General features: G+C 42.4%; 44 protein-coding genes and 4 tRNA genes (2 of these 48 only partly in view). 40 read left to right on the top strand and 8 right to left on the bottom strand.

Going from position 1 to position 57,671, the window contains the following annotated elements:
• Positions 1-11 carry the 5' portion of a hypothetical protein gene (locus tag J0L60_15310; GenBank protein MBN8547497.1) on the bottom strand. It extends 541 nt beyond the left edge of the window, so 11 of the gene's 552 nt are visible here — the first part of the coding sequence; it begins with the start codon at positions 9-11; its stop codon lies off the left edge, out of view.
• A gap of 226 nt (positions 12-237) precedes the next feature.
• On the opposite strand from J0L60_15310, the gene J0L60_15305 reads away from it, so the two are divergent.
• The gene (locus J0L60_15305) at positions 238-1,230 is read left to right on the top strand and encodes an alpha/beta hydrolase (protein ID MBN8547496.1); all 993 of its coding nucleotides are present in this window, start codon (positions 238-240) and stop codon (positions 1,228-1,230) included.
• Positions 1,231-1,322: 92 nt separating this feature from the next.
• Here J0L60_15305 and katG read toward each other — a convergent pair whose 3' ends face one another.
• Positions 1,323-3,521 (bottom strand): catalase/peroxidase HPI, encoded by a 2,199-nt coding sequence (gene katG, locus J0L60_15300; GenBank protein ID MBN8547495.1) that lies wholly within the window; start codon positions 3,519-3,521, stop codon positions 1,323-1,325.
• A gap of 651 nt (positions 3,522-4,172) precedes the next feature.
• Here katG and J0L60_15295 point away from each other — a divergent pair.
• The 3 genes from J0L60_15295 to J0L60_15285 all read left to right on the top strand — a co-directional run bounded on the left by J0L60_15295 (position 4,173) and on the right by J0L60_15285 (position 6,337).
• Entirely contained in the window at positions 4,173-4,652 is a 480-nt protein-coding gene (locus tag J0L60_15295; protein ID MBN8547494.1) for a hypothetical protein, read from the top strand.
• Positions 4,653-4,859: 207 nt separating this feature from the next.
• Positions 4,860-5,420 carry a hypothetical protein gene (locus J0L60_15290; protein MBN8547493.1) on the top strand — a complete coding sequence of 187 codons (561 nt, stop codon included), beginning with the start codon at positions 4,860-4,862 and terminating at the stop codon, positions 5,418-5,420.
• A complete protein-coding gene (locus J0L60_15285) occupies positions 5,417-6,337 on the top strand; it encodes a hypothetical protein (GenBank protein MBN8547492.1) in 921 nt (306 codons plus the stop codon). Before J0L60_15290 ends, J0L60_15285 begins: the two co-directional genes overlap by 4 nt.
• A 101-nt stretch (positions 6,338-6,438) precedes the next feature.
• On the opposite strand, the gene J0L60_15280 is transcribed toward J0L60_15285, so the two are convergent.
• The gene (locus J0L60_15280; protein MBN8547491.1) at positions 6,439-6,768 is read right to left on the bottom strand and encodes a hypothetical protein; all 330 of its coding nucleotides are present in this window, start codon (positions 6,766-6,768) and stop codon (positions 6,439-6,441) included.
• A gap of 172 nt (positions 6,769-6,940) precedes the next feature.
• Between J0L60_15280 and J0L60_15275 the strand changes: the two genes are divergently transcribed.
• The 3 genes from J0L60_15275 (at position 6,941) to J0L60_15265 (ending at position 11,171) form a co-directional block, all read left to right on the top strand.
• Positions 6,941-7,807, top strand: a complete 867-nt coding sequence (locus J0L60_15275) for a hypothetical protein (protein ID MBN8547490.1) — start codon at positions 6,941-6,943, stop codon at positions 7,805-7,807.
• Positions 7,808-7,860: 53 nt separating this feature from the next.
• Positions 7,861-8,661 carry a cation transporter gene (locus J0L60_15270; protein ID MBN8547489.1) on the top strand — a complete coding sequence of 267 codons (801 nt, stop codon included), beginning with the start codon at positions 7,861-7,863 and terminating at the stop codon, positions 8,659-8,661.
• Positions 8,662-8,879: 218 nt separating this feature from the next.
• On the top strand, positions 8,880-11,171 hold the full coding sequence (locus tag J0L60_15265; protein MBN8547488.1) for a PAS domain S-box protein: 2,292 nt from the start codon (positions 8,880-8,882) through the stop codon (positions 11,169-11,171).
• Positions 11,172-11,220: 49 nt separating this feature from the next.
• Here J0L60_15265 and J0L60_15260 read toward each other — a convergent pair whose 3' ends face one another.
• Together J0L60_15260 and J0L60_15255 are read right to left on the bottom strand one after the other, a co-directional pair.
• Positions 11,221-11,376, bottom strand: coding sequence for a hypothetical protein (locus tag J0L60_15260; protein MBN8547487.1), 156 nt, complete (start codon positions 11,374-11,376; stop codon positions 11,221-11,223).
• A gap of 1 nt (position 11,377) precedes the next feature.
• A complete protein-coding gene (locus tag J0L60_15255) occupies positions 11,378-12,259 on the bottom strand; it encodes an SPFH domain-containing protein (protein ID MBN8547486.1) in 882 nt (293 codons plus the stop codon).
• Between the two features lie 188 nt (positions 12,260-12,447).
• Here J0L60_15255 and J0L60_15250 point away from each other — a divergent pair, with 188 nt between their 5' ends.
• Positions 12,448-13,602 carry a serine/threonine-protein phosphatase gene (locus J0L60_15250; GenBank protein ID MBN8547485.1) on the top strand — a complete coding sequence of 385 codons (1,155 nt, stop codon included), beginning with the start codon at positions 12,448-12,450 and terminating at the stop codon, positions 13,600-13,602.
• A gap of 82 nt (positions 13,603-13,684) precedes the next feature.
• Here the strand turns inward: J0L60_15250 and rpsT are convergent, their stop codons facing one another.
• Positions 13,685-13,945: a 30S ribosomal protein S20 gene (gene rpsT / locus J0L60_15245; GenBank protein ID MBN8547484.1), complete on the bottom strand. Its 261-nt coding sequence runs from the start codon at positions 13,943-13,945 to the stop codon at positions 13,685-13,687.
• A 351-nt stretch (positions 13,946-14,296) separates the two neighbouring features.
• Between rpsT and J0L60_15240 the strand changes: the two genes are divergently transcribed.
• From J0L60_15240 to ispD, 10 genes are all read left to right on the top strand, one after another.
• Positions 14,297-16,864, top strand: a complete 2,568-nt coding sequence (locus J0L60_15240; GenBank protein MBN8547483.1) for a hypothetical protein — start codon at positions 14,297-14,299, stop codon at positions 16,862-16,864.
• A 4-nt stretch (positions 16,865-16,868) separates the two neighbouring features.
• Positions 16,869-20,462 carry a chromosome segregation protein SMC gene (smc, locus tag J0L60_15235; GenBank protein ID MBN8547482.1) on the top strand — a complete coding sequence of 1,198 codons (3,594 nt, stop codon included), beginning with the start codon at positions 16,869-16,871 and terminating at the stop codon, positions 20,460-20,462.
• A 13-nt stretch (positions 20,463-20,475) separates the two neighbouring features.
• Complete coding sequence (locus J0L60_15230; GenBank protein MBN8547481.1) at positions 20,476-22,416, top strand: hypothetical protein; 1,941 nt, start codon at positions 20,476-20,478, stop codon at positions 22,414-22,416.
• Between the two features lie 13 nt (positions 22,417-22,429).
• Positions 22,430-23,221, top strand: coding sequence for an MtnX-like HAD-IB family phosphatase (locus J0L60_15225; GenBank protein MBN8547480.1), 792 nt, complete (start codon positions 22,430-22,432; stop codon positions 23,219-23,221).
• A gap of 9 nt (positions 23,222-23,230) precedes the next feature.
• Positions 23,231-24,361 (top strand): lipid-A-disaccharide synthase, encoded by a 1,131-nt coding sequence (gene lpxB / locus J0L60_15220; GenBank protein ID MBN8547479.1) that lies wholly within the window; start codon positions 23,231-23,233, stop codon positions 24,359-24,361.
• Entirely contained in the window at positions 24,348-25,013 is a 666-nt protein-coding gene (locus J0L60_15215; GenBank protein MBN8547478.1) for a lysophospholipid acyltransferase family protein, read from the top strand. The genes lpxB and J0L60_15215 overlap by 14 nt, the downstream gene beginning before the upstream one ends.
• Positions 25,014-25,082: 69 nt before the next feature.
• On the top strand, positions 25,083-26,156 hold the full coding sequence (gene lpxK, locus J0L60_15210; GenBank protein MBN8547477.1) for a tetraacyldisaccharide 4'-kinase: 1,074 nt from the start codon (positions 25,083-25,085) through the stop codon (positions 26,154-26,156).
• A gap of 18 nt (positions 26,157-26,174) precedes the next feature.
• Positions 26,175-28,946 carry a pyruvate, phosphate dikinase gene (locus tag J0L60_15205; GenBank protein ID MBN8547476.1) on the top strand — a complete coding sequence of 924 codons (2,772 nt, stop codon included), beginning with the start codon at positions 26,175-26,177 and terminating at the stop codon, positions 28,944-28,946.
• A 108-nt stretch (positions 28,947-29,054) separates the two neighbouring features.
• Complete coding sequence (queA, locus tag J0L60_15200; GenBank protein MBN8547475.1) at positions 29,055-30,089, top strand: tRNA preQ1(34) S-adenosylmethionine ribosyltransferase-isomerase QueA; 1,035 nt, start codon at positions 29,055-29,057, stop codon at positions 30,087-30,089.
• Entirely contained in the window at positions 30,086-30,787 is a 702-nt protein-coding gene (gene ispD, locus J0L60_15195) for a 2-C-methyl-D-erythritol 4-phosphate cytidylyltransferase (protein MBN8547474.1), read from the top strand. Before queA ends, ispD begins: the two co-directional genes overlap by 4 nt.
• Here the strand turns inward: ispD and J0L60_15190 are convergent.
• Complete coding sequence (locus tag J0L60_15190; GenBank protein ID MBN8547473.1) at positions 30,759-33,971, bottom strand: hypothetical protein; 3,213 nt, start codon at positions 33,969-33,971, stop codon at positions 30,759-30,761. The two genes, ispD and J0L60_15190, sit on opposite strands and share 29 nt — an antisense overlap.
• A 314-nt stretch (positions 33,972-34,285) precedes the next feature.
• Here J0L60_15190 and plsY point away from each other — a divergent pair, with 314 nt between their 5' ends.
• The 6 genes from plsY to J0L60_15160 all read left to right on the top strand — a co-directional run bounded on the left by plsY (position 34,286) and on the right by J0L60_15160 (position 40,099).
• On the top strand, positions 34,286-34,948 hold the full coding sequence (plsY, locus tag J0L60_15185) for a glycerol-3-phosphate 1-O-acyltransferase PlsY (GenBank protein MBN8547472.1): 663 nt from the start codon (positions 34,286-34,288) through the stop codon (positions 34,946-34,948).
• A 6-nt stretch (positions 34,949-34,954) separates the two neighbouring features.
• On the top strand, positions 34,955-35,959 hold the full coding sequence (locus J0L60_15180) for an NAD(P)H-dependent glycerol-3-phosphate dehydrogenase (protein ID MBN8547471.1): 1,005 nt from the start codon (positions 34,955-34,957) through the stop codon (positions 35,957-35,959).
• Positions 35,960-36,134: 175 nt separating this feature from the next.
• Positions 36,135-37,058, top strand: coding sequence for an ABC transporter ATP-binding protein (locus J0L60_15175; GenBank protein ID MBN8547470.1), 924 nt, complete (start codon positions 36,135-36,137; stop codon positions 37,056-37,058).
• On the top strand, positions 37,055-37,858 hold the full coding sequence (locus tag J0L60_15170) for a hypothetical protein (protein ID MBN8547469.1): 804 nt from the start codon (positions 37,055-37,057) through the stop codon (positions 37,856-37,858). Before J0L60_15175 ends, J0L60_15170 begins: the two co-directional genes overlap by 4 nt.
• A 93-nt stretch (positions 37,859-37,951) precedes the next feature.
• A complete protein-coding gene (locus J0L60_15165; GenBank protein ID MBN8547468.1) occupies positions 37,952-38,887 on the top strand; it encodes an NAD(P)-binding domain-containing protein in 936 nt (311 codons plus the stop codon).
• A gap of 6 nt (positions 38,888-38,893) precedes the next feature.
• A complete protein-coding gene (locus J0L60_15160; protein ID MBN8547467.1) occupies positions 38,894-40,099 on the top strand; it encodes an acetate kinase in 1,206 nt (401 codons plus the stop codon).
• Positions 40,100-40,364: 265 nt separating this feature from the next.
• Here the strand turns inward: J0L60_15160 and J0L60_15155 are convergent, their stop codons facing one another.
• Complete coding sequence (locus J0L60_15155) at positions 40,365-41,795, bottom strand: ATP-binding protein (protein MBN8547466.1); 1,431 nt, start codon at positions 41,793-41,795, stop codon at positions 40,365-40,367.
• Positions 41,796-42,025: 230 nt separating this feature from the next.
• On the opposite strand from J0L60_15155, the gene J0L60_15150 reads away from it, so the two are divergent.
• The 16 genes from J0L60_15150 to J0L60_15075 form a co-directional block, all read left to right on the top strand.
• Positions 42,026-42,451: a peptidylprolyl isomerase gene (locus J0L60_15150; protein MBN8547465.1), complete on the top strand. Its 426-nt coding sequence runs from the start codon at positions 42,026-42,028 to the stop codon at positions 42,449-42,451.
• A gap of 69 nt (positions 42,452-42,520) precedes the next feature.
• A complete protein-coding gene (locus J0L60_15145; protein ID MBN8547464.1) occupies positions 42,521-45,541 on the top strand; it encodes a T9SS type A sorting domain-containing protein in 3,021 nt (1,006 codons plus the stop codon).
• Positions 45,542-45,694: 153 nt separating this feature from the next.
• Positions 45,695-45,778 (top strand) — tRNA-Tyr (locus J0L60_15140).
• 18 nt (positions 45,779-45,796) lie between these two features.
• A tRNA-Gly gene (locus tag J0L60_15135) sits at positions 45,797-45,868 on the top strand.
• A gap of 60 nt (positions 45,869-45,928) precedes the next feature.
• Positions 45,929-46,001: transfer RNA gene (locus J0L60_15130), tRNA-Thr, on the top strand.
• A gap of 24 nt (positions 46,002-46,025) precedes the next feature.
• Positions 46,026-46,175, top strand: a complete 150-nt coding sequence (rpmG, locus tag J0L60_15125) for a 50S ribosomal protein L33 (protein MBN8547463.1) — start codon at positions 46,026-46,028, stop codon at positions 46,173-46,175.
• A 6-nt stretch (positions 46,176-46,181) separates the two neighbouring features.
• Positions 46,182-46,254: transfer RNA gene (locus J0L60_15120), tRNA-Trp, on the top strand.
• A 23-nt stretch (positions 46,255-46,277) separates the two neighbouring features.
• Positions 46,278-46,460, top strand: coding sequence for a preprotein translocase subunit SecE (secE, locus tag J0L60_15115; protein ID MBN8547462.1), 183 nt, complete (start codon positions 46,278-46,280; stop codon positions 46,458-46,460).
• An 8-nt stretch (positions 46,461-46,468) separates the two neighbouring features.
• Entirely contained in the window at positions 46,469-47,002 is a 534-nt protein-coding gene (gene nusG, locus J0L60_15110; GenBank protein MBN8547461.1) for a transcription termination/antitermination factor NusG, read from the top strand.
• Between the two features lie 31 nt (positions 47,003-47,033).
• Positions 47,034-47,459, top strand: a complete 426-nt coding sequence (rplK, locus tag J0L60_15105; GenBank protein ID MBN8547460.1) for a 50S ribosomal protein L11 — start codon at positions 47,034-47,036, stop codon at positions 47,457-47,459.
• A gap of 11 nt (positions 47,460-47,470) precedes the next feature.
• Complete coding sequence (locus tag J0L60_15100; GenBank protein ID MBN8547459.1) at positions 47,471-48,163, top strand: 50S ribosomal protein L1; 693 nt, start codon at positions 47,471-47,473, stop codon at positions 48,161-48,163.
• Positions 48,164-48,235: 72 nt separating this feature from the next.
• Positions 48,236-48,757: a 50S ribosomal protein L10 gene (locus J0L60_15095; protein ID MBN8547458.1), complete on the top strand. Its 522-nt coding sequence runs from the start codon at positions 48,236-48,238 to the stop codon at positions 48,755-48,757.
• A 35-nt stretch (positions 48,758-48,792) separates the two neighbouring features.
• Entirely contained in the window at positions 48,793-49,170 is a 378-nt protein-coding gene (gene rplL, locus J0L60_15090; protein MBN8547457.1) for a 50S ribosomal protein L7/L12, read from the top strand.
• A 138-nt stretch (positions 49,171-49,308) separates the two neighbouring features.
• A complete protein-coding gene (gene rpoB, locus J0L60_15085; GenBank protein MBN8547456.1) occupies positions 49,309-53,085 on the top strand; it encodes a DNA-directed RNA polymerase subunit beta in 3,777 nt (1,258 codons plus the stop codon).
• Between the two features lie 41 nt (positions 53,086-53,126).
• Positions 53,127-57,368, top strand: coding sequence for a DNA-directed RNA polymerase subunit beta' (gene rpoC, locus J0L60_15080; protein ID MBN8547455.1), 4,242 nt, complete (start codon positions 53,127-53,129; stop codon positions 57,366-57,368).
• A 212-nt stretch (positions 57,369-57,580) separates the two neighbouring features.
• Positions 57,581-57,671 carry the 5' portion of a 30S ribosomal protein S12 gene (locus J0L60_15075; GenBank protein MBN8547454.1) on the top strand. Its footprint extends 296 nt past the window's final position, so 91 of the gene's 387 nt are visible here — the first part of the coding sequence; the start codon lies at positions 57,581-57,583; its stop codon lies off the right edge, out of view.

The following is a 57,671-nucleotide window of genomic DNA, read 5'->3' as shown; positions in this document are numbered from 1 at the left end:
ATATCTTTCATTGACATAAATTCCTCATGAGAAAAAGGTTATAGAAGTTTGTACCAATTGCAAATTAATACTTACATGTAAAAATGCGATTACGATCCCAAATTTATATATAAAAATGCGATTATGATCCCAAATTTATATATAAAAATGCGATTATCCTTGAATTCAGTGGTATCATTGTGATTCTTTATACCTTTCCATTCCTTAATTATAATTTTACGGACAGGTAAACTCTCAATGGACGAAAACAGAATTCACGAAAAAATATTTATAAATATTGGTAATACCCGTCAAGGGATGTTCATCGTTGGTGAAAACATCAATAATCCGGTTCTCCTGTTTCTTCACGGGGGACCCGGGATGCCCACATTTTTTTTAGAGAAGCAGTACCCTACGGGGCTGGCGCAGCATTTTACAGTTTGCTATTGGGAGCAGACGGGTGGAGGATTTTCCTTTAGTCCTGAAATCTCTCCCGAAGAGATGAGTGTGGAGAGAATTGTCAATGACGCCATTGAAGTTACGAAGTACCTCAGGCAGAGGTTTGGAAAAGAAAAGATTTACCTGATGGGACATTCATGGGGTTCACTAATCGGAATATTGACTTCAGCAAGAGCTCCCCACCTTTTTGAAGCTTATATCGGTGTTGCTCAGATTACAAACCAGTCGGAATCAGAGAAACTTGCGTTTAAGTACATGCTCGATAAATATACTGAAGCAGGTAACAGAGGCATGGTCTCGAAATTTGGGAGTTACAATTTGGAAAATGGAAAAACGGAGATAATAAGATTTTTCAAATCGCCACTCCGGGACAAAACTATGCACGAGCTTGGGATTGGTACAATGCACGGGATGAAATCGGTAATAAGCGGTGTATTTATTCCTTTTATGACTTCAAAGCACTATTCGATTACAGAAAGAATAAACCTCTGGCGGGCAAAAATGTTGTTACTAAATAAAACAAAACTCATTGAAGAACTGTTTAGTCACAACTTCCCGGATGAGATTCCAAAACTTGCGATTCCGGTTTATTTCCTCTCCGGAATCCATGATCTTACAGTGAATTACGAACTCTCCCGAGAGTATCTGAAGAAAATTGATGCCCCTGTAAAAGGATTCTACACATTCGAGAAATCAGCCCACTCTCCAATGCATGAGGAGCCGGCGAGGTTTATTGATATCATGAGGGAGGATGTGAAAATGAAAAGCAACAAATTGGCTGATGCATTTTGAAAAGCATTTTGATTATCGGGTAAAAAAAAGCCGTGATATTTCTACCACGGCTTTTTAAAGATTATCAGATTATGATAAATCTGTTCTGTGGGTTATTTCAGATCAAACCGGTCGAGATTCATAACTTTATTCCATGCAGCAACAAAATCCTTAACAAATTTCTCTTTACCGTCGGAACAAGCATACACTTCAGCAACTGCTCTTAGTTCGGAGTTTGAACCGAATACGAGGTCGGCGCGCGTAGCTGTCCATTTAACTTTACCTGTCTTGCTGTCTCTTCCTTCAAATTTTTCCTTTGCTTCATCTGTTGCTGTCCAGATTGTGTCCATTTCTAGCAGATTCACAAAGAAATCGTTTGTTAAGACACCGGGACGACTTGTGAAAACGCCGGTCACTGAATTGTCATAATTGGCATGAAGAGCACGAAGTCCACCAACCAGTACTGTCATTTCAGGAGCTGTGAGGGTGAGGAGCTGCGCCTTGTCAACTAGCAGATGTTCTGACGGAACAGCGAAAGGAGCTTTAAGGTAATTACGGAAACCGTCAGCATAAGGTTCGAGAACTGAGAACGATTCAGCATCAGTCTGTTCCTGTGATGCATCCATTCTGCCAGGGGTGAACGGAACGGCAACATCATGTCCTGCATCTTTTGCAGCTTTTTCGACACCTGCACATCCGGCGAGAACGATCAAATCGGCGATTGAGATTTTCTTCCCGTCTTTCTGAGCAGAGTTGAACTCTTTTTGAATGTTTTCGAGGACACCAAGAACTTTTGCAAGTTGTGCCGGGTTGTTCACTTCCCAGTTTTTCTGAGGCTCTAGTCTGATTCTTGCGCCATTGGCTCCACCTCTTTTATCTGAACCACGGAAAGTGGAAGCAGAAGCCCAGGCGGTTGAAACAAGTTCGGAAATGGTAAGCCCTGAAGCGAGAATTTTAGTCTTTAATGCGGCAACATAATTGGCATCGACTAATTTATGATCAACTGCGGGAATCGGGTCCTGCCAGATGAGGTCTTCAGCCGGAACTTCGGATCCCAGATAGCAGGCTTTTGGTCCCATATCCCTGTGAGTTAATTTGAACCATGCGCGGGCAAAAGCATCAGCAAACTGATCAGGATTCTCATAGAAGCGTCTTGAAATTTTTTCGTATTCAGGATCAAATCTGAGTGAAAGATCAGTTGTCAACATCGTCGGAAGGTGTTTCTTCGAAGGATCATGCGCATCAGGAATAGATGGTTCAGCATTTTTAGCTACCCATTGCTGAGCGCCTGCCGGGCTTTTGGTGAGCTCATATTCGTATTCAAAAAGATGTTTGAAGAAATCGTTGCTCCACTTTGCCGGAGTGGTTGTCCATGTCACTTCCGGACCACCTGTGGTAGTGTGAGCACCTTTTCCTGTACCGAAATTGTTGTGCCATCCAAGACCCTGTGCTTCAATATCGGCGGCTTCAGGTTCAGGTCCCATAAGTGAAGGGTCGCCTGCTCCGTGGGCTTTTCCAAATGTGTGACCGCCTGCAATAAGAGCTACAGTTTCTTCATCATTCATTGCCATACGGGCAAAAGTTTCTCTGATGTCGTGGGCTGCGAGAACGGGATCAGGATTTCCACCCGGACCCTCGGGATTTACATAGATAAGTCCCATCTGAACTGCGGCAAGAGGATTTTCGAGATCGCGTTTACCTGAATAGCGTTTTTCATCTGATAACCATGTGGATTCCTTTCCCCAGTAGATGCTGCTGTCCGGTTCCCATGCGTCTTCTCTTCCGGCACCAAATCCGAAGGTCTTGAATCCCATCGACTCGAGAGCCACATTTCCCGCGAGGACCAGGAGATCAGCCCAGGAAATTTTGCTGCCGTATTTTTGTTTGATTGGCCAGAGGAGTCTGCGGGCTTTGTCGAGGTTGGTATTGTCGGGCCAACTGTTCAGGGGGGCGAATCGCTGATAACCACCTGAAGCTCCGCCTCTTCCGTCACTCGTTCTGTAGGTGCCGGCAGCATGCCATGACAATCGAATAAAAAATGGTCCATAATGGCCGAAATCAGCGGGCCACCAGTCCTGAGAATCAGTCATAAGTGCGGTAAGGTCTTTTTTCAGCCCTTCAAAGTCCAAATCTTTTAAGGCCTCTTTATAGTCGTAACCTTCATCCATTGGATTGGTGAGAGGGGAATTTTGTCTTAAAATGTTCAGGTTCAACCGGTTAGGCCACCAGTCTTTATTCTGTGTGCCGCCTCCGCCAATTCCGGTGGAATGGGGAAATGGACACTTGCCTCCGCTTTGTGAATTATCACTCATATGTAATCCTTTCTGAAATAATTTACGGTTTAAATATAAACATTTAAGCACCGTAAAACATCCGATTATTAATGTTTATTGAGAGTAAACCGGTTGATTTGCTCCGGCATTACTCACGAATCTCTTACAAGGAAATACATATTTTGAAGAGATTTAGTTCCATCGGGGAAGATGGACAGAATTGTTTGTACACTCTTCGTACCGGTCGATTCCGTTTTTCAAAAGAAAAAAGAGCGAAGAGTGGCAGCGAAATCATCTTTATCAGGAAAAAGAGAAAAATTTTATAAAAAACAACAAAAATAGGTGTTAACACCTATTGATTATTATTTAGATTTAGTCTATATTTGCGTTGAGTATTATTTTAATATGAAAAAACCTGAATAATCTGTTGCTGCAGACGGTAATTAATTAAGGTTAAAATAAAAACACTCCCTTTTGGCCGGTTAATTCATTTTGTGATATTGGTCACTTGCCAGGCATCCTGAAGCAAATTAATAAAAATACTGAATAATTACCCGGAACAATAATTTATTCCGTTTGTAGAAGCATATAGAAACAGACATTTAATAGATACAACAGTTTCAATTTGTGCGGAACCTCCGCAAATTTTTTAATCAAAATCAATTAATCACATTCAAAGAAAGAGGCGTTATGTTAAAGAAATTAACATTTTCCGCATTTTTATTGTTCATTTTCTTCGCAAATACAAATTTTGCACAGGAAACCTTTACACAGTCTGACGCACAGGTCAGTGTAACACTTCCTGCCGGCTGGCAGTATGAAACATCAGATAAAATGATGATGGCATCACCTGCCGAAGGAGGCTTCTTTGTATATTTCAAAGTTCTTCATGTAGATGCACTTGATGCAGCTCTTGGTGAAGCGGATGCGATTTTAGCCGGTCAGTTTAAAGAGATCAAACTCGGTGATGCAAGAAACGAAGTTGTCAACGGAATGAATGCAATATCGGTTTCCGGTACAGCAGACGGTGCACAGCTTTTCGTCGGTGTACTTGATACACCTGCAGCCAATATTTCACTGCTCGTTTGGGCAATGGGAACAGATGATGTTATCACAAAATACTCAAATGATATCGCGACCATTTTGACCAGCATTCAGCCTGCTAAATAGTCGGGTTTCCATACTTTAAGATTTTCAAAATCTTTGACGGATGGACCGGTAAACGGTTCATCCGTTTTTTGTTTTAAACAAGAGACAAAACAGTCCTTCTTATTAAGATTTAGACTAAATAATAAATATAACAATTGGTATAACTATTTGGTGTGTTTCGCGGAAATTATTATTTTCATGTTGATTTTTGAACAATTTTGATTTTTAATGAAACGGATACTCCCCTCGATCTTACTTTTTACCGGTCTGATCGCAATCTCCATTCTAATAGATTACATACTCCATCTCTTAAATCTCGTTCAGGTTGGGAGGTACTTTGGAATTATTGGTACCGTTTTGATCCTCACTTCGTTTATTTACTCACTGCGAAAAAGAAAAATTATCACCTCGGGTGTTCCCAAAAGACTGCTCGCATTTCATGAGTTTCTTGGCTGGCTTGGGGCGGTGGTTATAATTGTTCATGGTGGGATTCATTTCAACGCTATCATTCCATGGGCTGCACTTTTTGCGATGATTATTGTTGTTGCCAGCGGATTGACCGGGAAATTCCTTCTAAATGAGGTGAAAGTTGATCTGAAACAGAAGATAGCTGAAATGAAAGCAAAGCAGATGTCTCAGGAGGAAATTGACAAGGAGGTGCTGTTTCAGTCTTTACTTGTGGATAAAATGCAGAAGTGGCGGAAGGTTCATATGCCGTTGAACATGATTTTCATGGCACTGGCTCTTATCCATATTTTCGGTACTCTATTAATGTGGAGTTGGAGATGATGCGTACATATTACTGGTTTATCGGCGCTTTAGCGTTCGGAGTCGCGATGCTATTTATATCTCCTTACTACTCAATTAACCCGGGAGTGCTCAGCAAGGGCCACGAGGATTTGAAAAATGACTGTATGACCTGTCACACTCTTGTTGAGGGCGCTGTAACAGAAAAATGTATTGCCTGCCACAAACAGGATCAGATAGGTGTAGCAACTGCCACTGCTACACATCCGGCAAGAGAAAACAAGCGGGCTCAGCTTCTTCATAAAAACATCAAGGAGATTGACTGCGTTGTCTGCCACCGGGAGCATACAGGAGAATCAAAGGACCTGGCAGTAAAGAAATTTTCCCATGATATCATCAATACAGGTGTGAGAGAAAAGTGCTCTGCCTGTCACGACTATCAAAAACCCAAAGGTGATTTTCATGAGGGTCTTCAGGTTGAATGCGGCAGTTGCCATAACACTTCGACCTGGAAGGATGCAAAATTTAAGCATGACTTGTCCGGATTAGACACAAAATATTGCAACCGGTGTCATGAAAAAGACAAACCAAAAGATGAGATGCACACAAGTATCAGTGCCGGTGAGACCTGTTCCGCCTGCCATACTACCAGGGCATGGAAACCCTCGACATTCGATCATTCGAAATATTTTGTCTTCGACGGCGATCATCCTGCAACCTGTTCAAACTGCCACACTTCGGGGCAGAATTTCAAATCATATACCTGCTATAACTGCCACGAGCACAATGAAGCAAAAATTTCATCAAAGCACCTGAAAGAGGGAATTTCAGACTTTTCGAATTGTGTCCGGTGTCACCGTTCGAGTGACAAACACGGTCTTGAAGGTGGTGAAGGGAAGAAAAGTGAAGAAGAAAAAAAGAAAAAAGACCACAACAAAAAAGAGAGGGATGATGACTGAATAAAAGGTACATGAATCAATAAGTTCATTTGACTAATTGCCGATAACAGTCAGCATTGCTCCAATAAAATTGGGAACCAAGGTAGTCGGAGAATATTTAATTAAAACAAAAAATTAAGAATCATTGCCGCGGAGGGGGGAATCTCCACTTTCTTCTCCTTGATTTCTTTCGGTGGGAAATCACGCATTGCAAGATTCATCCACTCTCTTGAAGTGGAGAGGTTCAGGAAGGTCATGAAGCCTTTATCTCCAATTTTCACGAAATTGTAACCAATTATTCTGACTTCAAGAGTCTGCAATTCGCCTTTCAACAGAAGTGTCGCATTTATTTCTTTCGTACTGTCATCAATCGAAAGAGCTGTTACTTCTCCATACGGATGGATGTAATGTTGTATTACCATCCGCATCCCGCGGGTGAGCGCTTCATTCATAAAATTTCCAAACATGGTTCTTCCTTTATTTCTGGAATTAACATTCTCAAATCTAGAAAAAATTCAATATATTGGGGTACAATTATAAATTCTTTTTTAAATCGTATACATTGACCTGCTTTCTATGAGACCTGTAATATTTCTTATTTTCTTATTGTTCACATGTGGAACAATGTTTCCGCAAAAAGTAAAACCAACTGAACAGAGCAACCCAAAACTTTCGTACGAAGATTTCATTACCGGGTTCAAAAGCGTATGGGTGGAGATGGATGAGCTAACCCAGTCGGCGATTGATCAGGGGAAATCGGGTGAACTTGTGAAAACATTCAAAAAGTATTTCAGTGAACTTGGTCTTGACCCCTGCTATATCACTTCTGAAGAGAAGAATGAACTTAGCAGAAAAGCCTCCACTTCCTGCACCAATGTCAATTTTAGATTTAACTGGGTATCTGACGGGTTTGAGATATCTGACATATTTATTCATGTCAGCGACTGTAACGGGCTTTTTTATAAATTTATAAGAAAAGGAACTGTAAAAATTGACTTCTCACTTGAGCGAACACTTCTAACTGAGTGGCGGAAACTTCTCAACCACAAGAGGGCAACTTATGATCCTGACAGAGCCCCTCAACTGATAAAGGGAACCACCGGTTTAACCGAATCAGAATTCAGAAAAAAGCTTGATAAAGAGGGAGCAAAGGACATCGAAGGTGTCTATGAATTGATGAAGGAGCCGGGCAGTAATGAACTTTTCAGAAAACTTCGTATCGGAATCGAGAAAATGAATGAAAGGGAATACCGCCTTTATTATTACTCCGGTGCATTGCACAAAAGTGACTGGCTGGATGGCGAATTCAAAGGTGACATGACTAAAACGGGCAAAAAGGACTACTACAAGGTTTCCTGGAAACGGGACAATAAAACCACGGATGACGAAGTTTTTTGTTCTTCGGCGGAACAGGGGATGCTCTCATTCAGTTTTATCGACGGGGATAAAACAGTCACTATGAGGTTCCTGAAATTGTATCCTGTATTTTAACCGCGTCAGTTGAACAACTCAGGTGATAATTTGGAATTCCAATAAATAAAAATATGAAAATTGACACATACAGAATAGCAAAGATGGATTGCCCCTCGGAAGAGCAGATGATCCGCATGAAGCTTTCAGGCATCTCAACGATTAAGAATCTTGAGTTTGATCTCTCAAACAGAAAACTGAAGGTCTTACATTCCGGGGAATCAGAGGAGATTTACACAAAACTTGAATCGCTTGATCTCGATACTGTTCTTATAGAAAGTGCCACTTCCGACAGTGAAATTCTCGAACCGCAAAGAGAGGATGATCAGCATCAGAAAAAACTATTGATTGCAGTTCTTGCCATCAATTTTTTCTTTTTCGTATTTGAGACTGTTGCCGGATTTCTCTCAAATTCCATGGGTCTGGTTGCCGATGGTCTGGATATGCTTGCCGATGCGATTGTTTACGGAATGGCACTTGCCGCGGTGGGTGCACACCTTTCGAGGAAGCAAAGAGTAGCTTCGATCAGCGGGTATCTTCAATTGATTCTTGCACTCCTCGGATTTTTTGAGGTAGTGCGGAGGTTTATTTATCCCGAGGATACACCCGAATATCTTCGAATGATAGTAGTCTCGGCTCTTGCACTTCTGGGAAACGGTGCTTCTTTGATTATTCTGAACAGATCAAAGAATGATGAAGCTCACATCCGGGCGAGCAAAATATTTACCTCCAATGATGTACTTGCCAATATCGGGGTGATTACAGCGGGCGTTCTTGTCTACATGACAAACACACAATTCCCTGATCTTGTAATTGGTGCAGTTGTTTTTTACCTGGTACTCAGGGGAGCGATCAGGATATTGAAACTTGCATAAGAGAGGCTTCCGGAAGGGATTTTGACTAAAGTTTTATCTATAATAATCGTTAATTATTATGTGAATTTCATCAGATTCAATATGTTTTAAATGGTTATTTTATTATATTAATGTCGGGTGTCGAGATAATTTGTTTTAACCGTCCAGCTCTTCAATTTCGACTAATTAGTGCATTTTGATTAATTGTACTTTTTCTTTCAAAATCGAAATTTTTTAATATGAAGAAAAGCACCGCACAATCTCCCAATATTAATGTCACAGGTCTGCTGTTCGATACCAATCCACAGACCATGTGGATTTATGACCTGGAAACCCTTCAATTTCTCGCCGTTAATGATGCAGCGATCGTAAACTACGGATATTCCCGGGAAGAGTTCCTTCGAATGACACTCAATGATATCAGACCCCTGGATGACATATCCAAACTGCATGAGGATGTTGCGAACACAACAAAGAGTTATAATAATGCAGGTATCTGGAGGCATCTTAAAAAAGACGGTACCCTCATTTATGTTCAAATAATTTCACACGAGATTGTCTTCAGAAACCGTCCGGCACGGCATGTTCTGGTTTCCGATGTAACCGGTTTAGTTCTCAAGGAACAGGCACTTATTCAATCGGAGAGTAATTTCCGCGGGTTGTTTGAAAAAAATGTTGCAATTATGTTGATTTCCGATCCAACCGATGGTCAGGTGATTGAAGCAAATGAATCTGCTGCACGATTTTACGGATACTCAATCGAAGAACTCAAACAAAAAAAGATGACTGAAATTAACGCACTTGGGGATGATGCTCTGCCACTAATGAAGAAAGCATCACAACAGGAAAAGTCATATTTTGTGTTTATGCATAAATTGAAAAACGGGGAAAGCAGGATGGTGGAAGTCTATTACAGCCGGGTGATGATCGACGGCAGACACTGTTTGCATTCCATAATACATGATATCACGGAGAAGAAAGAAGCTCAAAAAATGCTTCAACTCCTTAATCGGGCGGTAGAACAGGGTCCCGCAGGGATATTCATTACCGATACCTCAGGAAGAATTATATATGTGAATTCCAGATATTGCAAAATTACAGGTTACTCTGCAAAAGAATTGAAGGGGAAAAATCCCAGATTGTTTAAATCCGGGAAGATGCAACCGTCGGAGTATCAAAAGTTATGGAGTACAATTCTGGAGGGTAAGATTTGGCGAGGCGAAATGCTAAACAAAAGGAAGAATGGTGATTTATATTGGGAATACGCTGTGATAGCTCCCGTTTCCGATGATTCCGGAGGAACAACTCACTATGTTGCCATCAAAGAAGATATTACAGCCCAAAAGAGGCTCATTGAGCAATTGGAACTCTCCAAAACAGCCGCCGAAGAAGCCAACCGCTTGAAATCAGCTTTCCTTCAGAATATGAGTCACGAACTCAGAACTCCGCTTATTGCCATACTCGGTTTCGCGGAAATTTTGAATGAAGAACTTGAGGATCCTGAATTCCGTGAAATGGCTGAAAAAATTGAATACTCTGCCATCAGACTGTTAGATACAATTAAATCGATTCTTGCCCTTTCACATGCGGAGTCAAAACTTTTGCCTGTAAATAACACAGTAATAAATATCTGTGCCGTTGCACAGGATCAATTCGAGAGTTTCAGGGAAAAAGCCGGTGAAAAAGGGCTCGGATATTATATCTCACTTCCGAAAGAGACGGTCTTTGCTCTTCTCGATGAAGAAATGTTCAGCAGGATTATCTTCCATCTGCTGGATAATGCAATTAAATTCACAGTGAAAGGGGAAGTCAAACTTTCAATCCAAACTGAAATGATTCAAAAAGAAGATGGACAAGATTGGCTCGAAATTAAAGTCCGGGTCGCAGATACGGGGATTGGAATCGCAGAAGAGAAAATTCCATTGATATTTAGTGCATTCAGGCAGGTAAGTGAAGGATACAACAGGGCATTTGAGGGTTCAGGTTTGGGACTCACACTCTCCAAATTGTTTACCGAAAAGATGGGGGGAAGGATTGATGTCAGGAGCAGTCAAAATGAAGGGACGGTTTTCGAGGCAGTTTTCACCGTAAGGAAACAGGACTATTCATTGGCAGAACCTGTAAATACAGGAAAGTGTTCCGGATCGGGTAATATACTCCTTGTTGAAGATGAGCCGGTCGTGTTTAATATTGTCAAAAAGATGCTTGGTCCGTCCGTCGTTTTGGAATTGGCCGGTGACGCAGAATCTGCTTTGGAGATGATGAAAGTAAGGAGTTATGAACTTGTTCTGCTGGATATCAATTTGGGTGGTGGGATGTCCGGACTCGAAGCAGTTAATCTGATCAGGAGAATTCCCGGATATGAAAGTATTCCGGTGATTGCATGTACCGTTTATACAAAAGGTGGGGATGATGAGGAGTACATCAGACAGGGGTTTGATGACATACTTCCCAAACCATTTTCACGACAGACACTGATCGAAAAAATTTCCAGATGGATGAAGCCGGAAAAACTTGAAACAGCGGGTTGAGAAAGAGCGTAGCAGCACCTCCCAACCCCGTTTCCAATTTCTCGAAACTCTACTTTTCGGTTTTCCCGGTTCTCTTCTTTACCTGCTCTCTTAAAATGTATTCAATTTGAGCATTGACAGAGCGGAGTTCATCCTTTGCCCACTCGTTGAGGGCATCGTAAAGTTTTGGATCGATTCTAAGGATGACCGGCTTTTTCTCTGCCATGTCAATACAGAGTACCTGAATTGATTATCGGTTGAGCAGCCCTGTCGGAACAGAGTACGACCATCAGGTTGCCCACCATGGCAGCTTTTCTTTCTTCATCGAGTTCGATTACATTCTCCTCACTCAATCTCTTTAATGCCATTTCCACCATTCCCACTGCACCATCGACGATCTTGGTTCTAGCTGCGATTACAGCTTCCGCCTGTTGTCTTTGAAGCATCGCATGAGCAATTTCCGGAGCGTAAGCGAGGTGATTGATTCTGGCTTCCTCTATGACGATTCCGGCGCCTGCAATTCTTTCCTGAATTTCCTTTCCGAGTGCCTGGGATATCTCATCAAGGGACGAGCGGAGACTTATCGGATCATCCTCTGTGGAATCGTACGGATAAATCGTCGCAATATGCCTGATGGCAGACTCCGATTGAACAATTGTGTAGGTTTTGTAGTCTTCAACGGCGAAGAGGGCTTCGGCTGTTTCATTTACTCTCCATACCACAACTGCTGAAATTTCTATCGGATTCCCTTTTTTGTCGTTCACTTTCAGTTTCTGACTGTCAAAGTTATTCGTCCTCAAAGAAAGTTTCTTCTTTGTGTAGAAGGGATTTGCCCAGTGAAAACCTTCAGTACGGTCAGTTCCTTTGTATTCACCAAAAAGGAGGAGAACCACTGCACTATTTGGTTCGATTGTGTAGAGACCGCCCATCATAATGAGAGAAAAGATCATCACAAGAATGGAAGGAACTATGTAAAATATGTCCCTGTAATCATCTGAGGCGTTGTTACCCCGGTAAATCAGTACCACTGCTGCGAGCAGTATCAGTGAAATATAAGTGAAGAGATAAATGAATCCGTTAGATGTCCGGATTTCCTTTTCTTTTATCATTGCTGACTCCATAAGTTAAAATGATATCAAAATAATATCAAAAAGATACGATCGAAATATGTAAAATTCGAAAACCAAAGTCAAGAGGCAAATGAAAAAAACGGATGAACGGTGAAAAATGATGGTTTAATGTACCTGATTGAAAAAAATTCTTGTTATTTTGGTCTTTAAAATCACCGGAATAATTGATGATTAAGAATTATATGTCGATAAAAAACTATTTAAAGAGACAGAGAAGAGACAATCTTTTTTTCAGGAGCCTCCCGTGGCGGTCATACCTGACCTTTCTGTCAGCAATTTTCTTTCTTTTCTCAATTCTGGGATTTGTCTCCAGTCTGATGTCGATGGGCAGATCCTCCTACGGGATGATTGTGATTAACTGTGTTATCTCAGGACTCACCGGAGCATTATATGCTCACAGTTTTATCAGGGATTTAAAGTTTCTGGTCCCTTCGGTCATACTGCAGTTCGGCTTGATCTTTTTTAACAGCACACAAACCCCGTCAGAGGCGACACAGTTGAATAACCCGGCGTATTTTCAGTTTCACGCGTTGGGTATCCTTTTCCTGATGGTTCTGGGGTATGTGTTATTCATTGTATTTATAAACGGGGAAGGGTATAAACACTTCAAATATAAAACAGAGATAGATCTCGCAAAAAAGCTGCACGACATCCTTGTTCCCAAGGTTTCTTTGATCGCCGGGGGTTATGAAATTTTTAGTTTTGCGAAGCCTGCCGGTGAAGTCGGCGGTGATCTGTCTGATGTTTATACCGGTTCCGAAGGTGAAATTGTAATAACCGTCGCTGATGTATCGGGTCACGGAGTAAGTGCCGCACTTCTGATGGGGATGTTCAAAAGTGCCTTGAGGAGCAATCTGGACAGAGGTTGCAGTCTTGCAGAGTCTTATCGATATATAAATTCAACTCTTTATTCGATGAAGGAGAGGAAAATGTTCATTACTGCTTCATCGCTTAAACTTTCTGAGAGGGGTTGCGGCTTTACTATCGCCGGGCACCTTCCCTTGCTTCACTTCAAAGCTGCAACAGGAGAGGTTGTGGAAGGGATGATTAAGCAGATACCCTTTGGAGTGAAGAAGGAGTTCGATTTTAAGGAAGAGACGGTTGCACCTGAAAAAGGTGATATAATCCTGTTGCTGACCGATGGAGTTACAGAAACTTTTTCCGGCGGGAAAAAGATGTTTGGAATTGAGAAAGTAAAGCAATTGCTTATCGAGAACTCACATCTCGGCAGCGAGGCGATTACGGGATCAATAATATCGGAAGTGGAAAAGTTTGGTAAGCCGGTTGACGACTTGACGCTGGTTACAGTGAAAAGGGTATAGTTATCCCGAGGAACCTGCAAAATTGAAGGGGGAGACAACCCGGAATGAACTTCTGCGGTGACCGCAGAAGTTCCTTAGGCAATTAAGCTTTTGTTAAGCTGTTAATGTGGAGAGTCAATCTCGATTTTTTGCGGGAAGCGTTATTTTTGTGGATTCTTCCTTTAACACTGATTCTGTCAAGATGGGCGACAGCTTCTTTGTAGAAAGCGGTTGCTTCGTCGAGAGTGGTAGTGGTAAGAACCTTTTTAACCAAAGTTTTCATCTTGGAGATGGAAGCTTTGTTGATGTCGCGTCTTCTTGCGCTTTGTCTGATTCTCTTTTCAGCAGATCTGTGGTTTGCCATAGTTAACTTTTTGGAATCTTTTTGTTTGTTTGAGTTAATTCAAATTTAGTCTGCAAATATAACTGAAATAAATAAATTGTGCAAGAAAAGATTTTTTAATTATGAGTTATGAGTTTTGAGTTATGAGTTTTTGTCTTCGGGCAGCAGTTGCAGTGCTTAAAATGCCATTTTTCAGAGTCTGCGGTATATTCCCAAAAACCCGGGGGTGATCCGAACTAATAATTCATAAGTCATAATTAATAATTGATGCTCACAGCTAATTACTACCTTGCTTTCCCCCCTTTGAAAACAGTATATTTCGAGTCTTAATTTTTTTATTTTTTGATATTGGGATGTATAGCTTTGAGAAGATTGTTATCTATAATCTCACTGACATTTTTGGTTTTATCGTGGGGAGTGAATGGTCAGGCTAATTTTACATCTGCGGGCGGAGGTGCATATCGCGATGGTGATCTTGATTACCTTGAGCAGTCACAAACCCGCAGGATAATTCCCCTTACAGGGAAGTGGAGTGTACGCTTTGCTGATGAGCCTTCGGGTTCCACCAGTCAGGTCGATATACCCTCTTCATTCGAATCTGAATCTGAACTCGTTTTTGAAAGAACGCTTCCATTCACACCGGGAGGCGACAAAAACTACAAACTTACATTTCTTGGCGTATCCAACAAAGCAGAGATTTCGTTAAACGGAAGAATGATTTACCGTCACCTTGGCGGAACATTTCCTTTCTCATTTCTTCTGCCGAGAGATATTTTAAAGAAAGACGGTAACAATGTAATCTCTGTAAAAGTTGACGGGAACCTTGATAAAAAGGAGACATTTCCATTCAAAATGAGCTTCCTTTACCCTTACAACAACAAAGGGATATTCAGAGAAGTTTTCATTCAGGAACTGCCAAACATCTTTATTGGTGATTACTCGGTCAATTACAAAGTATCACCAAACGGCAATCGTGTCGAGCTTAATCTTTCTGCATCGATAAGCAACCGGAATTACGGGAAAGTGATCAATGACAGTCTCGGAAACAAATTCGACCTTACTGTTACTATCAGAAAAAGGGAGAGTGACGGTGAAAAGGCTGCCTCATCGGTTGAAAAATTTACGATAGCCACGGGCAAGGACAGGGAGTCAGTGCTCAACATGGTGCTTAACGACCCAAATTTGTGGACGCCGCAGTCACCCGATCTTTATGATGTTACTTTTTCTCTTCATTCAGCTACAATTCTCATTGATGAGGCTGTAATTCCTGTCGGTTTTTTCCTCTTTAAGAGTGGTGACAACACATTTAACCTAAACAACAACAAGTTTTCGCTCCGTGGTGTAACATATGTTCCTTCTCTCTCAAAAACGGGCGGAATGCTTACCTATGAAGAGATGACACGGGATATCCGGATCATCAAAGCTGCCGGATTTAATGCAGTCCGTTTTGAAAGAAGCATACCTCATCCTTTTTTACTTCACTTGTGTGCCAAAGAGGGGCTTCTCGCTTTTGTTGAGACACCAATAGCAAATCTTCCCGCCTCTTTCGCCGATGATCCGCTGCTTACTGAAAATCTGATAAGTTTCTCGAAGCTTTATTTGAAGGGTTACAAGAATTTTTCAACCGTGGCTGCTTTCGGTCTAGGCACCGGTTACCTCGGGAACACAAAAAATTCGATTGAGTTGCTCAAAAAACTCGCACTTGAGGTGAAAAAAACAACGAGCAAGATGGTTTACTCTTCATTTGCCAAGATGCCGGGAGAACCAATCGAGGGAATAGATGCCTATGGACTTGAGTTTGTAAACAGACCTTCTGAAGAAGTGGTAAGGGTTTATCAGCAGGCAGCTAAAAAACTGGGTACCGGCAGGGTGATGATTGCAGGAGCAGGTTACATTATCGATCCTGAGAAAGCAAAAACCGGAGGAAAGCACTCCGCTGAGGCTCAGGCAAAATTCTTTGAAGATCTTTTGATGTACGCAGGAGACAATCCCGGTTTTTCTTTCTTCTTCACTACAATGTTCGATTACAAAAGCAACTATCAGTCGATAGTTTCAGGAGCTCAGAGTGAGAAACTTGTCTATCTCGGTTTATTACCTGAAGACAGGCGGGCAGGACGGTTATCTTACAAAGTTGTGGATGCCCTCTTAAATGGGAGGGAAAGGGTCACCATTTCTCTCGGGTTCGATGGTGATGACGCACCGATGATTTTTATACTCTTTGGATTGGGGCTTGCACTTCTTTCTGCGATGCTTCTTAATACCGGAAAGAAGTTTAAGGAAGATGCGCTTCGTGCAATGCTGAGGCCTTACAATTTCTATCAGGATGTAAGGGACTACAATCAGTTGTCTCCATTTTTGACCACATATGTCGGGCTTTTGATTTGCGCTGTAATGGCACTTCTGACTTCGAGCCTCCTTTTCTACTGGAGATATGATCCCTTTCTTGAGCGGATTCTTTTAAGTTTCGGATTCGAAAATCTGTTGTCGTTTATCAGTTACCTGAGTTGGAACCCGGTCGAGTCCCTGTTCATCCTTACCGCAGTCAACTTTTTGCTTGCACTTTTTTCCACACTTCTTGTGAAATTTGGTTCACTGTTTGTGGTAAACAGAGTGACCATGGTGAAAAGTTACCTTGTAGTTATGTGGGCTTCACTTCCATACATAGTGGCACTTCCCGGAGCGATACTTCTTTACCGCATATTGAATTCCGGAGTTGCGAATGAGATTATTTATGTGATTTTGGGAATATTCTTTGTCTGGAACCTTCACCGCCTTCTCAAGGGGATGTATGTGGTCTATGATGTGCCGGCATTCAAAGTTTACTTTTTTTCGATTCTGCTGGTTTTGGTGGTTACAGCCTCGTGGTTGTTCTATTATCAGATGACCAATTTCAGTGTTGAGCAGATAATTCAGGTTTACCTGGAAAGCAAAGCCGGGTAATAAATTGTACTTATCGAAGCTCGAGATATTAGGTTTTAAATCGTTCGCTCAAAAGACTGTGATCCACTTTAACAAGGGGATAACAGCGATAGTGGGACCGAACGGTTGCGGGAAAACCAATATTGTCGATGCTTTGCGCTGGTGTATTGGGGAACAGAAATCCTCCGTTCTCCGCTCTGACAAGATGGAAAATGTTATTTTCAACGGAACTTCAGCCCGAAAACCGCTCGGAATGTCAGAGGTGGCTCTCACAATTCAGAATGACAAAGGGATTCTTCCTGTCGATTACACAGAAGTGATCATTACCCGAAGAATTTTCCGTTCGGGAGAGAGTGAATATCTTTTAAATAAGAACATCGCCCGTTTGAAGGATATAACCAGTCTGTTCATGGATACCGGCATGGGGGCAAATGCTTATTCTGTCATCGAGTTGAAGATGGTTGAATCGATTCTCAGCAACAAGGCTGATGAACGAAGAACGATGTTTGAGGAAGCTGCCGGGGTAAACAAATACAAAATCAGAAGAAAACTTACTTTAAAGAAGCTTGAAGAGGTAAGATCAGACCTTTCAAGAGCGAATGATCTGATTTCCGAAATCGAGAAAAAAGTAAATTCACTCGAGAGACAGGCGAAGAAAGCTGAAAAATATCAGCAACTTGCGAACAGGTTAAAAGAAATAGACATGAAGTCTGCAGCCTGCGACCTCTTCGTGATGCTTAATGAACAGGCTGTATGGCAGCAACAACATTTCGACGCCACAATTCAAAAAAATGAAATTGAGATAACTCTCAGCAGGCTCGATGAGATATTCGCGGGGATTCGGGAAAAAACCTATATCACCGAAAACGAGCTTAAAGAGACAAGAAAAAAGATCGGTGCCCAGACCGAATTGATCTATAAATCGGAGCGAAACATCTCTGTGGCTCAGGAATCCCGCCGTTCGCTCGAGAATAATATTAAAAGGTTCGAATCGGAGATCTCGGAATTCGAAAATCAAATTGAAGAATCAGAGGGAAGCCTTGAAGATTTGAACTTCGATCTGGATGAAAAAAATCTTGAAGAAGAGAAGCTGGTGGCAGAAATTGCCTCTGTGAAAAATGAAGTGGAAGAGAAAAGGGGCAAACTCTCAGAAGCCAGGGAAAGCATAAAGCTGTTTTCTGCATCTGTTCTCTCCAAGGTACAGGGCTCTGCAGAGCGGAAGAATGAGTTGAGCAACCTCGAGAAATCGCTCCTCAGAACCGGACAGACATCTCAGAAGAATACCGGACGATTGAACATTTTAAATGAATCGATTTCCAAAAACTCGGCATTCCTCTCAGAGATTAATTCTGAAATTGCCGAGACTTCCGATAATCTCAAGAATGCAGAAACCGTTTTTAATGAGACCACTCTGAAAAAAGAAGCTCTTGAGAAGGAACTCGACAATCTAAGAGAAGAAGAATTTGAAATAAAATCATCCATCAATGACCTGAAGACAAGAATCGACTTCCTCAACGATCTGATAAACAACCTTGAGGGATTTTCTCTTGCTTCAAAAAAACTGATGGAAGACAAGTCATGGTCGGGTGATGAAAAGAGATTGATATCCGATTTCGGGGAACCGGTTGATGAATTCAAGTTTGCTGTCGAGGCGGCCCTAAAAGCGAACTTTAACAGTTTCATAGTCTCCGAAGTGTCCGAGGTGGAAGCAGGCATCAATCTTCTTCTTTCATCGAACAGCGGGAAAGCATCTTTCATCGTAAAACTGGATACGACGGAAAGAACAAAATCGTTTGTAGACAAAATTGCCCGGTTTGCCAACAAAAGAATAGTAAAACGGCTCGCAAACGAAGATGGATTTGTCGATTTTGCTCACAAACTGGTGAATGTACCTGAAACATACGAACCATTTTTCGAACTGCTTCTTGCAAATGTTGCGGTTGTAAAAAATCTTTCAGCAGCGCTTCGACTCGCGGGCAGATATTCAGGTTTCAGATTCATCACACCCGACGGGGATATTGTAGGTGACAACGGGTCCGTGGAAGCGGGATCCCGTCTTAAGGATGAGGATACCCTGTTTGGGAAGAAGACCCAGCTTGAGAACCTGAGGAAGGGAATAAAACCCCTCGAAGATCAGCTTGGTGCATTGAAGCAGAAGATATATTCGGTGGAATATGATCTTCATCTCATCGACCTGAAAGATATGGGAGATGCGATAAGGATCTATCAGAATGATTTGATGCAGTTGGAGAAACAGGCTGCACAGCTCGAATTTGAAGTGAAAAAAGCCTCGGAAGAAAAATCACTGCTTGATTCAGAGGCAATTACACTCAACGACCAGATGGCACAGCTTGAGAGTGAGATATCCAGACTTAGAGCCGAAACTGCCGAGGACGACAAGCACAAAGAAGAAACTGCCGCAAAACAGAGAGAACTTGAAACAGTCACGCTTGAAACAGAAAAGGAATTCAATGTTTCATCCCGTGAGTACAATCAAAAAATACTCGATCTCGAAAGAGTGAAGGGGGAGAAGAAGAACCTCCTCAATTCCATTGAACGGGTAAATCAATCCCTGGTGTCGTTAAAGAACTCGATTGAGAGAAGAAAAAGGGACATCGAAACCGCCCGGACTGAGATTGAGATTCTGACCGGAACAATAGAGGATGGTGAATTTGATCTTGAAGAGCTAAAGCAGGCCAGAGAGATTCTCAGGGGGAAAGAGAAAGAAATAGAAACCGTCTATTTGCAGGAGCGGGAAGAGCTCGATAATCTTGAGAGGGAAAAAACATCAATCAGGAAAAATCGTGATAAAATAAGTGAAGACCTTCACCGTTCAGAACTAAAGTATAACGAATATACTATCAACATAAAAAACCTCAAGAGACGGATCAACGAAAAGTATGAACTTGAGGTCAGTCCTGTTGAACCAACTGAAGAGGAACTGGAGCAGCTTGACGGATGGCGTGCTGAAGTAAGGGAAATAGAGCACCAGCTTCATCAAATCGGTCCTGTAAACCTTCTCGCATTTGAGGAGTATGATGAAGAGAAAAAGAGATTTGATTTTTTTGCCGGACAAAGAAGCGACCTTATACAGTCGGAAAAAGATCTGATCAAAACTATAGACGAAATAAATACAACTGCTCAGAATCTCTTTTTTGAGACATTCGAGGCAATCAGGGAAAATTTTCAGAAAATATTCAGAAGTCTGTTCAGGCAGGAAGATGAAGCCGACCTTCGACTCGAAGAGGGGGTTGACCCGTTGGAAGCCAGAATAGAAATAATTGCCAAACCCCGGGGGAAAAGGCCTACATCCATAGAGCTGCTTTCAGGCGGTGAGAAAACACTTACTGCAATTGCACTTCTTTTTGCTATCTACTTGGTGAAACCGTCGCCATTCTGCATACTTGATGAGATTGATGCTCCTCTTGACGATGCGAACATCGACAGATTCACGAAGATCATCAGAGAATTTAGCGAAAACACGCAATTTATTGTGGTTACTCACAACAAACGAACAATGGAAGCTGCGGATACGATGTATGGTGTCACCATGCAGGAAGAAGGCGTCTCAAAACTTGTGAGCGTCAGATTTAACGAAGATTTCAACATCGTAGCGTAGGAGAAATTTCACTATGAGACCACTAACAAAGTTTTTTATTCTCTGCATTCTCTTGTCAGGATTTAGAGCTGATGCACAATGGAATCCAGACCCCAACTCGCCGAAACAGATAGTTACTGCATCCGTTTCCCCACAGAATATCTATCCTGTAAAGAACGGAAGTGAAGGATTTTTTCTCGTCTGGGAAGACAAACCTTCAAACGGGAAATCGAGGATACTCTTCAATCATTACAATTTAAGAGGAGAGGTGGCGAGAACTGCAAACGGGGTTGAAACTGAGGGGGTCATAAATTCCCAGACATCTCCCAAAGTTACCCAGGCAATTTCGGGCAAGGTTTCCGTGATTTGGTCTGAAGAAACCGAGCCGGGTAAAACCGCTTTGCTAATGCAGCAGGTTAATTCCCGGATAAATTTTTTGTGGACTGACAGAAGCGGCAGGGAAATAACCACGGCTGCAGCCGGAAACATTTCGGAATATTCTGTGGCACTCGACAGGAGAATGAACACACAGATTGCATGGATCGAGAAGAGCAGCAATCCTTCGGGTTATTCTGTAATGGTGCAGCGGGTCGATAAAAACGGGAATTTGAGCTACGGTGACGGTATTGAAATAGAGAAGGGGAGTTATCAGAAATCATCGCTTAAAATTCTTACCGGCTCGAATGGCGGAGCCTCGGTTTGCTGGATTGACGCACAGGGTGGCAGCTCTCTGATAAAATTTGCAACAATCGATTCAACCGGGAAAATGCAAGGTGATGTTTCTGTGCTTGCGAGTGTTGAGGGTATACTGAAGACTATGGATATCGTAACTCTTTCTTCGGGAGATCATTATCTGGTGTGGGAAACCGCAGGAAAAACGAGAGAAATTTTTCATTTGCTGGTCAATCCCAAAGGTGATGCAAAATGGGGCAAAGGCGGAAGACAGGCTGTCTCAAATCAGGGAGTGAATTCATCACCCGTTGCGGTAGAGGGTGGTGACTCGACAATTGTCATCTCTTGGATTAATGAGCTTAACGGTGACGAAAACATCTTCCTTCAAAAATTTGACAGGAAGGGAACCTCTCTTTGGGGCATCAACGGCGTTACGATCGGGAGTATCAAAGGCAGACAGTTCGCTCAGATACTCGACTCTGACAAGTCGGGAGGGATTTATATTACCTGGCTCGACAGAAGAAGCGGAAAAGCTGAGATCTACGCTCAGAAGCTAAGTCCCGCAGGTAAAGAAGAATGGGATGAAGAGGGTGTTCCTGTATCCAAAACCCAAAGCCCCGAAAAAAGTTATCTGGATATCTTCTTCGATTCGAAAGATGGTGCCATCCTGATCTTCAAGGAGAAAAATAAAAAGGATGAAGGTATTTTCGGGCAAAGGCTTGCCGGAGTCAGGCCAAAAGTTCAGGGTATTGTTGAAGCATGGCTCTCAAATAATGAGGATGAAGTAAAAATCAGTTGGACAGCAACCAATGAAAAAAATGTGATCAGCTATTTCATTCACAGAATGGACCCTCGCGGGAAGGATACAGCCTGGACAGAGATTGACAATGTGGTTGCACATCCAAACGCGCAGGGCTCCTACTATACATTTGATGCTCCCGATAATGAAGGGAAGCTCGTATATAGAATTACACAGATATCGAAAGATAACAAAGTCGTCTCCCAAAAAATGGTAGAAGGTGAATTTACAAGGAAAACCAGTCAAAAAATTTATGTTTCACAAAACATACCAAACCCGTTCTCGGGTGAGACAACCATTGCTTATAATGTGACCGGTGTAACTGTTGTTAAATTCGAATTTTTTGATTCAAATTTTAAGCTTGTGAAAGAAGAATCGATAAAGGTAGTGAAAGACGGAAAGAGTGCATATGTCTTCAAAGCCGAAGGACTTAAACCCGGCATCTATTTCTACCGCTTCACAGCAGGCACTTATGTTGAAGTAAAAAAGATGGCGATTATTTAGGGTGTCAGGCGATATGGTTCCGGAACTCATAAAAAATGATAACAGGGTTGAGACCTCTGGTGTTATTTGTGATTCCATTGAAAACCGGATTGATCCCTCACTTGTAAAGGTGTTCATCGACTTTGACGGAACCATCACTTTAAAGGATGTCGGAGCAAATATCTTTATTGAATTCGGGGAGAAAGAGAAAGCTTACGAGATTATTTACGGGTTCAGAGACGGGATATATACAGCAACCGAGACTTGGGATGAGCTCCTGAAGACCCTGATTGTGACGAACGAAGAGAAAATCAAGGAGTATACTTCGTCCTTTGAGATGGATGAACATTTTCCTGAATTTATCTCTTTCCTGAGACAGCAGAGAATTGAGAACTATATAGTAAGTGACGGATTCAGATTCTACATCGAATCTATTCTGGAAAGAGAGGGGCTTAGAGTTCCGTTTTTCGCCAACGATCTCATTTTTGGGGAAGGGGAAGTAAAAATGGATTTCCCGTATACCGATGAACATTGCATCAAATGTGCGAACTGTAAACGAAATCATGTCGTTTCCTTGAGTGCCGATCATGAATTTTCGATCTACATCGGGAACGGGAACTCGGATATCTGTGCCGCACTCCACTGCGACTACATTTTTGCGAAGGATTCACTTTTGAAATATTGCGAACTGAACCGTGTCTCCTACTACCCGTTCAAAGATTTCAGGGATGTACAGATAAGAATTTCTGAACTGCTCGGCAAAAAAAGGCTTAAAAAAAGGCATCAGGCAGAGTTGAACAGACGCAAACTCTACATGCAGGGCTGATCGAACAATATGGGTAGAAATTTTCTGATAATTGCCGGTGAGGCGAGCGGAGACCTTCACGGTGCATCATTGGTAAAGGCACTTCGTGAAGCTGAGCCGGGTATCGGGCTGTTTGGAGTAGGGGGAGAAAGAATGAAAGCTGAAGGTTTCGAGACCCTTTTTCATATAAATCAGATGGCGTTTCTTGGATTCGGGGAAGTGGTAAAACATATTCCGTATATACTGAGAGTCCAGAAAAAGTTGCTGATCGAGGCAAAAGCGAGAAATGTCGATGCCGTGGTGCTGATCGATTATCCGGGTTTCAACCTTAATATTGCAAAGAAATTCAAAAAGCTTGGAATCAGGGTTATATATTACATAGCTCCTCAGATTTGGGCTTGGGGGCAGAAGCGGGTGAAAAAATTGAAGGAAAGAACCGATACTGTCCTCGCTGTTTTTCCTTTTGAAGAAAAGTTCTTCAGAGAGAAAGGGGTGAATGTAAAGTTTGTCGGGAATCCATTGGCGGAAAGAATCAGTGAATACTGTTTCATGCCTGAGGCGGATTTCAGGGAAAAACGGGGGCTGGACAGCCGGAAGGAAATACTTGCCGTGCTTCCCGGGAGCAGAAAACACGAAGTGGAACTTCTGCTGAAACCGGCACTCGAAGCTGCATTCGTGATTGCGGAAAAATTCGGATTTCAAATTGTTGTCGGATGTGCCGGAACCATAGATGAATCTTTGATAAAAGAGATTTCTCCCGGTGGTGGTTATACCATAATCAAGGGATATGAGTTTGAGATTAAGAAATATGCCAGGTTTGGTATAGTAAAATCGGGGACCTCCACCATGGAGTCAGCACTGCTTGATATGCCGATGGTGATAATATATAAAACTTCATCACTGACTTATCAAATCGGGAAAAGACTGATTAAAATAGGTAATCTGGGGATGGTAAACATTATAGCGGGTGAAACGATATCACCAGAACTGATTCAGGACGAAGTGACGGGAGAGAAAATAGCCTCCGAAGTTTCAAAAGTGCTTGAATCACCCGATTTGCTCGAAAGACAATTCAAGGGATTTGCCCGGATAAAGGAAAATCTTGGAAGACACAAGGCTTCTGTGACGGCAGCCCGGATGATTTTGAATGAAACTGAGTGAGAAAAACAAGGAACGGTTGAGGAAAGCGGGATTTGTGCTCTTGAGTCCCCTGCTGTCATTTGTTTGTTTTTCGCTGATAAAGAAGATCAAAAATTATGAGCCCCTAAAGCAACTGGATGCGGATGGGAAAAAATATGTAGTTGCCTTCTGGCATGGGAAAATGTTGTTCGGCTGGTATTTTTTCAAGAACAAAAGATTCGCAGGTCTGACAAGTCAGAGCAAAGATGGTGACATACTTGCGTCAGTTCTCGAAAAATGGGGGTACAGTGTTGTGAGAGGTTCCAGTTCAAAAGGGGGAAGTGAAGCCCTGAACAGCGTTGTGGATGAGATAAAATCAGGAAGGTGTGCAAGCATGACCCCTGATGGTCCCAAGGGACCCCCTCATCAAATGAAAGCAGGTGCCGCGGTGGCAGCGAAAAAAACGGGTGTCCCGCTCATTTTGATGGGAATAAGTTACAAGAGGAAAACGCGGTTGAAAAGCTGGGACAGATTCGAGATTCCACATCCTTTCAGTTTTGTAAAAGTGGTGTTTTCCGATCCGGTTTATTTCGACCAGTCACTTCAAAAAGAGGAATTGTCGGCAATGTTGCCGGATATCGAAAAGGAATTCCACAGGGTGCAGAGAGAAGCTGACAAACCGTTTTTCAGGTAGAACCGCAGCGATAAAAGAATTTGGGTAGCCAGTCCCGTTAATCAGAGTTTTTGAGTAAATAGAGAATAGATGAAATCTTTAGACATTTTAAGAGTTTTTTTGTTGCCTTTTGTGCCGCTTTATGCTATTGCGATGTGGCTGCGCAACAAACTCTTCGATCTGAAGATTTTTAAAAGTGACAAAGTAAGCAGACCCGTGGTATCAGTCGGGAATTTGACAGTAGGCGGATCGGGGAAGACACCACTTGTAATGTATCTTGCAGACTTGTTCAAGAAGTACGGTCTCGACCCGGGGGTAGTGAGTCGCGGATACGGCAGGGAGACCAGCGGTTATCTGCTTGTTGCTGACAACACTGGAGCAATAAGAACTCCCGAAGAGAGCGGTGACGAAATTTATCAGACGGCAGTTGAATGTGGTGTTCCCGCAGCAGTGGGAGAGAAAAGAGTGGAAGCGGCGGCAAATCTGATTAAAGAAACCGGGGTGAGAACGATAATCCTTGATGATGCCTATCAGCACAGGTGGATTTATCGTGATGTGAACCTGCTGATAATCGCCCAAAGGTTTCTGGTGGATGAAAATCCTTTAAGGCGGTCACTTTTTCCGACGGGTAATCTGAGGGAATTCTTCAACGGAGCCGACAGGTCTGATGCTGTGATTATAAACCGGAAGTTCACGGAGAAAAAAGATATCCCTGCAAAGTTGATAAAACATTTTTCACATAAACCGGTATTCCATGCTTATTATGAGCCGCTCTATTTCGTTGATGTGAAAACTGGGAAACACTATGATTACAAAGATTTTACAGGTCAAAAAAGTTTGTGTGTGAGTGGTATCGCCAACCCCTTCTCTTTTTTCTCTGCTCTTGAACAGTTGAAAATAGACACAGGAAACAGGCTGATATTTATCGATCACAAATCGTATACCGGTAAGGAAGTGGAAAAGATGAGAAAACTCTTTTATTCCACTAATGCCTACTCGGTAATTACAACACAGAAAGATGCCGTAAAACTCGTGAAATTTTCACGGGAGCTGGACGACATCGATATCTATTATCTAAAGATTCGCTTGAGACTCGATGAAGAGAAAAAATTTGAACAGTTCATACTGAACAAGCTTAAAGCGACAAATCCAAAAAAATCCTAAAACAGGAGGAAGAATAAAATGGCAAAGAAGGACATAAAATATGTCTATTTCTTCGGCGGAAAAAAAGCCGACGGTGATGCAAAGATGAAAAACCTCCTCGGCGGAAAAGGTGCCAACCTCGCCGAGATGATCAATATGGGATTGCCTGTTCCTGCAGGTTTCACCATAACCACTGAAGTATGTACCTACTACTATGCCAATGGAAGAGAATATCCAAAACAGTTGGCAAAACAGGTAAAAGAAGCCATCAAGAAGATGGAAGAAGCTATGGGAAAGAAATTTGGCGATGCCAAAGATCCTCTTCTTCTTTCAGTCCGTTCGGGTGCCAGAGCTTCAATGCCCGGCATGATGGATACGGTTTTGAATCTTGGTCTCAATGACAAAGCTGCAGATGCGCTTGTAAAAATTACAAACAACCCAAGATTCGTTTACGATTCATACAGAAGATTCGTTCAGATGTATGGTGATGTGGTCCTTGACCTGAAACCAAGAGATAAAAAAGATCACGATCCATTCGAAGTAATTATAGAAGCAAAGAAAAAAGCTAAAGGCGTTGAGTTCGATACAGACCTTACAGCCGATGATCTGAAAGAACTCGTTGCAGAATTCAAAGCAGCAATCAAGGAAAAAACCGGAAATGATTTCCCTGACGATCCAGAAGAACAGCTTTGGGGATCAGTTGGTGCCGTTTTCAATTCATGGATGAACGAAAGAGCCATTGTTTACAGAAAACTTAACAACATTCCTGAAGAATGGGGTACTGCTGTGAATGTTCAGGCTATGGTGTTCGGTAACATGGGTGACGATTCAGGTACCGGTGTTGCTTTTACCCGCGACCCTGCTACGGGCGAAAATGTCTTCTATGGCGAATATCTCTTCAACGCACAAGGTGAAGATGTGGTTGCAGGTATCAGAACCCCGCACCCAATCAGCAAACTCCGTGAAGAAGCTCCAACCATGTACGAACAGCTCGACAAAATCCGTCACAAACTCGAAAAAGAGTACAAAGACATGCTTGATGTCGAGTTTACAATTCAACAGGGCAAACTCTGGATGCTCCAGTGCCGTGTCGGTAAAAGAACCGGTCTTGCAGCAGTAAGAAACGCTGTTGAAATGTACAACGAAGGCCTTATCGACAAGAAAACCGCTCTTATGAGAGTTGAACCAAATCAGTTGAATCAGCTTTTAAGACCTATCTTCGATCTCGATGAGAAGAGAAAAGCAATTGCTGAAGGCAAACTTCTTGCAAAAGGTTTGAATGCCGGTCCCGGTGCTGCAACAGGTAAAGTTGCTTTCTCTGCACATGATGCCGAGGAAATGGCTAAAACAGGCGAACCTGTAATTCTCGTCAGAATTGAAACTTCACCTGAAGACATTAAAGGTATGAATGCCGCAGAAGGTATCCTTACTGCCCGTGGTGGTATGACCTCACACGCTGCACTCGTTGCCCGTCAGATGGGTAAAGTTTGCGTTGCAGGCTGCGGAAAACTTCTCATTGACTACCATGCCGGTACAATGAAAGTTGAAGGAAGACCTGAATTTCTCGTTAAAGAGGGTGACTACATTTCAATCGATGGTACCACCGGTGAAGTAATTGTTGGCAAGATTCAGACCAGACCTTCAGAGGTTATCGAAGTTCTTCTCAACAAGACAAGAAAACCTGAAGATTCACCGATGTATCAGATTTACAATACTTTGATGACATGGTCGGATGAATTCAGAAAAATGAACATCAGAACCAATGCAGATCAGCCTGATCAGGCATCTAATGCCATTCAGTTTGGTGCAGAAGGTATCGGACTTTGCCGTACAGAGCATATGTTCTTCGGTGAAAACAAGATCAAATCGATGAGAAAAATGATCCTTGCTGATACTGAAGCTGAAAGAAAAGCAGCTTTGGCAGAACTTCTCCCGCTTCAGAGAGAGGATTTTGCAGGAATCTTCAAAGCAATGAAGGGCTTCCCTGTAACAGTAAGAACACTTGATCCACCACTTCACGAGTTCCTTCCAAAGAAAGAATCCGAGATCAAAGAACTCGCTACAGAGATCGGTGTATCCGTTAAGAGTGTAAAAGACAAGATCGCAAGCCTTCATGAAGAAAATCCGATGCTCGGATTCAGAGGCTGCCGCCTTGGTATCGAATATCCTGAAATCACAGAGATGCAGGCCCGTGCCATACTCGAAGCTGCAGTTGATGTGAAAAAAGAAGGTTATGAAGTTCACCCTGAAATCATGATTCCGCTCGTAGGTCATGTAAACGAATTAAAACTTCAGGAAGCAATTGTAAGAAGAGTTGCTGAAGAAGTATTCGCTGAAAAAGGTCTTAGAGTTGACTACATGGTTGGAACAATGATCGAGCTCCCAAGAGCTGCTCTCGTTGCTGACAAGATTGCTACCGTTGCCGAATTCTTCAGCTTTGGTACAAACGATCTTACACAGACAACCTTTGGTCTCTCGAGAGATGATGCAGGCAAATTCCTTCCAAACTATGTTGCAAAAGAAGTTCTGCCATCAGATCCTTTTGAAACCATTGACCAGGAAGGTGTTGGTCAGCTTGTTGAGATCGGAGTTCAAAGAGGAAGAAGTGTAAAACCAAAACTCAAAGTTGGTATCTGCGGCGAACACGGTGGAGAGCCTGCATCTGTTGAATTCTGTTACAGAACAGGGCTTGACTATGTAAGTTGCTCACCTTTCAGAGTGCCGATCGCAAGACTTGCAGCCGCACAGGCAGCACTTCGCGAAAAACTTGCTAAAGAAGCAAAGAAAAAAGCTAAAAAAAACGCTAAATAAATCGAAATCGATTAAATAACGATTACATTGCAAATATTTCCGCCTGCGGTTGTGAAATGCCGCAGGCAGGGAATATTTTGATTACAAAGGACACGAGGTGAACATTAGATGAAATTATCTGATTTCAATTACAATCTCCCCAAAGGACAGGTAGCTAAATATCCCTATCAGAAAAGGGATGAAGCAAGACTGATGGTTTTGAACCGGGAGACAAAGAGCATTGAGCATAAACAATTCAAAGATGTGACCTCATTGCTGAACAAGGGTGACATTCTTGTGGTGAACGAGTCGAAGGTTTTCCAGGCGAGACTCCTGGGGAACAAAGAAAAAACCCAGGCTAAAATTGAAGTTTTTCTTTTAAGAGAGCTGAACTCGAAGGAAGCCATTTGGGATGTTATCGTTGATCCCGCAAGAAAAGTCAGAATCGGAAACAAAATCTATTTTTCTGACGATCTCTGGTGCGAAGTTATTGATAACACCACTTCCCGTGGAAGAACAGTTAAATTCAATCAGGTTGGGAACATTTACAGAGCGGTGGAAAATATTGGTTTGACTCCACTTCCTCCGTACATTAAAAGAAATGCAGAACCACAGGATAAAGAGTATTATCAGACTGTATATGCAAGAGTGGATGGTTCAGTTGCTGCACCGACCGCCGGACTCCATTTTACCCCTGAACTCATCGATGAGTTAAAGAAAAAAGGTGTGATTGTAGTACCGATTATTTTGCATATTGGTTTGGGTACTTTTAGACAGGTGGAAGTGGAAGACCTGACAAAACACAGGATGGATTCGGAATACTACGAGATAACAACTGCCGTTGCCGAACAGATAAATAAAGCCCTTGAAGCAGGTGGTAAACTCACGGCGGTCGGAACCAGTACGGTTCGTGCACTTGAGTCAAGTGTCACGGCTGAAGGGTTCATACGGGCACAGAAGGGGTGGACTGACAAGTTTATCTACCCTTCATACGGTTTCCGCATAGTTAAACAGATGATCACAAATTTCCATATGCCGCAGTCAACTCTTATAATGATGGTGTCAGCGTTCGCTGAGACTGAGTTCGTGATGAAGGCATATAAAGTTGCAGTAAAAGAAAATTACAAGTTTCTCAGTTATGGCGATGCAATGATGATCTTATGAGAACGGTTGCCATAATTCCTGCAGCAGGGTCCGGTTCCAGAATCGGGAGTGAAATCCCGAAGCAATTTCTTCGATTTAACGGCAAGGAGCTTATAGCTTACACTCTTGAAGTGTTTCAGAGGTCTGCACTTGTTGATGAAATTGTGGTTGCAACTTCCGGATCCGGATTTGAACAGCTTGAAGAGATAAAAAAGAAATATGGAATTTCAAAAATCTCAACGGTTGTTCAAGGCGGGAAGGAGAGGCAGGACTCTGTAAGAGCCGCACTAAAGGCGGCGAAAATGTCTTTTGATGACCTTGCCGCAGTACACGATGCGGCAAGGGCTCTTTTACCGGTAGAAGTGCTCAACAAAGCGATACTCACCGCCTCTGAAAAGGGGAGTGCTCTTGTTTGCATTCGCGCAAAAGATACAATCGCATTCATTGATAACGATCAACTTGATTACATCGACAGGAGTAAAATCCTGATGGTGCAGACGCCGCAGATTTTCAAATATGGTGAGCTGATGCATGCCTTCGATGAAGCATATTCAGAAAACTTCTATGGCACCGATGAATCCTCGCTTATGAGGCGTGCCGGATTTCCGGTAGTAATATCCGAAGGCTCTGCATACAACTTTAAGGTTACTACAAAAGAAGATTGTGAACTGGTCGATCGGTTAATCGCAACTAATCGCCTTGAACCAGAGGGACTGTAAAAGTAAAGCTGGTCCCCTCGCCGGGTCTGCTTGTAACAGAGATTGTACCTCCACCCCTTTCAACAAATTCCTTACAGATCAGCAGCCCAAGTCCCGTTCCTTTTTCGCTTTTAGTGCCGTCCTTCGAGAATACCACTTCCTTCTTGAATACTTTGTCCAATTCATCAGGGGTCATGCCTTTGCCGGAGTCGCTGATCGTTATGGATGCAAGATTTTCGGAAACGGAAGTGGAAATGGAGATCATTCCTTCTTCTTCGGAAAATTTAATAGCATTTGAGAGAAGATTTTGCAGGATGGTCTGCAGCATTACACGATCTGCGAAGACCTCTGTCTCTTCCTCAATTTCCACGATGACCTCAATTTTTTTAGCCTTTAAGTTTGCTTCAAGTATTGCCTGGGTTTCCTGAACAGAGGGGAATAATCCGGTCGGTACCGGGTCGTAATTAACTCTGCCCATTTCAATCCTGAACCAGTTCAATACATTTTCGATAGTAGCGAAGAGGCTTTTCGAAACAGCATACAGACTTGAGAGGTAGAAGTTCCTTTCGTCTCTGTTTAGATCATCAATATCTTCATTCAGAATCTGGAGATAGCCAAGAATGGCGGTGAACGGACTTCTGACATCGTGTGCGAACATCGAGAAGAATCTGTTTTTTGAAGCGTTTGTTTCCTGAAGTTCGAGGTTGTTGCGTTCAAGTTCGTCCTTTTTCAACTCGAGTTGCCTGGTACGGTTTTCCACGATTCGTTCCAGTTCTTCATTTCGTTTACGAATGGATGCTGTTTTTCTCTTGTAGCTGATATAGATCAAAGAAAACAGCAGGATTGTAGCTGAGACTCTGAACCACCAGGTTTTCCAAAAAGGAGGGTTAATAATGATATACAGTTCCGCGACATTTTTAGATCTGGAGCCGTCACGGTTTATCGTAACCACCCTGAATTTGTATGACCCGTGATCGAGATTTGTATAGATCGCCTTTCTCGATGATGCCGGGGCAGACCATTCTTTCTCAAATCCTTCCAGTATAAATGAGTATCTTGTGCTGGAACTTACATTATAGTTGAGTGCAGTAAACTCGAGAGAAAGACTGTTTTCATCATAATCGAGAGTAATTACCTTTTTTAGATGAATGGCTGAATCAAGGATTATCCTGTCGTTATATTTGCCAACCGGGATCTCTCTTGAGAAGAGGCTCATACTCGTGATAGCGAGGTTCGGGTTGAGTGAATCGCCGGCAACTGTTTCAGGATTAAAGATGGAGAACCCCTTTACACCTCCAAAAATCATGTTCCCGTCTCTCAGTTTCAGGTATGCTTTGGAATTAAATTCATTTCCTGAGAGTCCTTCACTTTCTGTATAGTTAAAGAACTTCCCGGTGTGGGGATCGAATCTTGAAACTCCGAGATTGGTGGAGAGCCACAATTTTCCTGAATTGTCTTCGAGTACCGAATAAACGAGATCATTGGGTAATCCGTCAGACATTGTATAGGTTTTAAGTTTGTTCCTTTTGGTGTCGTAAATGCAAAATCCTGAATTGGTTGCGATGTAACAGGTATCATCATTCTTGAAGAGGAGTGCTCTAATATCGTTTGACGGGAGAGAACTTGTGGTGGTTCCCGAAGATAAAAAGGAAGAAAAATCCCCCGTACGGGGATTGAACTTCACGATACCGTTTCTTTCGGTACTTAAATACATTGACCCTGAATGCTCATCGATATCGTAAATGACTCCGAAAGAAACAACAGAATCGGTTCCGATTGCGGGAGGGAAATATTTAAGAAAATTTGTTTTTGTATCGAGTGAATGGAGCCCTCTTTCAGTGGCAATATAAAGCAGGCTGTCACTTCCCCAAAAGAGGGAGCTTACAAATCCACCCCGTAAAAAATCACCTTTTGTGTTGAGATCATTGAAAGATTTGATTTTTTTCGTTTCGAGAGAGTAAATGAAGAGTCCACCACCTTCACTTCCCACCCACAATAAATTGTTTGGTTCCTGCCTGTCTTCGGCAATTGAATAGACAGATAATGTCAGACCGACAATTTTATCGATGATTCCGCTGTTCAGGTTCTCTATGGAATAGTCGGAACGCACACGACTGAATCCCCGGTAACCGGAAAGGATTACTGATCCGTCCCTGAGTTGAATCATGGAGCGGATGCTTTTCAGACTTGGGCTGAAATTGGTAAATCTTTTGAAGAGGTTATTGTGCGGGCTGATGGATTGTATACCCCAGCCGTTCGATCCACACCAAAGAGTGCTGGATCTGTCGATAAACAAAGAGATAAAATCGAATTTTTGATCGAGGGTATCAGTTGAGGTTGCATCTCTTAAATAAATACCCGTGTCATTTTTAAACGAATATTTCATTAGTCCCTTGCCGAGATAGGCTATATACACTTCCCCTTTTGATGCTTTTATTATTGTTGTCGGGATGGTACTTGCTTCGTCGCTTTTGACATTCTTCAATTTTATGCCGTTCTCATCAAAAGCGTAAATGAAATAGAAGTCGGCGATAAAAATCTGTCCTTCTCCATCATCGGCAATCGAGGTGACGGGCAAAACTTTTCTGTTGTCTTCTGAGCTGTATGAAACAAAGATGTTTCTCGTTATGTCCTTTACCGGTTCGTGGATGAAAAGTCCTTCACCCCCTGTGCCAATCCAGATATCTCCCTTTACCGATTCAAAGAGGGTTCTGATACTTCTTTCGTTGACCGAGAGGTCTGCCTTAAGTTCAAAAACCAGTTTGTTTGTCTTGGTTTCCGGGTAATATTTGATCATACCGGCTTTTGTGGCGTAATAGAAAAAATCTTTTTGATTCCGTGGTACGAGAATGCTGGTTACGGATCTGAATCCTTTATCGGGGGAATTGACATTATAGAGTGGAATCCGGGAGAAAGACTGAGTCACAGGGTCGAAAATATTCAGTCCGTCGTTGGTTGCGATGAGCAGTTTTCCATCGTGCGATTCTTTTATGTCGTTGATGATATTGTTTGATATCGAATTGGGATTGTTGGCATTGTGTCTGAAAACAAGGAAAGAGTATCCATCGTACCTGTTAAGCCCGTCAGCAGTACCGAACCAAAGGAAATTTGATTTGTCCTGAATAATTCTGGTGACGCGTCCCTGTGAGAGTCCGTCGACGGTATTCAGGGAACTAAAGGAATATGTCTCTATTTTTTGTGCCAAAACAGAATGACATAGAAGCAGAATGATTAAAATCGATAATAGTTTCAGAATTTTTGGCATGGATTTTATAATCGAATATTTATTACTTTAAATTACGAATTATTTGATTTTATTTGGTGGTGAAATAAATAAAAACTCAGGAAAATCTAATAAACACAAATTTATTGTGATTTTAGATTCATTGTTTCGTAAGGGATTTTATTTATCTTAACGAAGTGTAATAATTTAATTTTTGAATAGCTGCAATACTGTCCGTCACACGGTTTTTTTGACGAGTCAAAACACAAGTAACCATTAGTTTACAGGAAATTGAGATGTTAGCTTTAGCTGCAATTTTAGTTCTCTCATATTTAGTAGGAGCCATCCCCTTTGGAATAATTGTTTCGAAGCGGAAAGGAGTGGATATTAAGTCACACGGCAGTGGAAACACGGGTGGCACGAATGTCTTCAGAACGCTTGGTCCGAAGTACGGACTCACAGTGATCGCACTCGATACCTTAAAAGGAGTGGTTGCAGTGGTTTTTATCACCCAGCTTTACTACCTGAATCCTGTTGTACTAAATAACCGGACACCTTTTGAGGATATCACAATAATCAGAATTATGGCGGGAATATTCGCCATAATCGGTCATATCTGGAGTGTATTCGCATCATTTAAAGGCGGAAAGGGAATTGCTACCGCACTCGGCATGATGCTCTCCATAACCACTGTTGATATGCTTGTGGCTCTTGGTATCTTCATTATTTTTGTTGGTATATTCAAATATGTTTCGCTCGGTTCCATCATGGCAGCGATAGCTGTACCAACCACACTGTTCGTTCGTCAGAATATTTTTCATGCTGAAGTGCAGGGATATGGGACACTTCTTCCATTTGTGGCCGGAGTTTCAATATTATTAATATACACTCACCGTTCGAACATCAAAAGGTTGTTAACCGGGAGCGAAAACAAGATATCCTTCGGTAAAAAGAAGTAACTTTTTATGAAGATATCTGTGTTGGGAGCAGGTGCCTGGGGCACCACCCTGGCTATTTTACTGAGTGACAACGGTCATGATGTTACTCTTTGGGAGTATAACGATACTTACGCCAATCTTCTTGAAGAGAAGAGGGAGAATATCATATACCTTCCCGGGATACCGTTTCCACCTGCATTAAAAGTCTCGAAAGACCTTGTTGAGGCAAGCAAGGACAAGGAAATAATTGTTACCGCGATTCCAACCCAGTTTACCAGAAATTCCCTGCAAAAAATTCCTTTCGATAATGTTCGGAATACCATATTCGTTTCAGTTTCAAAAGGTATTGAAAAGGGACATCTTCTCACGGTCAGTCAGATCTACAAGGATGTTTTTCCGGGGCTTAAGGATCATCAGACAGGTGTGCTTTCCGGACCGAGCCATGCCGAAGAAGTCAGCAAAAAAATTCCCACGACTGTGGTTGCAGCCTGCAAGGATCACGAAACTTCAAAAATCATTCAGAATGCGTTTATCAACAGATATTTCCGTGTTTATTCATCCACTGATGTTGTTGGTGTCGAACTTGGAGGAGCATTTAAGAATGTAATCGCAATAGGAGCGGGAATTCTTGACGGCATGGGAATGGGTGACAACACCAAAGCTGCAATAATGACGAGAGGAACCGCTGAAATTACCCGTCTGGGCCTTGCAATGGGTGCACAGCCACACACTTTCTCCGGACTCTCCGGCATGGGCGACTTGATCGTTACCTGTATGAGCCGTCACAGCCGAAACAGGTATGTGGGTGAAAAAATTGGAAGTGGTATGAAATTGAGCGAAGTGCTTTCGCACATGACTGCTGTAGCCGAGGGGGTGGAAACCTCAAATTCCGCCATGCAGCTCGCCATTAAGTATGGTGTCGAAGTGCCGATAACCACAGAAGTTTACAAAATTCTCTTCGAAGACAAAGACCCTGGTCAGGCAATTCACGACCTTATGACCAGAGACAGGAAAGAGGAGTACAGGGTTTAGGTATGAGCTATGATCTATGAACTATTAGCTATTAGCTGATGGTTCTATTATTAATACCTGAATTTTGTCGTTGTTAAGTTCCCGCCAAAAGAGATAATTACCACTTAAACAATAATCCCGCCCGAATTCCAGCATATTTTGCAATTTGCACAATTCATTTACAAAAGGTTAAAGAATGTCAGAAATTGTCAGCAGCAATAATCTAACCAAGATCTATTCAGGAAAATTCAAGGTGAAGGCACTTGAAGATTTTTCCATCTCTGTGATGCCGGGGCAGGTTTTTGGACTTCTGGGGCAAAACGGTGCAGGGAAGACAACATTTATCAAAATCCTGCTGGGAGTAACCAAACTTACATCAGGCAGTTACTCACTCTTTGGTTCAAAAGAGTATAATCATCTTTTGAAACAAAGAATCGGATATCTTCCTGAGAATGTACAGTTCCCCGAAGTTTTCTCCGCGAGACAGTCGATGGAAGCTTTCGCCAGGTTTTATGAAATGGAGTCTTCTTTGGTGAAGAAGAGAACGGATGAACTGTTCGAACGGCTGGGACTTTCAAAGATCGCTGACAGAAAGGCAAAAACTTTCTCCAAAGGACAAAACCAGCGGCTCGGACTTGCCCGTGCCCTGCTTCACGATCCTGATTTAATAATTCTTGATGAGCCTACTGACGGTATTGATCCGGTAGGAAGAAAAGAGATTCGCTCGCTTCTGCTTGACCTTAAAAGTCAGGGCAAAACCATTTTCCTGAACAGCCACATTCTATCAGAGGTTGAGATGGTGACTGATTCAGTTGCCATTCTGCACAAAGGGAAACTCCTGCGATCAGGTACTCTTGACGAACTTACACATGAGAACACCAATTATGAACTAAGGATTTCGCGACCACTCACACAGGAAGAGGAGAACAGCATTATTTATCTTGAGAAGAAAAGCGATAACATCTACAGATATAATGGTTCCGACCTGGAGAGACTAAACAAAATAATTGACAAAGTCAGGATACTCGATATTTTTATCGAAGAGATTTCCTTAAAGCGCTCCAATCTTGAAGAACTGTTTATTAACACAATTACCGCTGACGACAGGGGGAACAAATGAGAGGCATAACACAATCGGTTTCATTCTTTTTTGATCATATCAGGAGAAGTAAATCATTCTGGGTAACAGTTGCAGGTGTATTGGTGATGATAGCCATTTCTGCGCTGGTGTCATATACTGTTTTCAGTAACATCGATCCCGGGACAGCGAAAGCAAAAATGGAGCAAAGTTACGATTTCACACTGATTAACCTCTTGAACAGTACAGTACAATTGATGGTCTTTATCGGCTTGTTTACTGTTGCCATATCGGTAAATTCAATTTTGAAAAGGGGTGTTTTCGATCTCTTTCTATCGTTACCGGTGAGGCGTTGGCAGATATTGACCGGCGCTTTCATTAGTGGGATCCTGTTTCAGGCCGCCGTACTTTTCGCACTCATTATGGGAGTCTGGCTTACCCACTCTGCTATTTTTGGAATCTTTTATGGTGAAGTACTCGTATGGGGTTTCCTTAACCTGCTTGGTTTCATTATAATGTTTCATTTTGTCCTTTTTGTTTCGTTCAGTTTTAGATCACCGATAGCCGGATTGTTGACTGCGATAGCTTACAGCGTTGTGGTTTCATCCATACTGTATGTATTCCATGAGATGGTACAGACTTCCACAAATGTCTGGCTGAGAGAGACGATAAATGTACTCTATTGGATATTACCAAAAAGCACAGAGTTCTCAAGTTCGTTCTTCATGGCGGATCAGGCGCTTCCAGAAGGCCATCTGTTAAAACTGATTATTAGCACTGTTTTGTTTATTTTTACCGTTTTCGGTTCTACAATTATTATTTTTGAGAAAAAAGACTATTAAGAGGCTGAAAAAACGGTGAATATGAGCCAAAAAACGATTGGCATCATAATTGCTTGTAAATAAGTGCAAATTGTTTTACTAAGGAATGGACAGATGCAGGAAGACAATATAAACATTGATGAAATACTAAAAAGATCGGTTTTATCGGAATCTTTTGATTCTATAAACCGTGTTGGAATTATAGGTGCCGGTGTTATGGGTCAGGGTATTGCTCAGGCTATAGCAGCAAACGGCATTGAAGTCATTATCGTGGAAAAGACTACTGACAGGATTGATTATGCAAAAGCAAGTTTGTCTGACAGCATCGATAATGAAATAAAAAGATGGGCGATGACTGCATCAGAGAAAAAAGCGATCACCAGCAGAATAAGCTGGGTGACTGACATTAAACTCGTTGCAGGATGCGACCTCATAGTTGAAGCAGTCGATGAGGAATTCGATCTGAAGAAAAAAATCTTCATGGACATCGACAAGATTGCAAAGAAGGAAACAATTTTTGTTTCCAACACTTCCACTTTAAGTTTGACAAAGCTCGCAGAATGTACAGGGCGACCTGACAAGGTAATCGGGATGCACTTCCTGAATCCCGTGCCAAAGAGACCCCTTGTAGAGGTCATAAAATGTCTGCACACATCTGCGTCAACTTTGAAGATTATCAAGGAATTCGCCAACCGGCTGGGCAAGACTTCCATCGAAGTTTATGAATATCCGGGATATGTAACCACGAGAGCCATAGTTCCCCTTTTGAATGAAGCGATGCATATCCTTCTCGAGGGAATAGCTTCAGCCAAGGATATAGACACAGCCATGAAAATCGGGTTCAACTTTCAGCACGGTCCGCTCGAAATGGCAGACATGATGGGGTTGGATGAAGTGCTTGCATGGATGGATACACTTTGGAAAACTCTCGGTGAACCAAGGTACAGAGCATGCCCGATTCTCAGGAAACTTGTGCGTGAGCAGAAGCTCGGAAGAAAAACGGGTCAGGGCTTTTATGTTTATGACTCAAATGGTAAAATAATCTCGTAGGCGAAAATGAAAGTATTAGTATTAAATTGCGGCAGTTCGTCGATCAAGTATCAATTCTATGATACTGTTCAAAGGGTTGCACTCGCAAAAGGTCTGGTTGACAGAATCGGAATGTCGGGAGCTGTGCTTACTCACATCAGGTATGATGGTGACAAGATTAACATAGTTGGTGAGATTCTCGATCATGCAATCGGTATAGAGTATGTTCTTGCTGTTCTTCTCTCCAAAAATCACGGAGTGATAGAAGATAAAAGTGAAATAGACGCCGTCGGGCACAGAGTTGTCCACGGTGGTGAGACCTTTACAGGTTCTGTTCTTATAACGCAGGAAGTAATAAAGGTTTTACAGGATAATGTAGGTCTGGCACCACTTCACAATCCACCAAACATTAAAGGTATTCAGGCTGTTACGAGAGTACTTCCGAATATACCACAGGTTGGTGTTTTTGATACAGCTTTCCATTCCAAGATGGAGCCAAAAGCGTATCTGTACGGAATCCCGTATGAGCTTTACAAGAGTCATCAGATTCGTCGTTATGGTTTTCACGGTACTTCGCACAGATTTGTAGCCGGAAGGGCTGCAAAAAAGCTCGGCAAACCTTTGAATGAATTGAAGGTGGTTACCGCTCACCTCGGAAACGGCTGCAGCATGGCGGCAGTTGATCATGGCACCTCGGTTGATACCTCTATGGGATTTACTCCCCTTGAAGGACTTCTGATGGGTACAAGGTGTGGTGATATCGATACATCAATTATTCTGCATATCATGGGTAAGGAAGGATTACAGCTTTCCGAAGCCAACACCCTTCTGAACAAACACAGCGGCCTCGTTGGTATCAGCGGTGAATCATCCGACATGCGTGAGATTATCTCTGCGATGAAGGAAGGTCACAAGAGATCGAAATATGCTTTTGATGTTTTCTGTTACAGAATCACCAAATATGTCGGTGCCTATGCAGCGGCAATGGGTGGAATTGATGCCCTTGTATTTACTGGTGGTATCGGCGAAAATTCTCCCGATGTCCGTTCCGCAGTCTGTAAAAGTCTGAAGTTCATGGGTATGGACATTGATGAAGCTAAAAATGCCGCAGGTGATGAAGATATCTCTCCTGTAGACTCGAAAGTGAAAGTTTTCAGAATCCCCACAAACGAAGAACTTGTGATTGCACTCGATACCGAGGTAATTATCAAGGGAATCGAAGTGGATCTCTGATAAATTTCTGAAGAATTAAAAAAAAGCTGTCGCTGTTTATTCGGTGACAGCTTTTTTTTGTGGCAAAATGCGCAATTAATATATTTTAAAATACATTATTTGTACCATTTTGTCGAAATAAGATAAAATTTGAGATTTTATGAGATTATTTAGTGATTTGGATTGATTTTCCCTGATTGTTTTCGATGGGATGAATCCCAACGCCATTGGTCTGAAATTTTTTGGACAATGAACTAGTTGCCTCTGATTTAACTCGAAAATAATATCAGAGACTCACGGAATATGCCAGCAGAGAGGCCGGTATAAAGTTTAGATTCAAATCACCTGATTCTTTGTTACCTGTCCTGTCAATTGTTGTAACGAGAGCAGTTTGTAAGTTATTCTTTTTACAAAAATATGTCAGGCTTTTTAAATCTGACGGCTTGTCAAAATAACGGTTGCTCCATTTGATTTCAACGGCATATTTTGGTTTTAACTTCATATCATCGAGTAAAACCAGGTCGACCTCGCCGTGACTTTTCCCCTGGCTCCATCTGGCATAATAAGGCTTTATTTCGTCTTTATAAAACAACTGCGACATGATAGCCGTTTCGACCATGTTACCAAAGGAATCATCCATCTGCGATACCGGTGTGAAAAGGGCACTTCTTAAAGACGGATTCGTCAGATAAATCTTGTAAAAGGTTGCCCGTCTGAATTTTTTTCCTGAATCATCAACTCTGTTTAAGATTCTGATGAGAAATGCAGCCTCAAGATACTCAAGATATCGCTTAAGGAGATTTTTGTCGACACCACTTGTAGAGCTGAGACTTTCTAATGAAAGTTCATTTCCCGAATTATAAGCCAGTGTTGTGAAAAAAGAGTTAAGTTCCTGAACATCTCTTATGCCATATAAACCCGGCAAGTCACGGAGCAGGACTTTATCGATAATATCGTTTTTAATATATCTTCCCGGATCTGATTGAATCGTTTTGTTAAAGATAACTTCAGGATAGCCACCAAAATTTATATAGTTTATAAATTGATTATTTAGCTCCTTTATGTTAAGGGAGGTAAATTCAGAGATTGGAAAAACCGGATTCCCGTTGTTAACTTTTTCCACAAGTTGATCAAGTTTCAGAAGAGCGAGATATTCCCTGAAGGAGAGAGGCGGAAGTTTAAAGTCAGTAAACCTTCCGGCTCCACTTTCCATGCTTTTTAACTTGAGGGCAGCCGAGGCTGAACCTGAAACGATGAATTTTGTGTAGGGATAACTATCCACGAGAGATTTAAGGTGGATCTCCCAGTCTTTCAGGTACTGTATCTCATCGAAAAAGATAAAGCATCCTTTCGGTTCTTTCCTGCCACTTGCCTTAAGCGAAAGATGAAACAATTCCTCGAGCCCTCGATAGTTGTATATCGGGTTTTCAATACTAATATAGAAAATTTGACTGGAGGGTATTTTATGCTTTAACAACTCACTTATTGACTGGTGCATCAAAACTGTCTTCCCAACCCGCCTGGGGCCCATAAGGATAACCGCTCTCCTGATAGAAGTTTCTTCAACAAGTTCCTGGAAATCAGGGAAGTGAAGCCTTTTTTCAAAAGTGGCGAAAAATTCTGCGGGCTGACCGGTGGTCCACCATGGATTTTCGAATTGAAGTCGTTGAATAATCAACTCTTCTGATACCAGATTGAATCGGATTTTTTTATTCATAACACCACAAATATACAAATAATATATTTTAAAATACATTATTTGTATACTTTTGATCAAAATAAGGTAATATTTTAATTTTTATGAGATTATTTTGAGCGGGTAACAAGGCTAAAGCAGATGACGAGGGAAATAATTGTGAAAGAAAGAGTTGTTTATTATATTACCTCGTGGTTTCAAAGATAATTTGAGACCGGTTTCGCTAACTTCAAAAATGAAAGAGAATAAAAATGGCTTCAATTCAAAAAGGTTCACTCGTAACGATGCACTACACCGGTACTTTTGCGGATGGTGAGGAGTTTGAATCGTCATACGGCAAAGAACCGCTCGTTTTCAGGGTTGGTAACAATGAAATCATCCCCGGATTGGAGCTTGCAGTCCTTGGGATGGAAGTTGGTGAGAAAAAGGATGTGGCAGTTCCCCCCGAACTGGGTTACGGTGAGTATCGTGACAGTCTTGTGGTGGAAGTGCAGAGAGCCCAGTTGCCCGATATGGAAGTGGAACTCGGAGACCGGTTGGAACTCGATGGTGAAAATGGTGAAAACATTATCATGACAGTAATAGAATTGAATGATGAAACCATTACCCTTGATGCCAATCATGACCTTGCAGGAGAAATCCTGAACTTCGCGATAGAAATCGTGGAAGTTAAATAGGAATTTATCGTTTATTGTCCCGGGGGTCCGCAGGAGGGCCCCCGAAAATTAAACAAGGAGAAAAACGCCATGCTTTTAAAGTATTTGTGTTTTATATTCATCTTCGTTGTATCTTTGCTTAGGGCACAAACAAATCCTGTAACCTTCTATCGGGCAAGCGATACACTTAATCACCAGTCAAGTGAGATAGTTGCTTTAACCAACTACCAGTATTTAGCACTTCATTCGGAGCATTTCTACCCCGGCAGAGTTCAGTATTTCCTCTCAAAAAGCTATAACCAGGGAGTCACCTGGACCACTCCTTCACTTTTCTTTGATACAACAGTAACGACTCTTTCACTTGATGACAGTTTATCTGTTCCGTTTCTCGTTAAAGCTGCGAACAACAGAATGCTCGCCATCTTTAGAGTCGGGGGAGGTATTTATAAATATAAAATCTCCAATGACGGAGGCGAAAACTGGGGAATAGCCAGGTATCTAAAACTGTTCACCGGTATAGCAGTTGAAAGTCAGCTTAAAATAACATCGGCGATTTACAACGGCGGCAACGATATAATTCTGGCAATTTCACAGAACCAGAATTCGATCGGGTTTTCAAGAAGCACAGACAACGGGAACACTTTTTCAGAGTATCAAATACTGACAACGGGTGGATTCTGTAACGCAACACTTCTTCCGGCAGGAAATGGAGACATGATTCTTGCGTGTCAGGAAAAGAATGTAGCCAACAGGAAAATCATGCTGATGAAATACAGTGCTGCTTCAGGGCAATGGCGCGATACCACTACGGCGTTCACAGCGGTGGAAGAGATCAGAAATCCAAAATTTTATAAAGACTCGCAGGGAAATCTGCACATCTTCTACCGGCAGGTAAAATATACAATCGGTAGGTTCAGAAATTCTGATTTTTTCAGGATTACAAGTTCCGAGAACGGGGTCAACTGGCAGACACCCGTTCAGTTGACTCGATATGCCGGTGATGATGCGAATCTGAACATTAACCCTCAATCTGTGTCACCGGTGATTGTTTTTTCAAGTCTTAGGTCATCACCGACCGGAAAAGTAAAAATCTGGTGGGGGAATGGACTGACAATGGGGGATAATGCGGCACCTCCTGTTATTTACTCCACAAAAATGCTTCCGGCTGTTCCTGCACTGGGTGATTCAATTTTCTTTCTGGTTTATGCAGGTTATCATCTACTGAGTCTAAACGGGAAAATCAGGGGCACATTAAACGAAGTGCCGGTGGAATTTAACCTGTACGATGACGGACTTCATAACGATTCCACAACAAATGACGGCATATTCAGAGGTTTTGTGAAAATTGCTTCTCCGGGTGATTTTGGGAGGCTGAGTGTCCTCATGAACGGCGGGACGCATTTTCTGGCTTCTTCCGATTTCACTTTTGCCTTTTTAATAGATGGTGTAAAGGTGAAGGACAGTTTTACGACCGGGTCATTATGGGTACCGTTCGACCGAAATGGTGTAATTGGAGATGTCAGCATTGAAGGCAAATCCTCAATCAGATATGATTCGATTCCGATTATTTTTTCAAACGGGTTTTCACTTTCGGGAATCAAGGACGGGGCAGTCTGGACGGCAAGTGTGATGTCAGCCTCGAGAATAGACGATTATCAAACAGGACTTGTAGGGTCCCAGCCGGAGGACCCGAGAAACGGAATTTATCGTGTGGCACTCGAGGATTCGGCTTTCGGAATGAGCTGGCAGTACTGGAAGTATGCTGTTCAGTCAGGTGCAAGGTATTGGGACGGTAATCATAACGGGATATACGATCCAATTGACTTGAATAATAACGGAATCTGGGAGCCAAACGAGGACATGCCGGAGATTCTGGGTGAAATCTCATATTATTGTGTTTACAACGATGCTGTTCCGAGAGAATTAAGGAGATTCGCAGAATATCCTGCCGGGATAGAAGTGAGGCAGACTCTTTATGCGTTCCCAAACTCGTCTTCTTATGCGGTAAGGGATGCAATATTTATCCGGTATGAAATTGTGAATAAAGGGACTGTAACACCAAATATCTCCAATGCCATTTTTTCGGCGTGGAGTGATACCGACATGGGTGATTATGTGGATGATCTGTTCGGTACAGATTCGATAAGAAACAGCAGTTATATCTGGAACGAAGGACCTGATGGCTCTTTCGGTGTGAATCCTCCCGCTGTATTTCAGACAATATTGTTTGGTCAGCCCGTTTTCATACCCGGGATATCTTTTCAGGACATGAACGGAAACAACATTTATGATCCCGGTTTGGATATTCCTCTCGACACTGCCATTGTTCCGATGGGGAAACCTTTCCAAAACAGATTAATCCCTGGCGCATCCAATCTGGGCCTCACATCTTCGCAGCATTATATCGGTTCGCACCCCACTCACGGCGACCCAACTTATTCCACAGAACTGCGAAACTACCAGCAGGGAAGACAAAAAACCGGCTCAGTGGTTGATCCCTGTACTTGGCCCTATGGTCAGTTTTACGGCGGAGTTCCCTGCAGCACATCTTCAAAGATATTTATATACTCAGGTGATCCTGTTACCAACACCGGGTGGTTGAACAACACAGCCACTGATCAGCGACTTTTTGCCAATTCGGGGCCTTTCGACCTGAAAACGGGTGATACAATAACCTTTCACAATGCGATAGTTGTCGGCAGGGGAACGGATCACCTCAATTCTATTACTGTTACCAGGGCAAGAATCGATCAGATATTCCATCATTTCGGTGCGAAATATCACTATTACCCGACAGGGATAGAGAAAGATGAGACTGCATCTCCTGAAGAATTCAGGTTGTGGCAAAATTACCCAAATCCGTTTAATCCTGAAACCGTGATAAAATTTTCACTAAAAGAAAGAAGTATCGTTTCATTGTCGGTCTATAACATCGCCGGTCAGAAGGTTACAGAGCTGGTCTCGGGTGAAATGGAAAAAGGCATTCACGAAAAAAGTTTTGATGGTTCAAAGGTTTCGTCGGGTGTTTACATATTCCGGTTAAATGTGCAATCCTTGGAAAAAGGAAACACAGTTTACACGCGGACTGTGAAGTCAGTGTTGTTGAAGTAGGTTTTTTTTAGTTGTTAGTTATGAGTTTTGAGTTATGAGTAGACGAATGAAAAAATATTTTAAAATAATTTCACTTGATTGCTTGCATTTAAATTAAAAAAATCTTACTTTAGAAGTCCCTTTCAGAAAAATTCTGGAACGGAATCAATAGTTGGGCGGACGCCGAAGTTGGAGAGTCGGGGCGGACTGTAAATCCGTTGGCTTACGCCTTTGGGGGTTCGAATCCCTCGCCGCCCACAAAAGAGATGGAGAATTGCGGGAGTAACTCAGTGGTAGAGTCACAGCCTTCCAAGCTGTTGGTCGCGGGTTCGAGTCCCGTCTCCCGCTCTGAGAAAAAGCAATGAAAGTGAGCCTTGGGCTGCTTTCATTTTTTTTATGTTTAATTAAGCTGACGTAGCTCAGTTGGTAGAGCACATCCTTGGTAAGGATGAGGTCACCGGTTCAATCCCGGTCGTCAGCTCAACTTTTTATTTAAGGTAGAGATATGAGAGACATAATCACCCTGGAATGTACTGAATGTAAGAGAAGAAATTACTCTACAACGAAGAACAAAAGATTGCATCCTGCCAGAGTAGAATATAAAAAATATTGCCGCTGGTGTAACAAACCGGTAGTTCACAAAGAGACTAAATAATCCAATACGCTGGTAGCTTAATTGGCAGAGCAGCGGTCTCCAAAACCGCAGGTTGGGGGTTCGATTCCCTCCCAGCGTGCTTAAACAGTCCGAAAGTCCACAATGAAACAGAAAATAATTAAGCTATACGAAGATATCATCAAAGAGATGAAAAAAGTAACCTGGCCGACCCGGGAAGAGCTGAAGAGCTCCACTCAGGTGGTTGTAGCCTCGTCGCTTGTTTTTGCCGGTTTATGTTTCGTTATTGATAAAGGAATATCATTCCTTTTCAGCTTTTTGTATTAAGGAGCAAAATGGAACACAGATGGTATGTATTGCAGACCCTTTCAGGTCATGAAGCCAAAGTAAAAGGCTTGATAGAGCTGGGTGTCCGTGATAATACAAAACTTGGCGAGAAGATATCAGAAGTATTGCTTCCCCAGGAAAAGGTTTACGAGGTAAAGGACGGTAAAAAGAAAAGCAAAATCAGAAGCTTTTTACCGGGCTATATTCTTATTTGTGTAGATCTTGACGCTCAGGTTAAGGATTTTATAAACAACACACAGTCGGTTATAGGATTTTTGGGCGGAAAAAACCCCGCTCCTCTTCGCGATGATGAAGTAAAAAGAATTGTCGGCAGAGTGAAGCAGGAAGAGGATCTCGAAAGATTGGATACTGTATTCAGAACGGGAGATACAGTTAAGATTATTGATGGCCCGTTCAACAACTTCTCGGGTTCAGTGGAAGAAGTGAATGAGGAGAGGATGAAAATAAAAGTTCTCGTCTCAATCTTCGGAAGAAAAACCCCGGTCGAAATCGATTTTGTGCAAGCAGAATTGGTACATTAAAAAAAAACTTTATAATTAACAGGTCTATAAAATGGCAAAAAAGATAACCGGATATATAAAACTCCAGATTCCCGCAGGAAAGGCAAACCCGTCTCCACCGGTAGGGCCAGCCTTAGGTCAAAAGGGCGTGAACATAATGGAGTTTTGTAAACAATTTAACGCCAGAACAGCCGGCCAGGATGGATTGATCATACCAGTTGTGATTACTGTCTTTTCCGACAAGTCGTTTACATTCATTACCAAGACCCCTCCGGCTGCAGTGCTTTTAATAAAAGCTGCAGGCTTAAAGGGAGGATCAGCCGAACCCAACAGAACCAAAGTAGCAAAAGTTACAAGGAAACAGGTTGAGGAAATCGCTCAATTAAAAATGCCCGATCTTAATGCTAACACACTCGAAGCAGCCGCATCAATGGTTGCAGGTACTGCTCGCAGCATGGGCATCACGGTTGAAGGATAAGGGAGCTGACAATGAAAATATCGAAAAGATACAAATCAGTATTGGCGAAAGTCAATGTAGATAAAGAATACACAGTGGCACAGGCCATTGATGTTCTTAAAGGTGCATCAAATGTAAAATTTGTTGAATCACTTGAATGTGCTCTTCGTCTCGGTGTCGATCCAAGACACGCAGACCAGATGGTGAGAGGCACTGTATCACTTCCGCACGGAACAGGTAAAACTGTGAAGGTGCTTGTTGTGGCTCAGGGTCCCAAGATTCAAGAGGCACTTGATGCAGGTGCCGAGTATGCCGGCTTCCAGGAATACCTCACAGCCATCGAGAAAAATGAAGTTCCCGATGTTGATGTTGTAATCGCTACCCCGGATGTTATGGGACAGCTCGGAAGATTTGGTAAGATACTCGGACCAAAAGGTCTCATGCCGAACCCAAAAAGCGGAACAGTTACAATGGATGTAGCAAAAGCCGTCAAGGAAGTGAAGGCAGGAAAGATTGATTTCAGAGTTAACAAACAGGGTATCATTCATGCTGCCGTTGGAAAATTGAATTTTACAACCGAACAGCTTGAAGAAAATGCCAAAGCACTGATCAATCAGGTTAACAAACTGAAACCTGCAGCAGCCAAAGGTACCTACATGAAGAGTGTATTTCTCTCTTCGACAATGGGTCCCGGCTTAAAGATAGCAAAAGAAGAACTTAATTAAAGTTTATTACGCACAAACAAAACGAACTGCTTCTATACCGACGAGGTATAAACAAACTGATTCGGGAGTTAAATGAACAGAGAACAAAAAGGTGAAGTCATTGCGGAAATCGTAGAGCTTCTAAACGATTCTACCGCTATATATCTTACTGACTACACCGGAGTTGATGTGGCTCAGATCTCCAAACTCAGAAATGAGTTCAGGAAAGAGGGCGTTGTATATAAGGTTATTAAAAACACCTTGTTCAAACGCGCTCTTGTAGAGTCAGGAAAATATCCCAAACTTGCTGAGAACATGGTCGGAATGACAGGATTTGTATTCGCATTCGATAATCCTGTAGCACCTGCCAAAATCATCAAAAAATTCAATGATGATACTCAGAAATTCGGGTTAAAAGCCTGTTACATCGAGACACAATACTATTCCGGCGAACAGTTGGATGTGTTGGCAAAACTGCCGACAAAGGCAGAAATTATAGCAGGTATTCTTGGCAGCATCAATGCGCCTGCTTCAGGTATCGTTGGCACACTCAATGCGGTCATGAGAGACCTCGTTAGCGTTATCGATGAAATTGCCAAAAAGAAAGCTGCATAATTTTTTAGAAAAAATTTAAAAATGGAGAACTAAAGATGTCAGAGAAAGTATCTCAGTTAGTAGAACTAATCAAAGCTTTAACCCTTGTTGAAGCCGCTGAATTGAAGAAAGCACTCGAAGATGAATTCGGTGTTACCGCTGCCGCCCCTGTAGTTATGGGTGCTGCTGCTCCAGCCGAAGCCGCTGCTGTGGTTGAAGAGAAAACAGAATTCGATGTTATTCTTGCAGAAGCAGGCGCTAACAAGATTGGTGTTATCAAAGTTGTTAGAGCTCACACTGGTTTAGGTTTGAAAGAAGCTAAAGACCTCGTGGAAGCAGCTCCAAAGCCGGTTAAAGAACAGGTTTCAAAAGACGAAGCTGAAAAAGTCAAAAAAGAGCTTGAAGAAGCCGGTGCAAAGGTAGAATTAAAGTAATTTATCAATTTACTTTTATTCCTTAACCTGATTTTTGAGTGATAAGACGATAATCATCGTCTTATCGCTTTTTATTATTTATGTTCAGATCATGATTGCTAGCAGACGATTTGACAAAACAACTTTGAGGTTATTCAATTGAACAATGACAGAATTACCTTCGGTAATATAAATTCCGTACTGGAAATTCCGGATCTCCTTAGCGTTCAAAAGGAGTCCTTTTTTGATTTTTTACAGATGGATGTTGCCCCCTCCGAACGAGAGAACAAGGGCTTACAACAAGTTTTTACAAGTAATTTTCCCATCCTGGACAATCCCGACAATCATAAGGCAAAATACCGCCTCGATTACAACGAATATTATATAGAGAAACCAAGATATTCCATCCAGGAGTGCAGAGAAAAAGGTTTAACCTACTCGGCAAGCATCAAAGCAAAGCTGACTTTATCATCCAAAGACCCTGACACAGGCGAGTGGGTAAATTCAGTACAGCAGACGGTTTACCTCGGTACACTTCCATTTATGTCGGATCAGGCAACTTTTATTATCAATGGTGCAGAGAGAGTTGTGGTATCACAGCTTCACCGTTCACCGGGCGTTGCTTTTTCACAGACAGTTCATCCTAACGGAACCCCGTTATATTCAGCAAGGATCATTCCTCTGAAGGGATCATGGGTTGAGTTTACAACTGACATTAATTATGTACTCAATGTCTATATCGACAGAAGAAAAAAATTCCCCTCAACTACACTTCTAAGAGCTCTCGGTTATGAAATCGATGACGAAATCTTAAGCATATTTGAATTGTATGAAACCATTGACCTGAACGAAACCGATCCTGAATCGCTTCTTTCGAGGAAAGTGGCAACTGAAGTGTTTGATACCAATACAGGTGAAATCTTCCTCAATCGTAACGATATCATCGACGAGGAAGCTGTTGAGATGATCAGAAATTCGGGAGTCGAATCGATCAATTTGATCAGAACCGACCTGAATCTCGATCAGAATCTTATTTTAAATACTCTGGAAAAAGATACCACCCACAGTAAGGATGAAGCTCTTCTTTCAATCTACAGACAGTTGAGAACAGGTGAAGCACCTGATGTCGAAACTGCTGCCGGACTGCTTGAAAAGACCTTTTTCAATGACAAGAGATATGATCTTGGCGAAGTGGGAAGACACCGTATGAATGACAAGTTGAATCTGAAGGGTATCATCCCTGACGATTTGACAGTATTGCACATTCAGGATTTCATTGAAATTATGAAATATATCATCAAGATGAAAGATGAAAACGCTGCATCGGATGATATAGATCATCTTGGTAACAGAAGAGTAAGAACCGTGGGCGAGCAGCTTCAAATGCAGTTCAACACAGGTCTTGCAAGAATGGCAAGAACAATTAAAGACAGAATGTCGATCAGAGATGCAGAAGGATTTGCTCCTCAGGATCTTGTTAATGCCAGAACCATCAGCAGTGTAATTACTTCGTTCTTCGGAACAAACCAGCTCTCACAGTTTATGGATCAGACAAACCCACTCTCCGAGTTAACTCACAAGAGAAGAATGTCTGCTTTGGGACCAGGCGGTCTTACCAGAGAGAGAGCAGGATTTGAAGTTCGAGATGTGCACTATACGCATTATGGTCGTCTGTGCCCGATTGAAACCCCTGAAGGTCCAAACATCGGTCTTATTTCCTCACTCACGATCTTTTCGAGAGTGAACAAATTCGGATTTTTGGAAACTCCATACCGTGTTGTAAAAGACGGCATAGTTTCATCAGAGGTGGTATATCTTACTGCAGAGCAGGAAGACATGTATACCATCGCTCAGGCAAATGCTCCAATCGATGAGAACGGAAAGTTCGTTAGAGAAAGAGTAAAATGCCGTAGAAAAGGTGATTTCCCGATTGTGCATCCACAGGAAGTCGAGTTTATGGATGTTGCGCCTGCACAGATAGTAAGTGCTGCTGCCGCCTTGATTCCATTCCTCGAGCATGACGATGCCAACCGTGCTCTCATGGGTTCGAACATGCAACGCCAGGCTGTTCCTCTGATAAAACCTGAAGCTCCACTCGTGGGTACAGGTCTTGAAGGAAGGGTAGCCCGGGATACAAGATCGGTAATTGTGGCTCAGGAAGATGGGGAAGTGGTTTATGTTGATGCTGATAAAATAGTTGTCGACTATAACATCGATCCGCTTTCGTTCGAAGCTCTTACCGAGTTCAACGAAGTAAAGACAGTTACATACAAGCTTATTAAATTTTCAGGTACCAACCAGGAAACCAGTATCACCCAAAGACCAATAGTAAAAATCGGTCAAAAAGTGAAAAAAGGTGATGTGCTTGCAGATGGATTTGCTACAGATCAGGGTGAACTTGCTCTTGGCAGAAACATTCTTGTGGCATTCATGCCCTGGAGAGGTTACAACTTTGAGGATGCTATCATCCTTTCTGAAAAACTTGTGATGAACGATGTATTCTCGTCGATACACATCGAGGAATTCGAACTTCAGGTTCGTGAGACCAAGAGAGGTGACGAGGAGCTTACCCGTGAAATTCCTAATGTTAGTGAAGAAACTGTAAAAAACCTCGACGAAAACGGTATCATCAGAATTGGTGCCGAAGTCAAGGAAAGTGATATCCTCATTGGTAAACTGACTCCGAAAGGGGAATCTGATCCAACACCTGAGGAGAAACTCCTAAGAGCTATCTTCGGTGAAAAAGCCGGTGAAGTAAAAGACGCTTCACTTCGCGCAACTCCCGGACTCAGAGGAACGGTTATCAAGACCAGACTCTTCAGCCGCAGAAGGAAAGACGCCGAATCCAAAAAACTCGAGAAAAAACTTTCCGAGGAACTGGAAATTAAATATTCGAGAGAGAAAATCGCGCTTCGCGACAAGATGATTGACAGACTTGCCAAAATCTGCGAAGGAAAGAAAACTCTCGGTGTAAAAGATGAACACGGAATCACGGTTATCAAGTCGGGTACTGTTATCGACCGCTCTGTTTTGGAGACCGTTGATACAATCGAAAGACTTGATGACAAACTTGGCTGGTTCGAAGATGAGAGATCAAATGAGTTCGTAAGGGCTCTTATGAAAAATTATCTGAGAAAACTTGCCGATGTTGATGAAGATTACAAACGCGAAAAGCAAAAAATACAGATAGGTGATGAACTTCCACCGGGAATCATTCAACTGGCAAAAGTATATGTTGCCAAGAAGAGAAAGATTTCCGTGGGTGACAAGATGGCAGGCAGACACGGAAACAAAGGTGTTGTTGCCAAAATTGTACCTCAGGAAGACATGCCCTTCCTCCCGGATGGCACTCAGGTTGAAATGATCCTGAATCCTCTCGGCGTACCTTCCCGTATGAACCTTGGTCAGTTGTATGAAACTGCACTAGGGTGGGTTGGCAAGAAACTTGGTGTCAAGTTTGCCACACCGGTATTTGACGGTGCCGAAGTTAAAGATGTGGATGGTTACCTCGAAAAAGCCGGTCTGCCGGTCGGTTGTAAAACCGAATTGCATGATGGCAGAACAGGTGAGCCTTTCGATCAAAAAGTTACATGTGGATATATCTACATGCTTAAATTGAGTCACCTTGTTGATGATAAACTTCACGCAAGGTCTATCGGACCATACTCGCTTATTACACAGCAGCCACTCGGGGGTAAAGCCCAGTTTGGTGGTCAGAGATTTGGAGAAATGGAAGTGTGGGCTCTTGAAGCTTACGGTGCTTCACATATTCTTCAGGAAATTCTCACAGTAAAAAGTGATGATGTCGCCGGCAGAACCAAAGTGTATGAGTCGATTGTTAAAGGTGAAAATATTCAAGAACCGAATGTGCCCGAAGCATTTAATGTACTCATTAAAGAACTTCAAGGTTTAGGCCTTGATGTGGACATTGAGTAGTTAAATAATTTGCAAACAGATACTCGGAAGGAGTTTTTTATATGTCATTAAGATTGCCGGAAAATGTAATAAAAGATGTTAATTCTATTACTATTACATTGGCGAGCCCCGATGATATACTTGATAGATCCCATGGCGAGGTTACAAAACCTGAAACCATAAATTATAGATCGTTCAGACCTGAAAAGGACGGGCTTTTCTGTGAGAAAATATTCGGGCCTACGCGTGACTGGGAGTGTTACTGTGGCAAGTATAAAAGGATCAGATACAAAGGTATCATCTGCGACAGATGCGGTGTTGAGGTTACTCAGAAGAGTGTACGAAGAGAAAGAATGGGCCATATCGGCCTTGCCGTTCCCGTAGTACATATCTGGTTCTTCAAATCGCTGCCATCGAAAATTGGAAATCTTTTGGGCTTCAGCTCAAAGGAACTTGAAAAAATAGTTTATTATGAGTCGTATGTCGTTATGAATCCGGGACCTACAGGTCTCAGGGTAAACGATCTCATTACCGAAGATCAGTATTCAGAAATCCAGAAATCACTGCCTGTTGGTAATGATAAGCTGGCTGATAATGATCCTAATAAATTTTATGCCAAAATAGGCGGAGAAGCAATCCGCGAGCTTCTGAAGAACCTCAATGTAGAGGAGAAATTCTATGAACTCAAAGATCAGCTCAGCCGTGAAGGCTCACAGCAGAAAAAAGAAGAATTACTTAAGAGACTAAGAGTAATTGAGGCTTTCCGTACCAAGGAAGACAAACTTGAGAACAAACCTGAATGGATGGTTCTCAACTACATTCCTGTGATTCCACCCGAGTTGCGACCATTGGTTCCCCTCGAAGGCGGAAGGTTTGCCACCAGTGATCTTAACGATCTCTACAGAAGAGTAATCATTCGTAACAACCGTCTTAAGAGACTGATTGACATTAAGGCTCCCGAAGTAATTCTCAGAAATGAGAAAAGAATGCTTCAGGAAGCCGTTGATGCCCTCTTCGACAACTCGAGACGCGGTTCTGCAGTAAGAAGCGATAACAACAGACCGTTAAAATCGTTGAGCGACATGCTCAAAGGTAAACAGGGTCGTTTCCGCCAGAACCTCCTCGGAAAAAGAGTTGACTACTCCGGCAGATCGGTTATCGTTGTGGGTCCTGAACTGAAACTTCATCAGTGCGGTCTCCCAAAAGACATGGCATACGAACTTTTCAAACCTCTTATCATCAGGAAGCTGATCGAGAGAGGGCACAACAAAACCGTTAAGAGTGCCAAGAAGGTAGTCGAAAGAAAAGATCCTATTATTTGGGAGATTCTTGAAAAGATTATCGACGGACACCCAGTGATGCTGAACCGTGCTCCCACGCTTCACCGTCTTGGTATCCAGGCATTCCAGCCAAAACTCATCGATGAGAAAGCCATCAGGCTCCATCCGATGGTTTGTACCGCTTTTAACGCGGATTTTGACGGTGATCAGATGGCTGTGCATGTGCCTCTTTCAGATGAAGCTAAACTTGAAGCACAACTTCTTATGCTTTCGAGCCACAACATTCTTTCTCCACAGAACGGTAGCCCGATTGTTGTTCCTACACAGGACATCGTATTGGGTGTTTACTATCTGACAAAGAAAAGAGATGGTGACCTCGGCGAAGGAATGGTATTCAGTAATGATGAAGAGGTGGAAATAGCCTACAACAACAAAGTAGTCGGTCTCCATGCCAAGATCAAGGTAAGAATTGACGGCAAAATGATCGAAACCACTGTTGGAAGGGTTATCTTCAACAAAATTGTTCCCAAAGAAATGGGATTCTATAACCAGTTGCTCGTGAAGAAATCATTCGGTGCATTCGTAAACCTTATGTTCATGAGACTTGGAAATAAAGTAACTGCCAGATTCCTCGATGATTTGAAAGATCTCGGTTTCACATTTGCGATGAAGGGTGGACTTTCCATCTCTTTTAGTGATCTTGTGGTTCCCGCAGAGAAAGAATCTATTATCGGCGAAGCCAACAGAAAAGTTGAGCAGGTACTTAACGAGCATGAAAACGGCTTTATCACAGATACCGAGAGATACAACAAGATCATCGATATCTGGACACACGCAACCAATGATGTTGGTAAGGTTCTTATGGAGAAACTCAGAGAATCGAACCAGGGATTCAACCCCATTCACATGATGGTTGACTCGGGTGCGAGAGGTTCTTCGGAACAGGTTCGCCAGCTCGCAGGTATGCGTGGTCTTATGATGAAACCTCAGAAATCACTTACCGGTCAGGCAGGTGAAATTATCGAGAACCCGATCATCGCCAACTTCAAAGAAGGTCTTTCGGTACTCGAGTACTTCATCTCCACTCACGGTGCCCGTAAAGGTCTTGCTGATACTGCTCTTAAAACCGCAGATGCCGGATACCTTACAAGAAGACTCGTGGATGTTGCCCAGGATGTTATTATCACCCAGATCGACTGCGGTACCATTCTTGGTATCGAAATCTCCGCTCTTAAAGAAGCAGGAGAAGAACGCGAACCGCTTACCGAGAGAATTGTCGGTAGAGTTGCCCAGGGCGATATTTACGATCCAAGAACCGATGAACTGATTTGTGAAAACGGTTTAATGATTACTGAAGAGATTGCTGCTGTCATTGAAGATGCCGGACTCGATTCCGTTTATATCAGAACTGTACTCACATGTGAAGCTAAACATGGTGTATGCGCCAATTGCTATGGCAGAAACCTTACAAACGGCAAACTCGTGGAAATCGGTGAAGCTGTGGGCGTTATTGCTGCACAGTCAATCGGTGAACCGGGTACACAGCTTACACTCAGAACTTTCCACCTTGGTGGTACCTCTGCCCGTATCGCGACACAATCGCAGGTTGATACACCTGTTGAAGGTATTGTAAGGTACAACAGAGTAACATTTGTTGAGAAAGATTCGATCTTCGGCAAAGTAAAAGTGGTTACCGGACGAAGAGGAATCGTTGAAATAGTTGACAATAATGAAATTCTTCTCAGGAAGTTTGATGTTCCCTACGGTGCAGAACTGCTCGTGGATGAAAATCAAAAGGTAAGGAAAAAACAACCACTCTACTACCATGATCCTTATAATGCTCTGATTCTGTCAGATATCACCGGTGTGGTCAAGTTTGTCGATCTTATCGATAAATTTACCTACGAGCAGATTACTGATGATCAGACAGGCCATGTTCAGAAGGTTGTAATCGAACCAAAAGACAAATCTCTCTCCCCGTCAATCGTTGTTGAAAACGCTGATGGTGAAAAGAGATCGTTCAACATCCCTGCAAAAGCCTTCCTCTCTGTTGAAGAGGGTCAGGAAATACCTGCAGGTACAATTCTTGCCAAGATAGCAAAGCAGGCTTCGAAGACACGGGATATCACCGGTGGTCTTCCACGAGTAACTGAGCTGTTTGAAGCGAGAAATCCACAGGATCCTGCTATCATCGCAGATATCGAAGGTGTTGTATCTTTCGGTGCGAAGAGAAAAGGTACCCGTGAGATTATCGTAACGGCTGTTGACAAGTCTGACGAGAAGAAATACAATGTACAGATTAGTAAACATACACTCGTGCAGGAAGGTGATGAAATACCTGCCGGCGAGAAAATCATAGATGGACCGGTTGATCCGCATGACATCTTGAGAATCAAAGGTACAAACGCAGTACAGGAATACCTCGTGAACGAAATACAGGAAGTATATCGTTTGCAGGGTGTTAAGATCAACGACAAGCATATCGAGGTAATTGTGCGTCAGATGCTCCAGAAGATCAAAGTTGTACAGCCGGGTGACACCAGATTCCTCGAGGAGGATGTTGTTGATAAAGCCGAGTTTATGGAAGAGAACGAAAAAATGATCGAGTCTGTTATTGTAACCGACGCCGGTGGTTCTATTCTTAAACCCGGACAGCTCATCTCCAGAAAGAAGTTGTCTGAGATCAATTTGGAACTCAAAAAGAGAAGCAAACCGGAAATTCAGTATCGTGACGCTGAACAGGCTACTTTCGATCACATGTTGCTCGGAATTACCAGAGCTGCGCTCGAAACTGAAAGTTTTATCTCTGCCGCTTCATTCCAGGAAACCACAAAAGTACTGGCTAACGCAGCGATTCAGGCGAAGAGAGACACCCTTAGAGGATTAAAAGAGAATGTTGTAATGGGTCGTCTTATTCCGGCCGGAACAGGATTGAGAAAATACCGTTCACTCATCGTAAGAGATGAGGATGAAATGGCTATGGAAGCTTTGGAGAACGAAGCAGCCAAAATACCTTCAATCTGACATATTTTTAAGGGTCCCCGGAATGGATCGGGGACTCCCTCCTTTACTGATACCCCTCGGAATGGATCGAGGGTGTTGCTTCTGAGCAATTCAGAAGCCATAAAATAGTTTTATTTTTTAAAGTCAAGTGAAAAACCTTGACAATTAATTTATTTTATCCTATATTTGAAGTCTGAATTTTTTTAAGTTTTGGACAAAATCAGGAGTTCATTTTGCCTACAATCAATCAGTTGGTGAGGAAAGGTCGTAAGATCGTGCTTTCAAAAAATAAAGCACCGGCCCTTTCTGCCTGTCCTCAAAAAA

This window comes from Ignavibacteria bacterium (genome assembly GCA_017302895.1).
In the GTDB taxonomy this organism is placed as follows: Bacteria; Bacteroidota; Ignavibacteria; order Ignavibacteriales; family Ignavibacteriaceae; genus UTCHB3.
This window is presented reverse-complemented; position numbering and strand designations above follow the sequence as displayed.

Coding starts and splice junctions, on each gene's coding strand:
- J0L60_15155 (MBN8547466.1), bottom strand. CDS start 41,795: ATGAATAAAAAAATCCGATTCAATCTGGTATCAGAAGAGTTGATTATT.
- J0L60_15280 (MBN8547491.1), bottom strand. CDS start 6,768: ATGAATGAAGCGCTCACCCGCGGGATGCGGATGGTAATACAACATTAC.
- J0L60_15285 (MBN8547492.1), top strand. CDS start 5,417: ATGATGCGTACATATTACTGGTTTATCGGCGCTTTAGCGTTCGGAGTC.
- J0L60_15275 (MBN8547490.1), top strand. CDS start 6,941: ATGTTTCCGCAAAAAGTAAAACCAACTGAACAGAGCAACCCAAAACTT.
- J0L60_15205 (MBN8547476.1), top strand. CDS start 26,175: ATGGCAAAGAAGGACATAAAATATGTCTATTTCTTCGGCGGAAAAAAA.
- plsY (MBN8547472.1), top strand. CDS start 34,286: ATGTTAGCTTTAGCTGCAATTTTAGTTCTCTCATATTTAGTAGGAGCC.
- J0L60_15215 (MBN8547478.1), top strand. CDS start 24,348: ATGAAACTGAGTGAGAAAAACAAGGAACGGTTGAGGAAAGCGGGATTT.
- J0L60_15180 (MBN8547471.1), top strand. CDS start 34,955: ATGAAGATATCTGTGTTGGGAGCAGGTGCCTGGGGCACCACCCTGGCT.
- J0L60_15175 (MBN8547470.1), top strand. CDS start 36,135: ATGTCAGAAATTGTCAGCAGCAATAATCTAACCAAGATCTATTCAGGA.
- secE (MBN8547462.1), top strand. CDS start 46,278: ATGAAACAGAAAATAATTAAGCTATACGAAGATATCATCAAAGAGATG.
- lpxB (MBN8547479.1), top strand. CDS start 23,231: ATGGGTAGAAATTTTCTGATAATTGCCGGTGAGGCGAGCGGAGACCTT.
- ispD (MBN8547474.1), top strand. CDS start 30,086: ATGAGAACGGTTGCCATAATTCCTGCAGCAGGGTCCGGTTCCAGAATC.
- J0L60_15250 (MBN8547485.1), top strand. CDS start 12,448: ATGATTAAGAATTATATGTCGATAAAAAACTATTTAAAGAGACAGAGA.
- queA (MBN8547475.1), top strand. CDS start 29,055: ATGAAATTATCTGATTTCAATTACAATCTCCCCAAAGGACAGGTAGCT.
- J0L60_15145 (MBN8547464.1), top strand. CDS start 42,521: ATGCTTTTAAAGTATTTGTGTTTTATATTCATCTTCGTTGTATCTTTG.
- rplL (MBN8547457.1), top strand. CDS start 48,793: ATGTCAGAGAAAGTATCTCAGTTAGTAGAACTAATCAAAGCTTTAACC.
- J0L60_15270 (MBN8547489.1), top strand. CDS start 7,861: ATGAAAATTGACACATACAGAATAGCAAAGATGGATTGCCCCTCGGAA.
- J0L60_15095 (MBN8547458.1), top strand. CDS start 48,236: ATGAACAGAGAACAAAAAGGTGAAGTCATTGCGGAAATCGTAGAGCTT.
- rpsT (MBN8547484.1), bottom strand. CDS start 13,945: ATGGCAAACCACAGATCTGCTGAAAAGAGAATCAGACAAAGCGCAAGA.
- J0L60_15165 (MBN8547468.1), top strand. CDS start 37,952: ATGCAGGAAGACAATATAAACATTGATGAAATACTAAAAAGATCGGTT.
- J0L60_15225 (MBN8547480.1), top strand. CDS start 22,430: ATGGTTCCGGAACTCATAAAAAATGATAACAGGGTTGAGACCTCTGGT.
- J0L60_15100 (MBN8547459.1), top strand. CDS start 47,471: ATGAAAATATCGAAAAGATACAAATCAGTATTGGCGAAAGTCAATGTA.
- J0L60_15295 (MBN8547494.1), top strand. CDS start 4,173: ATGTTAAAGAAATTAACATTTTCCGCATTTTTATTGTTCATTTTCTTC.
- nusG (MBN8547461.1), top strand. CDS start 46,469: ATGGAACACAGATGGTATGTATTGCAGACCCTTTCAGGTCATGAAGCC.
- J0L60_15255 (MBN8547486.1), bottom strand. CDS start 12,259: ATGATAAAAGAAAAGGAAATCCGGACATCTAACGGATTCATTTATCTC.
- rpmG (MBN8547463.1), top strand. CDS start 46,026: ATGAGAGACATAATCACCCTGGAATGTACTGAATGTAAGAGAAGAAAT.
- J0L60_15260 (MBN8547487.1), bottom strand. CDS start 11,376: ATGGCAGAGAAAAAGCCGGTCATCCTTAGAATCGATCCAAAACTTTAC.
- J0L60_15150 (MBN8547465.1), top strand. CDS start 42,026: ATGGCTTCAATTCAAAAAGGTTCACTCGTAACGATGCACTACACCGGT.
- J0L60_15265 (MBN8547488.1), top strand. CDS start 8,880: ATGAAGAAAAGCACCGCACAATCTCCCAATATTAATGTCACAGGTCTG.
- J0L60_15170 (MBN8547469.1), top strand. CDS start 37,055: ATGAGAGGCATAACACAATCGGTTTCATTCTTTTTTGATCATATCAGG.
- rplK (MBN8547460.1), top strand. CDS start 47,034: ATGGCAAAAAAGATAACCGGATATATAAAACTCCAGATTCCCGCAGGA.
- lpxK (MBN8547477.1), top strand. CDS start 25,083: ATGAAATCTTTAGACATTTTAAGAGTTTTTTTGTTGCCTTTTGTGCCG.
- rpoC (MBN8547455.1), top strand. CDS start 53,127: ATGTCATTAAGATTGCCGGAAAATGTAATAAAAGATGTTAATTCTATT.
- J0L60_15230 (MBN8547481.1), top strand. CDS start 20,476: ATGAGACCACTAACAAAGTTTTTTATTCTCTGCATTCTCTTGTCAGGA.
- J0L60_15290 (MBN8547493.1), top strand. CDS start 4,860: ATGAAACGGATACTCCCCTCGATCTTACTTTTTACCGGTCTGATCGCA.
- J0L60_15160 (MBN8547467.1), top strand. CDS start 38,894: ATGAAAGTATTAGTATTAAATTGCGGCAGTTCGTCGATCAAGTATCAA.
- J0L60_15305 (MBN8547496.1), top strand. CDS start 238: ATGGACGAAAACAGAATTCACGAAAAAATATTTATAAATATTGGTAAT.
- katG (MBN8547495.1), bottom strand. CDS start 3,521: ATGAGTGATAATTCACAAAGCGGAGGCAAGTGTCCATTTCCCCATTCC.